This window comes from Kitasatospora sp. NPDC057015 (assembly GCF_042673745.1).
Taxonomy (GTDB): Bacteria; Actinomycetota; Actinomycetes; order Streptomycetales; family Streptomycetaceae; genus Kitasatospora.
This window is the reverse complement of the sequence record NZ_JBHUSG010000005.1, coordinates 201,576-258,910: the sequence shown is the minus strand read 5'-3', so window position 1 is coordinate 258,910 and position 57,335 is coordinate 201,576. Positions and strand designations below refer to the sequence as shown.

Below are 57,335 nucleotides of genomic sequence, written 5' to 3'. Positions count from 1 at the left end.
CGCCGCCACCCTCGGCACCCGCTCGATCAAGACCACGGCGAAGGCGTACGCCATCGACCTGGCGATCTCGATGATCGACCTGACCACGCTGGAAGGCGCGGACACGGTCGGCAAGGTGCGCGCCCTGTGCACCAAGGGCAGGAACCCCGATCCGACCGACCCGACCACCCCCCGCGTCGCCGCGATCTGCGTCTACCCGGACATGGTCGCCACCGCGAAGGCGGCCCTGAACGGCACCGACATCCAGGTCGCCTCGGTGGCCACCGCCTTCCCCGCCGGGCGCGCCTCGCTCCCGGTGAAGCTGGCCGACACCGCCGACGCGGTGGCCGCCGGCGCCGACGAGATCGACATGGTGATCGACCGGGGGGCCTTCCTCTCCGGCCACTACCTGTCCGTCTTCGAGGAGATCACCGCCGTCAAGGAGGCGTGCAAGCGCCCCGACGGCACCGCGGCCCACCTCAAGGTGATCTTCGAGACCGGCGAGCTGCAGACGTACGACAACGTGCGCCGCGCCTCCTGGCTGGCGATGCTGGCCGGCGCCGACTTCATCAAGACCTCCACCGGCAAGGTCGCGGTCAACGCGACGCCCCCGGTGACCCTGCTGATGCTCGAAGCCGTCCGCGACTTCAAGGAGCAGACTGGGATCCAGGTCGGTGTGAAGCCCGCCGGTGGCATCAAGACCACCAAGGACGCCATGAAGTACCTGGTCATGGTCAACGAGACCCTCGGCGACGACTGGCTGAGCCCGCACTGGTTCCGCTTCGGCGCCTCCAGCCTGCTCAACGACCTGCTCATGCAGCGTCAGAAGCTGACCACCGGCCGGTACTCCGGTCCCGACTACGTGACGGTGGACTGAGAACGATGGCCAAGAACACCAAGAAGGCGGACGAGCCCGTGCGCAGGACCGGCCTCTTCGAGTACGCGCCCGCGCCCGAGTCCCCCGCGGCGGCCGGCGAGATCGCCACCTCGTACGGCCACTTCATCGGCGGCGAGTTCGTCGACAGCAGTGGCAGCGAGGCCCTGAAGACCGTCAACCCGGCCACCGAGCAGGTGCTCGCCGAGTTCGCGCAGGGCACCGAGGAGGACGTCGACCGGGCGGTCGCCGCCGCCCGCAAGGCCTTCGCCGACTGGTCGGCGCTGCCGGGCAGCGAGCGCGCCAAGTACCTGTTCCGGATCGCCCGGATCATCCAGGAGCGCTCGCGCGAGCTGGCGGTGCTGGAGTCGATCGACAACGGCAAGCCGATCCGCGAGACCCGCGACGTCGACCTGCCGCTGGTCGCCGCGCACTTCTTCTACTACGCGGGCTGGGCCGACAAGCTGGACTTCGCCGGCTACGGCTCCAACCCGCGTCCGCTGGGCGTGGCCGGCCAGGTCATCCCGTGGAACTTCCCGCTGCTGATGCTGGCCTGGAAGATCGCCCCGGCGCTCGCCACCGGCAACACCGTCGTGCTGAAGCCCGCCGAGACCACCCCGCTGACCGCGCTGCGCTTCGCCGAGATCTGCCGTCAGGCCGGTCTGCCGAAGGGCGTCGTCAACATCGTCACGGGCGACGGTCGCACCGGCGCCGCGCTGACCTCCCACCCGGACGTCAACAAGGTCGCCTTCACCGGCTCCACCCCGGTCGGCCGGGCGATCGCCAAGCAGCTGGCCGGCACCCGCAAGAAGCTGTCGCTGGAGCTCGGCGGCAAGGCCGCGAACATCGTCTTCGACGACGCCCCGCTCGACCAGGCCGTCGAGGGCATCGTCAACGGCATCTTCTTCAACCAGGGGCACGTCTGCTGCGCGGGTTCGCGCCTGCTGGTCCAGGAGTCGATCCAGGACGAGCTGCTGGACGCGCTCAAGCGCCGGATGGACACCCTGCGGGTCGGCGACCCGCTGGACAAGAACACCGACGTCGGCGCCATCAACTCGGCCGCCCAGCTGGCCCGGATCACCGAGCTGACCGCGGCCGGCGAGGCCGAGGGCGCCGAGCGCTGGTCGCCCGCCTGCGACCTGCCGGGCGCCGGCTTCTGGTTCCGGCCGACCATCTTCACCGGCGTCAGCCAGGCCCACCGGATCGCCCGCGAGGAGATCTTCGGCCCGGTGCTCTCGGTGCTGACCTTCCGCACCCCGACCGAGGCGGTCGAGAAGGCCAACAACACCCCGTACGGCCTGTCGGCCGGCATCTGGACCGAGAAGGGCTCGCGCATCCTGTGGATGGCGAACCAGCTCAAGGCCGGTGTGGTGTGGGCCAACACCTTCAACAAGTTCGACCCGACCTCGCCGTTCGGCGGCTACAAGGAGTCGGGCTACGGCCGCGAGGGTGGCCGGCACGGTCTGGAGGCCTACCTCGATGTCTGAGTCGCTCCGTCTTGACGTCTTCAAGACCTACAAGCTGTACGTCGGCGGGAAGTTCCCGCGCTCCGAGAGCGGGCGGGTGTACGAGGTGACGGACAGCAAGGGCCAGTGGCTGGCCAACGCCCCGCTCGGCACCCGCAAGGACGCCCGCGACGCCGTGCTCGCCGCCCGCGCGGCGGTCAAGGGCTGGTCCGGCACCACCGCCTACAACCGCGGCCAGGTGCTCTACCGGGTGGCGGAGATGCTGCAGGGCCGGCGCGAGCAGTTCGCGGCCGAGGTGGCGGTCTCCGAGAACATCGGCGCCAAGAAGGCCGCGGCCCTGGTGGACGCCGCCATCGACCGCTGGGTCTGGTACGCGGGCTGGACCGACAAGGTCGCCCAGATCGCGGGCAACGGCAACCCCGTCGCCGGCCCGTTCTTCAACCTGTCGGTGCCCGAGCCGACCGGCGTGGTCGGCATCGTCGCTCCGCAGGCCGGGTACGGGCACTCGTTCCTCGGCCTGGTGTCGGTGATCGCGCCCGCCATCGCCACCGGCAACACGGTGGTCGTGGCCGCCGCCGCGGACGCCCCGCTGCCCGCCCTCTCGCTGGGCGAGGTGCTGGCGACCTCCGACCTGCCGGGCGGCGTGGTCAACATCCTCTCGGGACGCACCGCGGACATCGCCCCGACCCTGGCCTCGCACCAGGACGTCAACGCGGTGGACCTCACCGGAGCGATCGCCGCCGACGGCCCCGGCGCGGCGGCGGAGCTGGAGGCGTCCGCCGCGGATACCCTGAAGCGGGTGGTTCGACCCGAGGTGGACCCGTTCGCCCAGGACTGGACCGTTGCGCCCGGAACCGACCGGCTACTCTCCTTCCTGGAGACCAAGACGGTCTGGCACCCGATCGGGATCTGACCGGCTCCGGCCGGTCCGGAACAACTCCACAGACTGGCCGTCCCCAGTGCCCTACCCCCCCAGGGCCCGGACGTGCCATGACGGACCCGCGCCCACCCCCCCCTGGCGCGGGTCCGTCGACCTTCCGTCGACTTTCGTCGTCGCGGATCCAGCCGATCGGTGCTCCCCCTCACCCCGGCCGGGCCCGCAGACTCGGGCGGACGACCAGGAGGGGAACGACCGTGATGGAGATCGTCGGAGAACTGCTGCCCTGGGTGGCGGACGGGGTCCTGCGCAGGCTGCACGTGTCCCGCACCCGGAGGCGGCTGGCGGCGGGCAGGCCGGTCCGGATCCCGTGCGCGCTGCGCCGGGACGGCCCCGGCCCGACCCGGGAGCCCTACGTCGACGGACGGCTGCGGCTGGCCCCGGGCGCGGGCGCCGCCACCTTCACCGCCCGCCGCCGGGAGCCCGTGCCGCTGGCGGTCGGCGGCACCTTCCACGACCCCGAACCGGACACCTGGCACAGTCAGGACTGGGCCGCGAAGGCCTACCGCCCGCCCGGCGGCCCGCCGCTGTACCTCCAGGTCGACAGCCGGTACCTGCCGCTGCTGTACCCCGTCCTCGGCGGGGGCGCCCACCCGGCCGGGACGCCGCGACCGGCCTGAGCCCGCCGGCGGCGCACGCACGACGAAGCCCGGCTCCCCGCCCGCGGGCGGGGAGCCGGGCTTCGATAGCACTGCGGTCGGCCGTGCTCAGCCCTCGTCGGCGGTGCGGCGGCGGGCCGCCACGACCGCGCCCGCGCCGAGGGCCAGTGCGGCGGCGGCGCCGCCGACCTCCCAGGGCAGGGCGTCGCCGGCGCCGGTCGCGGCCAGCTGACCGCCGGCGGTGCGAGTGACCGTACCGGTGGTGGCGGCGGTGGTGTCCGCGGCCGTCGCGCCCACCGGGGAGGTCAGGCTCGCGCTCTGCACGCCACCGCTGCCGGCCCGAGCCGCCTGGTCCGCCGCGGCCTTCCCGGCGGCGGCCCGGTCCGCGGCGGCCTTCTCGGCGGCGGCCTTCTCGACCGCCTCCGCGGTGGCCTTGTCCTTGGCGGCGGCCGTGTACTGGCCGACCTTCAGGAAGGCCCGCACGTCCTCGACGGTGCCGTCGAGTGCCGCGACGGCGGCCTTGTGCACCTCGGGGCCGCCGCTGCCCAGGATCTGGAACAACCGCACCCGGTCGTCGGCCTCGCGCGCCGCGAACTGGCCCTTCTCCAGGAAGGTCCGCAGGTCCTGCGGGGTGCCGTCGAGCGCCTTCTGGGCGCCCTCGCGGACTCCCCGGCCGCTCTCCGGGTCGGCGAGCAGCCGCTGCACCTCCGCGCGGTCGTCCTCGGCCCGGGCGGCGTACTGCCCCACCTCCAGGAACTGCTCGATGCTCTCGGCCGTGTTGGTCTCCAGCGCGGCGAGCCCCGCCTTCTGCACCGCGGGGCCACCCGCACTGATGAGCTGCGACACCCGTACCCGGTCGTCCGAGAGCCGCGCCCGGTACTGCCCGACCTCCAGGAACTGCCGGACGTCCTCGTTCGTGCCGTTCATGGCGGCCTGGCCGGCCTCCCGCACCGCGCGGCCGCCCTCCTCCATGATCTGGGAGACCAGGATCCGGTTGTCCGTCGCGCGGGCCGAGTACTGGCCGGTCTCCAGGAAACGCCGGACGTCCTGGGCCGTACCGTCGAGCGCCTTACGGGCCTCCTCCCGCAGGACCCGGCCGCTCTTCGGGTCGGCGAGGATCAGCCGGACCGCCTCCCGGTCCTCCGCCTCGGCGGTGGGGGCCGTCGGGTCACCGGCCGGGGCCGCGTCGGGGGCCGAGGTGCCGGCCGGCGGGGTGGTGTCGCCGGTCCCCGCGGCCGAGGCCGTCGAGGGGAAGAGCACGGTCGGTGCGATCGCGGCCGCAACGAGGACGGCCGATACCCGAGCCAACTTCATCCGCTGAACCCTCTTCTGTTCGGGAAGATCACTAACGTGGTCAGCGTAGATCTTTCTTGACCATCCCATGACCGAATATTCGGACACCGGCGGGCCCGGCCCCGCCCACCTCCGGCGCCACCTGCCGCCACCCGCCCGGCGCCGCCGAAGCGGCTGCGGAAAGTGCCGTCCGACCCGTTTCGACATCACCGCCCGATGCGTCAGACTGGTGTCTCGTGAGTGACTCCCCGCTGAACCCCGTGCCGACAGCCCGCGCCCTGGTCGTCCTGCTGTCCGGACCGTCCGGATCGGGGAAGTCCTCGCTGGCCGAGCGCAGCGGGTACCCCGTGCTCCAGCTCGACGACTTCTACAAGGACGGGGACGACCCCACCCTCCCGCTGCTGGACGACGGCGCGACCGACTGGGACTCCCCGCTCTCCTGGCACCGCGACCAGGCCGTCGCGGCGATCCGCGCCCTCACCGAGACCGGCCGCGCGGACGTCCCGGTCTACTCGATCCCCGACAACGGCCGGGTCGCCACCCGCACGCTGGACCTCGGCGGGGCGCCCGCGTTCATCGCCGAAGGCATCTTCGCCGCCGAGATCGTCGCGCAGTGCGCGGCCGAGGGCCTGCTCGGGGACGCCCTCTGCCTGCGCAACCGCCCGCTGACCACCGCCTGGCGGCGACTGCGACGGGACGTCCGCGAGGGCCGCAAGTCGTTGCCCGTCCTGCTGCGCCGCGGCTGGCGGCTGATGCGCGCGGAGCGCGGCATCGTCGCCCGCCAGGTCGAGCTCGGCGCGTACGCCTGCGCCGGCCCCGAGGCGGGTCGCCGGATCGTGGCGGTGGCCGTGCGGCCGGCGGGCGTCCCGGTCGGCGCCTGAGGTCCTCGGCCGGCGCGGTCTGAAGCCCTCGGCCCGCGGCCGCCCGCCGCCCGGGGCCGGTCACGTCCAGGGCAGGTCGCGCCCAGGGGAGGACGCGCTCAGGGCAGGTCGCGGCGCATCAGGTCCTCGTAGCTCTCCCGGCGCACCACCGCACGGTGCCCGCCGTCCCGGCAGAACACCACCGGGGGCCGCCGGGCGCCGTTGTAGTTGTTGCTCAGCGCGTACGTGTAGGCCCCGGTGGCCGGGACGGCGACCAGATCGCCCGGACGCGGGTCGCGCAGCGGGACGCCGGCGCTCAGCACGTCGCCGGACTCGCAGTGCCGACCGACCAGCCGGCACCGCCCCCCGCCGCCGACCCGGGTGGCCACGGTGGCCTCGAACCGCTGGCCGTAGAGCGACACCTCCAGGTTGTCGCCCATCCCGCCGTCCACCGCGACCACCGGCTGGACGTCCGGCTTGACCGTCACCACGCGGTACAGCGACACCCCGGCCTCCGCGACCATCGAACGGCCCGGCTCGATCAGGATCCGCGCGCCCGCCGGCAGCACCATGCCGGCCGTCTCCACCAGGGTGTCCAGGTAGTGCTCGACGCTCGGCGGCCGGTCCGCGTACGTGTAGCGCGCGCCGAGGCCGCCGCCCAGGTCGTACACCGCGAACTCGCCCAGTTCGGCGAGCGCCTCGACGGCCCGCGCGAACGGCGAGAGGTCCGTGATCTGCGAGCCGACGTGCGCGTGGACGCCGTCCAGCCGCAGCCGGTCGCTGCCCCTCAGCCGGGCGATCGCCTCCCGTGCCTGCGGGAGCGGCAGTCCGAACTTCGAGCCGGCCTGGCCGGTCGCGACCGCCGCGTGGGTGTCGGGGCGGATGTCGGGGGTGACCCGGACCAGGACGCCCTGGGCGCGGCCGGGCACCTCGGCCACGATGCGCTCCAACCGGTCGATGTCGTCGAAGCCGTCGACGACGACCAGGCCCGCGCCCGCCCCGACCGCGAGCCGCAGCTCCTCCTCGGTCTTGGCGTTGCCGTGCACGACCAGCCCCGCCGGATCCGCACCCGCGGCCAGGGCGAGGGCCAGTTCGCCGCCGCCCGCGACATCGATGCCCAGTCCCTCCTCCGCGAGCACCCGGTACACGGCGCTGCAGGGAAAGGCCTTGGAGGCGAAGGCCACCCGGGAGTTGGGCCAGCGGGCGGCCAGGCCGTCGGCGTACCGGCGGGCCCGGGCCCGCAGCGCCCCCTCGTCGACCAGCAGGGCCGGCGTGCCGTAGGTCTCCGCCAGTTCCGTCACCGGGACGCCGCCGATCAGCAGCGTCCCCTCGCCGTCCAGGGCGGTGCCGGGCGGGAAGAGCCCCAGCAGGTCGTCCCCGGTCCTCGCCGCGGCCGCGCCGCCCGCCGGCTGCCCGGCCCCCGGGAACCGGGCACCGACCGGTCCCGCCGTGAGGGTCCGCGTGGTGGGCTGCCGGGCCGCGGGGGTGACGGCGGCGAAGCTCATCGACTGCCTGCCTTTCCTGTCCATCGGGAGGTGACCGCCGCGCGGGGGCACGGCGGTGGGGCGTGGGAAAGCGGTGTGTGCACCATCCTCGGTGTGCCGGTCGGGCAGGTCTTTGGCGCAAACGCCTAAGGTTGTGGGGTGGAGCTCGCGCAATCGCCAATCGTCGACGGCACCAGCGAGGAGCTGTTCGCCCTCGCCAACGCCGTCGCGGCCGTGCTCGGCGGCTCGGTGGCCGTGGAGGACCTCGACCGGCGGGTCCTCGCCTACTCCTCCCTGCCCGGCCAGGCGATGGACGACCTGCGCCGGCGCGGCATCCTGGCCCGCAGGGTCCCGGACGAACCGGACCAGCAGGGGCAGTACCGCGAGGTGCTCACCGCGCCCGGAGTCGTCCGGCCGCCGACCCTGAGCGAGGGCGAACTGCCCCGCGCGGCCGTGGCGATCCGGGCCGGCGACCTGCCGCTCGGCACCATCTGGGCGATCGAGGGCCCGGCCGCCCGCACCCCGGACGGACGGCTCGAACCGGCCGCCGAGCGCGCCCTGCTGGACGGCGCCCGGCTCGCCGCCCTGCACATGCTGCGCCGCCGCAGCTCCGCCGAACTCGACCTCTACGCCCGGGAGGACGCGCTGCGCGGCGCGCTCAACCGCAGCGGGCCGTCGGCCGAGGCCCGCTACCGGCTCGGCCTGCCCGACCGGGCCCGGCTGACCCTGCTCGGCCTGGCACCGGAGCGCTCCGCCGGCCGCGAACCGCCGCCGCTGGTCCGGTTGGCGGCCACCGCCGCCCGGCACTGGGCCGCCGTGCACGCCGACGCGGCCGTCACCGCCGCCGGCCGCACCGTGTACGTGCTGCTCCCGGAGCTGGACCAGGCGGCCGTGCGCCGGCTCGCCGAGCAGGCCGTGACGACCCTCGCCCGGACCTTCGACACCCCGCTGCGGGCCGCCTTCAGCCGCCGGGTCGACGACCTGGAACAGCTGCCCGAGCTGCGCTCCGAGGTGGACGACATCCTGCGGGTCACCACCGCGCGGGCCGACGCGCCCGAGGTCGCCGACCTCACGGACACCCACGCCGGGGTGCTGCTCGCCCACGTCGCGGACGAACTCGCCCGGCTGCCGCGGCTGCGGCATCCGGGCATCGAGGCGATGCTCGCGCACGACCGGGCGCAGCAGACGGCCTACGCGGCCTCGGTCACCGCCTGGCTGGACGCCGTCGGCAACGTCGCGCAGGCGGCCGAGCGCCTCGCGGTGCATCCGAACACCCTCAAGTACCGGCTGCGGCGGGCCCGGGAGCTGTTCGGCCTCGACCTGGACGCCCCGGACGAGCGGCTGGCCTGCTGGCTGCAACTGCGGCTGCCCGCCTGAGCCCGTCGCCCGCACGGGCCGGGCCGGGCAGGACCGGGCAGGGCAGGACCGGGCCTCAGCCGGCCCCCGGAGCAGGCCTCAGGGGCGGGAACCACGCCCCGGGTACGGCGAAACGGCGGCCGGGCCCGGGGCCCCCCCCCCCCCCGGGGCCCGGCCGCCGTTCACGGCCGCGGGCTTCCCCCGCGGCGCCCGCTCCCCCGAGCAGGCACCGCGATCCCACGGCCTTTCCGTCCCGTCCCCCGACGGGAGTCACGCACCACGGGGTTCCCCCACCGCGCCCGCTCCCCCGAGCGGACGCCGCGATCCCGCGGCCCTTACCGTCCCGTCCCCCGACGGGAGTCCTGTGGTGGTGCCCGTCACGCCACCAGCTCGCCGAAGGCGTGCGCGGTGTCGCCGGTGCGGTTGAGCTGCTCGTCGTCGCGCAGCCGGCGCAGCGCGCGCCAGATGCTGCTCTTGACGGTGCCGACGCTGATGCCGAGCACGTCGGCGATCTCCGGGTCGGTCTTGCCCTCGTAGTAGCGGAGCACCAGCATGGTCCGCTGGTTCTCGGGGAGCTTGGCGAGCGCCTGCCAGAGCACGGCGCGCAGCTCGGTGCCGCCCATCGCGTCGGTGTCGCCGACCGTCTCCGGCAGCTCCTCGGTCGGGTACTCGCTGACCTTGCGGCGCCGCCAGGCGGAGATGTGCAGGTTGGTCATGGTGCGGCGGAGGTAGCCCCCGACCGCGGCCTTGTCGGTGATCCGGCCCCAGGCGCGGTAGGTGCTGAAGAGCGCGCTCTGCAGCAGGTCCTCGGCCTCGTAGCGGTCACCGGTCAGGTGGTAGGCGGTGGCGTACAGGGAGGCGCGGCGCTCGCGCACGTACGCGGTGAACTCCGTGATGTGGTCCTCCGCGGCGGGCGAGGGCTCCCCCTGCGCGCCTCCCTGCACTCCCTCGCCGGTGCGCCCCGCCGCGGGAGACAGCCGCAGCAGCGTCGCACCTGCGGCCTCGCGCCCGTCCGGCTCCCCCGAACCGAACGTCGCCAGGCCGTTCCCCGTACCCCCCGGGGTGTCCTTGCCCTCGACGCGGACGGGGAGGATGCCCCGCAGCGTCAGGGTGTTGGCGGAGTCGGCCGCGTTCCCCCGGCGTCCGATCCCGTACAGCTCCCCCGCCCTGCCCACGCCACCCACCCGGCGTGCGGCAGGGTTCCCACCGGTGCCGTGTGCGCACCCCCGTACGACGACGGCACCGGAAGTCTCGTCGGTCCTGACCTCGTACCGCGTCCGGCGGGCCGGCTGGGTGCCGGCCGACGAACGCGCGTTCCGCACAGCCGGGTTGCTCCGGGTCTGAAGCGATGCGTTCATCGTGCGCCCCCTTGGTCGGTACGAGCGGTTCCCTGCGCCGCCTCCCCGACCGGCCGGTTGGCCTGCCGTGGTGCGGCGACAAGGAAAATCCTGCCCGCCCGTTGTGATGAGGCTGTCCGCCGACTGTCACAGGGCTGTCACAGCGGCCCGAGTCCGATCCGGGTTCCCCACTGCTCGCACCCGAGGACGCCGGAGGACCGCTCTCCGGTTGCAGCCGCTCCTCACCGGTCCGGTCCGCCGCCGGGGGCCCTCGGGAGGGTCCGACGGCGGCGGCACCGGGCCCGGCTCCGGGTGCCGCCGTACGGGGCACGACGGCGGGGGTGATTCGGCGAGCCGGGTGGGCCAGAATGAGGCCGTGCCTTTCCTCCTTCTGATCGAGGACGACGACGCCATCCGGACCGGCCTCGAACTCGCTCTCACCCGCCAGGGCCACCGCGTGGCCGCCGCCGCCTCGGGCGAGGACGGACTGAAGCTCTTCAAGGAGCAGCGTCCGGACCTGATCGTCCTGGACGTCATGCTGCCCGGAATCGACGGCTTCGAGGTGTGCCGCCGGATCCGGCGCACCGACCAGCTGCCGATCATCCTGCTGACCGCACGCTCGGACGACATCGACGTGGTGGTCGGCCTGGAGTCCGGCGCGGACGACTACGTCGTCAAACCGGTGCAGCCGCGGGTGCTGGACGCCCGGATCCGTGCCGTGCTGCGGCGCGGCGAGCGGGAGAGCTCCGACTCATCCGCGTACGGCTCGGTGGTGATCGACCGCTCCGCGATGACCGTCACCAAGGACGGCGAGGACCTCCAACTGACGCCCACGGAGCTGCGGCTGCTGCTGGAGCTGAGCCGCCGGCCCGGCCAGGCGCTGTCCCGTCAGCAACTGCTGCGGCTGGTCTGGGAGCACGACTACCTCGGCGACTCCCGGCTGGTGGACGCCTGCGTGCAGCGGCTGCGGGCCAAGGTGGAGGACGTGCCCTCGGCTCCGACGCTGATCCGCACGGTGCGCGGCGTGGGCTACCGGCTCGACCCGCCGGCCTGACCCGCCGCGCCGCGGAGCCGGGGCCCAGGCCCGGGGCGGCGCACCGGGATCCGCCCGACCAGACATCCACGACGACTACGCGACAGGCTCACGTGACAGACCTTCAGGGGACCCGGCGGTTCGGGCCGGTGCGGTGGCGCCGGCTGCGCTCGTTGCGCGTGCGACTGATCGCGGTGTTCGCCGTGGTCGCGCTGACCACCGCCGTGTCCGCCTCCGGGATCGCCTACTGGCTGAACCGGGACGCGGTGCTCAAGCGCGCCCAGGACACCGCGCTGAACGACTTCCGGGTCTCGCTGACCCGCAACGTGTCGGAGCTGCCGCTGAACGCGACCTGCGAGGAACTCGCCGGGCTCGCCAACCAGGTGGCCAGCTCCGGGCTCAGCTACGACGTGGTGGTGGTCGACGACGCGCACCCGGAGTGCACCGCCTCCTCGGACCCGTCGCTCTACACCCTGGCCGAGGTGCCGGCGGCGCTGCGGAGCACGGTGAACAGGCCGCGGGAGCTGACCGCGAGCAACCCCGACGCGTACCACCTGTACTGGCAGCGGCAGAACCTCGCCGGCCGCCCGTTCCTGATCGGTGGCACCAGGGTCGTCCCGACCGGCCCCACCGCCTACATGTTCAAGTCGCTGGAGAACGAGCGGGCCGACCTCAACACCCTCGGCTGGTCGCTGGCGATCGCCACCCTGCTCGCGCTGATCGGCTCCGCGCTGCTCGCGCAGGCCGCCTCCGCCACCGTGCTGCGGCCGGTCAAGCGGCTGGGCGAGGCCGCCCGGCAGCTCGGCGAGGGCCGGCTCGACACCCGCCTGGAGGTCGAGGGTTCGGACGAACTGGCCGATCTGGCAAGGACGTTCAACCGGACGGCGGAGTCCCTGCACGAGCAGGTCGAGGAGTTGAGCGCCCGCGAGGCGCAGAGCCGGCGGTTCGTCGCCGACATGTCGCACGAGCTGCGTACGCCGCTGACCGCGATGACGGCGGTGACGGACATCCTGGAGGACGAGGCCGAGTCGCTGGACCCGATGATCGCGCCGGCCGTCCGGCTGGTGGTGAGCGAGACCCGGCGGCTCTCCGACCTGGTCGAGAACCTGATGGAGGTGACCCGCTTCGACGCCGGCACGGCCAAGCTGGTCGCCGACGAGGTGGACATCGCCGACCTCATCATGTCCTGCATCGACGGCCGGGCCTGGTACGACGCGGTGGAGGTGGACGCCCCCCGCGGGGTCCGGGCGGTGGTCGACCCGCGCCGGCTGGACGTGGTCTTCGCCAACCTGATCGGCAACGCGCTCAAGCACGGCGGCTCGCCGGTCCGGGTGAAGGTCCGCGAGCGCGGGGAGAACGTGGTCGTGGATGTCTCCGACAGCGGGCCGGGCATCCCCGAGGACGTGCTGCCGCACGTGTTCGACCGCTTCTACAAGGCGGACAAGGGCCGGGCCCGCTCCGAGGGCAGCGGCCTCGGCCTGTCCATCGCGATGGCCAACGCCCAGATACACGGCGGCACCATCGAGGCCGCGAACGGCGAGCAGGGCGCGGTCTTCACCCTGACCCTGCCGCTCACCCAGCCCCGGCCCGCCGACCAGGACGAGGACACCCGATGAAGGCCTGCCCCGACCATCGACGGCCCGCCGACGGCCGGGCCGCCCCGCTCCGCGGCCCGGCGGCCCGGGGCGTGCGCCCGGTCGCCGGGCGCCGCACCACCCGCCCGCTGGTGGCGGCCGCCGCCGTGGCCGGCGCGCTGCTGGCCGTCCTGGCCACCGGCTGCGGCATCCGCCCGACCGCCGTGCCGGTGGACGCCGGCCGGCCCGCCAGCCGGACGGCCTGCCCGAGCCCGGTGCAGGTCCCCACCGCGGCGGCGACGCCGACCGCCGACCCCAGCGCGCAGCGGGCACCCGCGGCCACCTCGCCGACCCCCCGCCCCAGCTCCTCGGCCAGGGCGGCGGCCGGCAACGGCGCGTCCCCCTCGGCCGCCCGGACTCCCGCGGCGGCCCCGACCGCCGTCGCCCCGGGCCCTGCGGTGACGTCCGTCCCGGCGGACGGCGTCTTCAGCGCCCTCCCCTCGCCCTCGACCGGCGGGACCGGTCAGCCCGGTTGCCCCTGAGCCGTGGCGCCGGCCGTGAAGCCGACGGCTGAGCCACCGAGTCACCGAGTCACCGAGTCGCTGTGAAGGGTTGGCGACCGGCGGGAACCGAGGCGCACCGGGCTCGCGTCCTCCCCGGTGTGCAGCGAGATGGCACCAGCACACGCGCCGAGCGTGTCGGAGTGCGGACCGAGAACGAGCCGACCGGGCCGAGGCCGGCTCCGCCGTCCGCCGCCGAGGTGTCCCGCCCGCTCCGGGCGGCCGGCCTGACCGCGCTGGTGATCCATCTGCTGGCGGTGGGCTGGTTCGTGCTGCGGCCGCTGCCGGTGGCCTGGGTGTACGACACCAATCTGACCCCGTTCGGGTCCGTCCGGCGGGCCTTCGAGCTCGGCGACGCGGCGGGGCTCCGGCAGCTGGCCTGCGAACTGCTGCTGCTGGCCCCGCTCGGGGTGCTGCTGCCACTGGCCCGGGGCCGGGTGCGGGCCGCCTGGTTCCCCTCCTTCCTGCGGGTGGCGGGGGTGTCGGCGCTGCTGGCCACCGGCCTGGAGTTCGCGGCGTCCTGGGTGCCCGGCCACGTGCTGGACGTCGACCACATCCTGCTGGGGGTGGCCGGGGCCTCGGTCACCCACCTCGCGGTGGTACCGGCCGCCCGGGCCGTGCTCCGGGCCCGGCCGGCCGCGGGCGACCGGCCCGCTCCGGCAGCCGCCGCACCGGCGGCGGCTGCGGCTCCCGTCGCGGTGCCCGTCCCGGCCACCGCGAACCTCGGCGCCGGTTACGGCCGCCCCACCTCGCAGCTGCGCTGAGCCGGGCCCGCCCCTCCGGGGCGACCCTGAGCAGGACCCCGAGACCAGGCCGTTCGGCCCCGGTGAGAAAGCCAGGGGCCCGGTCGCCTTCGGGGCTGACGCCCGCGCGGCCCGCCCTGCGGAGGATGGAGACACGCCCACCGGAGAGACCGGCACCGGGCCGAAACCCTTCGGAGACTGTGATGAGCCGCCTCGCCCGCCCCCGCCGCAACCGAGTCATCGCCGGCGTCTGCGCCGGGATCGCCGAGCGCTTCGGTCTGACCCCGTGGACCGTCCGGGTGCTCTTCGTGCTGTCCTGCCTGCTGCCCGGCCCGCAGTTCCTGGTCTACCTGGCGCTCTGGCTGCTGCTGCCGCAGGAGCCGTGACCCCGCCGGAGCCGCCTCCGGTACGCGTGAACGGGCCGGCTCGATCAGCCGCCGAGGCCGGGCACGGCGCCGCCGAGGGCGCCGGTGAGACCGCCGACCGGCGTGCTGCTGAGCCCGGGGACGGCGGGCAGGCCCGCGCGCGGGGCGGCCTCGGCGGCGGGAACGGCCTGCCCGGCGCTCGGGGCCAGGGTGCCGACGGTGCTGGCGACCCGGTCGCCGCCCGGCAGGCTGCTGACGGCGTTCGTCGCGGCACCGGTCAGGGCGGGGTTGGTCAGCGCGCCGACGGGGGTGCCGAGCCCGCCGGTGGCGGCGGGAGCGGCGGACGCGGTGCCGGCGGCGGCCGCGGCCATGGCGACGCCGAGAGCGGCGACGCCGGCGGCCTTGAGAGTGGCCTGCTTCATGAGTTGGTCCCCTTGAATCCTCGTCGGTGGCAGGCGTACGGGCGTGTCGGACTGCACCCGCCGCCACACCGTGTCAGCAACGACTGGCACACCGTAGTGACTCCGTCGCATGCGGATCAAAGCCGCTTCACTCACACGGCCCAGTTGTCCGATGAACGCCGATCCCTCGCGGAGTCGGCGCCCATCAGCCCACGGCCACCGCCGGAACTCAGCCGCCCACGCTGAACAGCCACTCCGCCTTGAGCTCGGCGTAGCCCGGCTTGATCACGTCGTTGATCATCGCGAGCCGCTCGTCGAAGGGCAGGAAGGCCGACTTCATCGCGTTGACCGTGAACCACTCCATGTCGCCCAGGGTGTACCCGAAGGCCTCCACCAGGTGCCCGAACTCGCGGCTCATGCTGGTGCCGCTCATCAGCCGGTTGTCGGTGTTGACGGTGACCCGGAACTTCAGCCGGCTCAGCAGCCCGATCGGGTGCTCGGCGTAGGAGCTCGCCGCCGCCGTCTGCAGGTTGGACGTCGGGCACATCTCCAGCGGGACGCGCTTGTCGCGCACGTACGCGGCGAGGCGACCGAGCTCGACGGCGCCGTCCTCGTGCACGGTGATGTCGTCGATGATCCGCACGCCGTGGCCGAGCCGGTCGGCGCCGCAGCACTGCAGGGCCTCCCAGATGGACGGCAGGCCGAAGGCCTCGCCCGCGTGGATGGTGAAGTGGTTGTTCTCGCCCTTGAGGTAGTCGAAGGCGCCCTGGTGACGGGTCGGCGGGTGGCCGGCCTCGGCGCCGGCGATGTCGAAGCCCACCACGCCGTGGTCGCGGAACCGGTTGGCCAGCTCGGCGATCTCCTGCGAGCGGGCCGCGTGCCGCATCGCGGTCAGCAGCGTGCCGACCCGGATCCGGTGGCCGGCCGCCCGGGCGTTGGCCTCGCCGAGCCGGAAGCCCTCGTTGACGGCCTCGACGACCTCGTCCAGGGTGAGGCCGCCCTCCAGGTGCTGCTCGGGGGCGTAGCGCACCTCGGCGTAGACGACGCCGTCGGCGGCGAGGTCCTCCGCGCAGTCGGCGGCGACCCTGACCAGCGCCTCGCGGGTCTGCATCACGGCGCAGGTGTGCGCGAAGGTCTCCAGGTAGCGCACCAGGGAGCCGGAGTCGGCGGCCTCGCGGAACCAGAGGCCGAGCTTGGCCGGGTCGGTGGTGGGGAGCCCGTCGTAGCCGCAGGCGGCGGCCAGCTCGACGATGGTCTCGGGCCGGAGCCCGCCGTCGAGGTGGTCGTGCAGCAGCACCTTGGGCGCACGGGCGATCTGGTCGGGGGTGGGGATGCGGGGGCCGGTGGTGCCCGCGGTGACGGGGATCTGCTTCTCCATTGCGGGAGTGTAGCGCCTACGCGCGTAGATTCCCTAGCACGAATCACGCCCGGCACGGAACCGTCGCCCGGATTCCACCGAAGGGCCCCCGACCGACACCTCCCGTGAGCTGCGCGGCCACCCGGCCGGCGGCCCGCTCTCAGTCATGGTCCAGCAGTCGCCCCCGCCGCGACAGCACGAAGTCGCGGAAGGCCGCCACCGGCGGCGTCATCGGCCGGCCCGCCGCCCAGGCCAGCCCGATCGCCCGCCGGGTGCGCGGCGCCGTCACCTCCAGTTCGACCACCCCGGGCCGGGCCACCAGCGCCGGCGGCAGCAGCGCCACCCCCAGCCCCGCCGCGACCAGCCCCCGCAGGGTCTCGGCCTCCTCCCCCTCGAAGGCGATCCGCGGCGCGAACCCGGCCTCCGCGCAGAAGCCGTCGGTGATCGCCCGCAACCCGTACCCCCGCTCCACCGCCACGAACGGCTCCCGCGCCACCTCCGCCAGCCGGATCCGCCGCCGCCCCGCCAGCCGGTGGCCGTCCGGGACGACCAGCGTGAGGCGCTGCTCGTCCAGCGGACGCGCCGTCAGGTCCGGCGCGTCCGGCAGCGGGGAGACCAGGCAGAGGTCCAGCTCGCCGGCCCGCAGACGCTCCAGCATCGCCGCCGTGTAGTCCTGCACCAGCTGGAACCGGATCTGCGGCTGCGCCGCCCGGAACCCGCGCAGCAGCGCCGGCACCGCGTCCGTCCCCATGGTGTGCAGGAACCCGAACGCCACCCGCCCGCTCGCCGGGTCCGCCTCCGCCCTGGCCGCCTCGGCGCCGCGCTCCAGCTCCGCGAGCGCCCGCTCGACCGAGCCCAGCAGCAGCCGGCCCGCCCGGGTCAGCCGGACGGTCCGGCCCTGACGGGCCAGCAGGTCCACGCCCAGCTCCTCCTCCAACCGGGCCACCGCCCGGGACAGGGTCGGCTGCGGCATCCCGAGCAGCTGCGCCGCCCGGGTCACGTGCTCCAGCCGGGCGACCGCCGCGAACTGTGCCAGCCGGGGCGCCAGCTGAGCCACCGCCGTCTCCGGCCCCAGCTCGGCCGGCCGGATCGGCAGCTCCACGGCCGGCTCCCCCGCCGACCGCCCCGCCGCCCGCCCGACCGGCTGCCCGACCGCCCCTGTGCCGACCCGTGCCGCCGACTGCCCGGTGCCGTCCGTCACGTCGTCCCCGCTCCCCGGCGGCGGCCTTCGGCCCTGCCACCTCGACTCATGCCCGTACGCATCGATTTCGAGTCAATCATGCATTGGACGCATCAGTCGGCCCGGTCCTACGGTCATGCCATGCCACCCGCCAGTACCGGGGCATCCGCGGCCACCGAGCCGACGGGTGCCCTCACCCAGTCGTCCCCCGCCACCGAGACCCGCAGCGGGGCGGTCGGCACCGACCGCCGCCACCGCCCCGGCGACCGCGCCTTCCGGCGCGCCAACCTGGCCCTGTTCGCCGCCGGTGTCGCCACCTTCGTCCTGCTGTACTCGACCCAGGGCCTGCTGCCGATCCTCTCGGCCGACCTGGACCTCACCCCGGGCCAGGCCAGCTGGACGGCGTCGGCCGCCACCCTCGGCCTCGCCCTGGCCCTGCTGCCGGCCAGCGCCCTGTCCGACCGCTACGGGCGCACCGCGGTGATGACGGCCTCCATGCTGGCCGCCTCCGCGCTGGCCCTGGCACTGCCGTTCGCCCCCGACCTCACCACCCTGGTGGTGCTGCGCGTCCTGCAGGGCGCCGCCCTCGCCGGACTGCCCGCCACCGCCATGGCCTACCTGGCGGAGGAGGTCCACCCGAGCGCGCTGGCCTCCGCGATGGGCCTGTACGTCGCGGGCAACAGCATCGGCGGGATGGGCGGCCGGCTGGTCTCCGGCTGGGCCGGCGCCGCCTGGGGCTGGCGCTGGGGCCTGGCCGCCTCCGCCGCGCTGGCCCTGCTCGCCGCACTGGCCTTCCGGCTGCTGATCCCGGCCGCCCGGCACTTCCGCCCGGCACCGGTCGACGCCCGCGCGCTGGCCCGCACCGTCGGCAGCCACCTGCGCAACCCGCTGCTGGCCCGGCTGTACGCACTCGGCATGCTCTTCATGGCGGTGTTCGGCGCCGTCTACAACACCGTCGGGTACCGGCTGACCGCCGAGCCGTTCGGCCTGCCGCAGTCGCTGGCCGCCTCGATCTTCGTGGTCTACCTGGTCGGCACCGCCACCTCGGCCGCCGCCGGCCGGCTCGCCGGCCGACTGGGCCGCCGCGGCGCGCTCTACGTGGCGATCGGCGTCACCGCCGCCGGCCTGCTGCTCTCGTTGAGCGAGTCGCTGGTGGGCGCGCTGCTCGGCCTGGTGCTGATCACCGGCGGCTTCTTCGCCGGCCACGCCACCGCCTCCAGCTCGGTGGGCCGCACCGCCACCCACGGCCGCGCCCAGGCCTCGGCGCTCTACCTGATCGCCTACTACCTGGGGAACAGCCTCGGCGGCACGGTCGGCGCCGACGCCTACCACTCGGTCGGCTGGGACGGCGCCGCCGCCGTCGGCCTCGCCGCGATGACCCTCGCCGCCGGCGTCACGCTGTACGCGACCCGGCAGGCGGTGCAGGCCCGGCGGTCCATGGCCGTCGATACACTCCGGGCATGAGCATCGACCCTGCCGGGTATGCCCGGTTGCGCGAGATCGCCGACCGGCTGCCGCAGGTGCCGGGGATCGGGAAGGTCGAGATCGCCGAGGGCGGGATCGTCCTGGCGCCGTCGCCGGTCAACCGTCATGAGCTCGCGGTGCTGCGGATCGCCCGGCAGCTCAACGCCCAACTCCCGAACACCCACCCCGGGTACATCGCCCACGGCGGCGCCGACCTCGAAGACGCGGGGCTCGGCAGACTGCGGAACCCGGATCTGATGGTCTTCCGGGAGGAGGCCCTGGACGTCGAGAAGCCGGCCCTGCTCCCCCATGAGGTCCTGCTGGTCGTGGAGATCGTCTCCAAGTCCAACCCCGAGAACGACTACCACCACAAGGTCCGCGACTATGCCGCCATGGGCATCCCGCTCTACCTGCTGATCGACCCCCGCAAGGGCACCGGCATCGTGCACGACGAACCCGGGTACACCTCCCGCACGGAGTTCGCCTTCGGCGACACCGTCACCGTCGGCCCGTGGTCCCTCGACACCAGTGTCCTGCGCACCTACGCCTGACCGGACGGACCGGACGGACCGGATCAGGGAATCGGAGTCACCACCATGCGTCTGCGCGCCCGCGGCCACCACGGCTTCCGTTAGTTACGCCAGGACCCTCCTGGCGGGCTACGGAGCGCCATGTCCCGCACGATCAGTCACCTCCCGCACCGGCCCGTCGACACCGGCGTGCCCTGGAACGAGCGCCGCCGGAGCGAGCCCTGCCGCCGTGCGGCCCTGCACACCCTGCGGTACAGCACCGCACACCTCGACCGGGCACGGGCCGAAGGCCGGCGCCCGACCCCCGAGCGGATCCGGCTGACCCTGGAGATCCACTCCTACGGCAACGCGTTCCGCGACAGCGCCTGGATGGGCCGCTTCACCGACCTCGCCGAGCGCGGCGCCCGCCAGGCGACCCGGCTCCGGCTGCGGGAGATCCTGCTCCTGGCCGCCTTCGAGGACGCCGAGGTGGAGCCCACCCGCCACCGTCACGGCGCCCTGTGGGACTCCTGGTGATGCGCGCGGGCCCCGCCGGTCGCGCCGGCGGGGCCCGCTCCGCTCTGCCGGGGCGCGGTTACGCGATCCGGTCCAGCACGATCGGCTTCGGCGTGAACACCGTGCCCGCCGGGTCGACCACGATGCCGCCGGCGAGGGCCTCGATGGCGTACTCGTAGCGCTCGGGGGTGTCGGTGTGCAGGGTGAGCAGCGGCTGACCGGCCACGATCGGGTCGCCGGGCTTGGCGTGCATCTCGACGCCGGCGCCGGCCTGCACCGGGTCCTCCTTGCGGGCGCGGCCGGCGCCGAGGCGCCAGGCGCAGACGCCGACGGCGTACGCGTCGAGGGTGGTGAGGATGCCGGAGGAGGTGGCGGTGATGACGTGCTGCTCGCGGGCGACCGGCAGCGGGGCGTCGACGTCGCCGCCCTGGGCGCTGATCATGCGGCGCCAGTGGTCCATCGCGGAGCCGTCGCGCAGCGCGGCTGCCGGGTCCTTGCCGTGGACGCCGGCGGCGGCCAGCATCTCGCGGGCCAGCGCGACGGTCAGCTCGACCACGTCGGCGGGGCCGCCGCCGGCCAGCACCTCGACGGACTCGCGGACCTCCAGCGCGTTGCCGGCGGTCAGGCCGAGCGGGGTGGACATGTCGGTGAGCAGGGCGACGGTGTTGACGCCGGCGGCCTTGCCGAGGCCCACCATGGTGCGGGCGAGCTCCTGGGCGTCGGCGAGGTTCTTCATGAAGGCGCCGGAGCCGACCTTGACGTCCAGGACCAGGGCGCCGGTGCCCTCGGCGATCTTCTTGGACATGATCGAGCTGGCGATCAGCGGGATCGCCTCGACCGTGCCGGTGACGTCGCGCAGCGCGTACAGCTTCTTGTCGGCGGGGGCCAGGCCGTCGCCGGCCGCGCAGATGACGGCGCCGGCGTCGCGCAGCACGGTCATCATCTCGTCGTTGGAGAGCAGCGCCCGCCAGCCGGGGATGGACTCCAGCTTGTCGAGGGTGCCGCCGGTGTGGCCGAGGCCGCGGCCGGAGAGCTGCGGGACGGCGGCGCCGCAGGCGGCGACCAGCGGGGCGAGCGGCAGGGTGATCTTGTCGCCGACGCCGCCGGTGGAGTGCTTGTCGGAGGTCGGCAGCGGGAGGGAGGAGAAGTCCATCCGGACGCCGGAGCGGATCATCGCGTCGGTCCAGCGGCTGATCTCGCGCAGGTTCATGCCGTTCAGCAGGATGGCCATGGCGAGCGCGGACATCTGCTCGTCGGCGACCTCGCCGCGGGTGTAGGCGTCGATCACCCAGTCGATCTGGGCGTCGGTCAGCTCGCCGCTGTCGCGCTTGGTCCGGATGACGGAGGGGGCGTCCATGGGGTTCTCCAGGAGGGTCGGAAAAGCGAAGAGTGCCGCGAGCCGACTGGTTCACACAGCCTCTCGCGACACTCTACGCGCGTAACAAACGGAACGGCCAGAGCCGCTCCCAAGACCTACAGGCGCTCGGGCCCGAACGCGTCGGGGAGCACCTCGCTCATCGGCCGCAGGCCGGTGGGCAGGTCGACCAGCAGGTCCGGGCCGCCGTGCTCGTACAGCAGCTGACGACAGCGCCCGCACGGCATCAGCAGCTCGCCCGCGCCGTCGACGCAGGTGAACGCGACCAGCCGGCCGCCGCCCGAGGCGTGCAGCGCGGAGACCAGCCCGCACTCGGCGCAGAGGCCGAGCCCGTACGAGGCGTTCTCCACGTTGCAGCCGCTGACGGTCCGCCCGTCGTCCACCAGCGCCGCCGCCCCGACCGGGAACTTGCTGTACGGGGCGTACGCGCGTGCCATCGCCTCGCGCGCCTCCCTGCGCAGCGCGTCCCAGTCGACCGCGGGCGCGGGCGTCACTTGCCCTGCCCCTTGCGGTAGATCTGCCCGTCGGCCTTCGGCGGCCGCAGCCGCTGCGAGGCCAGTGCGAGCACCACGAGGGTGATCACGTACGGGGTGGCGACGATCAGCGGACGCTGCACCTGGTCGGTCAGCGCGTACCAGGCGCCGAGGCCGCCGGCCACCACGAAGCTGATCACGGCGGGGACGTACTTGCGGCGGTACAGCTGCCAGAGGGCGAACAGGCCCATGGCGAGCGAGACCACCAGGATCAGCACGTGCACCGACTCCGGGTCGCGCAGCTGGAGGCTGTCGGTGAAGCCGAACAGGCCGGCGCCGATGGCGAGGCCGCCCGGCATCCAGTTGCCGAAGATCATCGCGGCGAGGCCGATGAAGCCGCGTCCGAGCGTCTGGCCGTCCTTGTAGAAGTGCGCCGCGACCAGCGAGAGGTACGCGCCGCCGAGGCCGGCGAAGGCACCCGACGCGATCACCGCGATGTACTTGTACTTGTAGACGTTGACGCCCAGCGACTCGGACGCCGTCGGGTTCTCGCCGCAGGACCGCAGCCGCAGGCCGAACACCGTGCGCCAGAGGACGAAGTAGCTGGCCACGATCAGCGCCGCGGCCAGGACCACGACCACCGACAGGTTGGTGACCAGGCCGCCGAGCACACCCGCGACGTCGGAGACCACGAACCAGTGGTGGCTCTCGATGTCCTTCAGGCCGCTGGAGAGCCCGGGGACGGTGATGTACGGCAGCGGATCCGCGGGCGGCGACTGGTTGGCACCGGCGCCGAACGGGATGTAGTCCTTGTAGTAGATCTTGTTGACGTACGCGCAGATCCCGGGGATCAGCAGGTTGACGCCGACACCGGACACGATGTGGTCCACCCCGAAGGTCACCGTGACCACGGCGTGCAGCAGACCGCCGAGCGCGCCGCCGAGCATGCCGGCCAGCAGGCCGAACCAGGGGTTGACCAGGTAACCGGCCCAGGCGCCGCAGAAGGTGCCGGCGATCATCATGCCTTCGAGGCCGATGTTGACCACGCCGGCCCGCTCGGACCAGAGGCCGCCGAGACCGGCCATGCCGATCGGCACGGCCGCGCCGAGCGCCGCCGCGATCTGCCCGGAGGAGGTCAGGCTGTGGTTGCCCGTCGCCATCCCCACCGCGGAGAACAGGATCGTGGCGCCCGCGATCAGCAGCAGCACCACCGACAGCGAGAGCTTGCGCTTCTTGGCGGGCGCGCTGCCCGGCGTCTTCGCGCGAGCGGTGGTTGCGGTGCTCATGCGGACACCTCCTTCTTGGCGGTCGACGCGGCCAGCGCGGCGAGTTCGGCGCCCACCTTCTGCTGCTGGCGCTTGAGGCCGTAACGGCGCACCAACTCGTAGGCGACGACGACGCAGATGACGATGGTTCCCTGCATGACCTGGACGATCTCGAACGGGAAGGCCCCGTTCTGCGGCAGCGGCAGCTGGGTGCCGCTGACGTCCAGGAAGGCGAACAGCAGCGCCGAGAAGACCATCCCGATCGGGCTGTTGCGGCCGAGCAGGGCGACCGCGATGCCGGTGAAGCCGAGGCCGGCCTGGAAGCTCTGGCCGTAGTAGAAGGAGTTCTGCAGCAGATCGGGCAGGCCGATCAGACCGGCCAGCGCGCCGGAGACCGCCATGCTGATCAGCACCATGCGCTTGACGTTGACGCCCGACGCGGTGGCGGCGCTCTCCGAGCGGCCGGTGGCGCGCAGGTCGAAGCCGAAGCGGGTGCGGTTCAGCGTGAACTGGAACGCGACACCGACGATCACCGCGATGACGATGAAGCCCCAGAGGGTGCCGCCGGCCGTCTCGATCGAGAAGAAGTGGCTGGAGGCCGAGACCGGGTTCGTCTGGATGCTGTTGGTGGTGGTGCCCTTCTCCGGCGCGAAGATGCCGGGGACGAGCAGCAGGCCGACCACCGCGCTGGCGATGGCGTTCAGCATGATGGTCGAGATGACCTCGCTGACGCCCCGGTAGACCTTCAGCAGACCGGCGATGCTGGCCCAGAGGCCACCGACCAGCATGGCGGTGATCAGCAGCAGCGGGATCTGGATGAAGGCCGGCAGGTCCATCTGGCCGCCGACGTACGCGGCGAACAGGGCCGCGATCCGGTACTGGCCCTCGACACCGATGTTGAAGAGGTTCATCCGGAAGCCGAAGGCGGCAGCGGCGGCGGCCAGGTAGTAGACGGTGGCCCGGTTGAGGGTCAGCACCTGGCCGTCCGACTTGGTGCCGTACGTCAGCATGACGTCGAAGGCGTCCAAGGGGTTCTTGCCCGACACCAGCAGCAGGATCGAGCAGATCACCAGCGAGAGCAGCACGGCCAGCACCGGCGCGGCCAGGCCGAGCGCGATGCGCTCGCCGTCGAAGCGCTTGGCCGGCTTCACCGCGGTGGGCGTGGGGCCGTCGCCGCCGACGGGCGCGCCGTCGGCAGAGTGGGAACTGGTCATGGGTTACTCCCCCGCCTGCGGGTCGTCGGCGGTGTCGGTGGTGGCGTCCGTCGTGCCCGGCGCGTGCCCGGCTGCGCCGGACTCGGCCTCGGTGCCCTCGGCGGCGACCGCGCGGTCCTCCGCGACGGCCTCCGGCTCCGACTCGATGTGGCCCGAGGCGGCGCCGGTCATCGCGGTGCCCAGGTCCTCGGCGGTGACGGTGGCCGGGTCGGCGTCCGCGACCAGCCGGCCGCGGTAGATCACCCGGATCGTGTCGGACAGGCCGATCAGCTCGTCCAGGTCCGCCGAGATCAGCAGGACGGCCAGGCCCTCGCGCTGGGCGGCGCGGATCTGCTCCCAGATCTGCGCCTGCGCGCCGACGTCCACACCGCGGGTGGGGTGGGAGGCGATCAGCAGCTTGGGCCGGTGGCTCATCTCGCGGCCGATGATCAGCTTCTGCTGGTTGCCGCCGGAGAGCGAGGCCGCCGTGACCTCGATGCCGGGGGTGCGGACGTCGTACTCCTTGACGATCCGCCAGGTGTCCTTGCGGGCGCCGGCCGCGTCGAGCAGCGGGCCCTTGGAGTTGGGGGCCTCGGTGACGTGCCCGAGGATCCGGTTCTCCCAGAGCGGGGCCTCCAGCAGCAGGCCGTGCCGGTGGCGGTCCTCGGGGATGTACCCGATGCCGGCCTCGCGCCGGGCCCGGGTCAGCGTGCCGGTGAGGTCCTTGCCGTCGAGGGTGACGGTGCCGGCGTCCAGCGGGAGCATGCCCATGATGGCCTCGACCAGCTCGGGCTGTCCGTTGCCCTCGACGCCGGCGATGCCGAGGATCTCGCCCTTGCGGATCCGCAGCGAGATGTCGTCCAGCACGACCCGCTCGATGCCCTCGGCGTCGGCCTTGGCGATCCGCAGGCCCTCCACCAGGAGCATCTCGGTATCGGTGACGGTGGACTCGCGGCTCTCGGGGGAGGGCAGCTCGGCGCCGACCATCATCTCGGCGAGCTGGCGGGCCGTCACGGTCTTCGGGTCCGCGTCGCCGACGGTGGTGCCGCGGCGGATGACGCTGATCGCGTCCGCCACCGCCAGCACCTCGTGCAGCTTGTGCGAGATGAAGATGACGGTGACGCCCTCGGCCTTGAGCTCGCGCAGGTTGGCGAAGAGCGCGTCGACCTCCTGCGGCACCAGGACGGCGGTGGGCTCGTCCAGGATCAGGATGCGGGCGCCGCGGTAGAGCACCTTGAGGATCTCGACCCGCTGGCGGTCGGCCACGCCGAGGTCCTCGACCAGCGCGTCGGGGCGCACGCCCAGGCCGTACTGGTCGGAGATCTCCCGGATCTTCGCCTTGGCCTTCGCTCCTATGCCGTGCAGCTTCTCCCCGCCGAGAACCACGTTCTCCCAGACGGTGAGGTTGTCGGCGAGCATGAAGTGCTGGTGCACCATGCCGATGCCGCGGGCGATGGCGTCACCGGGGGTGGCGAACTCGGCGAGCTCGCCGTTGACGGCGATGGTGCCCTCGTCGGGGCGCTGCATCCCGTAGAGGATCTTCATCAGGGTGGACTTGCCGGCGCCGTTCTCGCCCATCAGGGCGTGCACGGTGCCTCGTCGCACGGTGATGTCGATGTCGTGGTTGGCCACGACGCCGGGGAAGCGCTTGGTGATGCCGCGCAGTTCGACGGCCGGTGTCGCCGTCCCCGCGCTGGGGGTGCCGCCCTTGCTCAGGGCGGGGTCGGAAGCGGTGATGGCGGTCTCCTGGTGGTCTGGAGGCGCGTCGTTGCGCTGGAGGGCCAAAAGTCTTGAGGGGACGGGACGGGGCCCGGGGGTACGCGCTGAGCGCACCCGGCCGGGCCCCTCCCTGATGCTGCGTCAATCATCCCGCCGCCCGGCAGGTGGCAGCGGTATCGACGTCCTGTTCCGCGCGCCTTACGGGGCGGTCGGGACGGTGGTGGCGCCGCTGGTGATGGCCGTGGTGGCGGCGTCCAGCTTGGCCTTGATGTCGTCGATGTGGCCGCCGGTGGTGGCGAGCGAGACGCCCTGGGCCTTCAGGTCGAAGTTCTTCACGCCGGTGAGCGGCGCGTTGTCCTTGATCGACTTGATGTAGGTGTACACCGCGGTGTCCACGTTCTTCACCATCGAGGTGAGGATGACGTTCTTGTACTTCGCCAGGGCGGGCTGGCTGGCCTGGTCGGAGTCGACACCGATGGCCCAGGAGCCCGGCTTGTTGGAGACGGCCTCGATGGAACCGCTGCCGGAGGAGCCGGCGGCCGCGTAGATGACGTCCGCGCCCTTGTCCAGCTGGCCCTGGGCGGCCTCCTTGCCCTTGTCGGGGGAGGAGAAGCCGCTGAAGTCCGGCGGGGTGGTGAGGTAGGTCGTCTCGATCTTGATGTTCGGGTCGACGGACTTGGCACCCGCCGCGTAGCCGGCCTCGAACTTCTTGATCAGCTCGGACTGCACGCCACCGATGAAGCCGATGTGCTTCGCCTTGCTCTTGTTGGCGGCGGCGACGCCGGCCAGGTAGGAGCCCTCCTGCTCGGAGAAGGTCAGCGAGGTGACGTTCGCCGGCTGGGTGGAGGAGGCCGAGTCGATGATCGCGAACTTGACGCTCGGGTTCTCCTTGGCGACCTTCTCGACCGCGGACTGGTAGACGAAGCCCACCGCGATGATCGGGTTGTAACCGCCGGTGACCAGGCTCTTCAGCCGGGTCTCCTTGTCGGCCTCGGCCTCGCCGGTCTTGGCGTCGGCCTCGGTGATCTGGACGCCCAGGTCGGCCTTGGCCTTGTCGAGACCGCGAGCGGCGGAGTCGTTGAACGACTGGTCGCCGCGGCCACCGATGTCGTAGGCCATGCCGACCTTGATGCCGGAGTCACCGGAGGCACCGGCGGAGGCGGTCGTGTTGTCGGTGCTCTTTGCGCCGCAAGCGGCGAGCGAGGCGATGCCCAGGGAACCCGAGAGCACAACCGCAGCGAGCTTCATAGAACGGCGCAAGGGAGTATCTCCTTCTCACACGCACCCGTTTAGCGTGGTCGGACGCCACCGTAACGCGCGTAGAACACGGTTGTGTTACGGCTCGTTCGGGCATCCGGGTTGTTATCAAACCGTGCCACCCGCGGGTACGGAACCAACATCAGCCTCCAGTGTTACGGGCTGGAAGCCCACATCCAAAACGAAACCGGACCAGATCCCGCCAAACCTGATCAGATCCTTCTCGGGAATCGGCTGAAAGCGGACCGTCCGGGACACCCCGGTGCCGCCGAACCCAGGCGCCGACGGGCAGGTCACGCGGCCGGTCAAGCGCCGGGAGAGCGGCCGGTCACACGGCCGAAGAGGGGCCGAGGAGGGGCGGAACGCCGTAGCCGGGCCTGCTCACCGGCAGGAGCCGGCGAGCAGGCCCGGCTACGGCCGGGCGGCACGCCGGGGCGGGCCGGGGCGCCCTTGCCTGCGACTCAGGCCTCGCCGTCCTCCTCCAGCGCGAGCGCGGCGAACAGCTCCACGCCGATCCCGATCGCCCGCTCGTCCACGTCGAAGCGGCCCTGGTGCAGGTCGCGGACGGAGGTGTCCCCCGGCGCCCGGACGCCGAGCCTGGCCAGCGCACCGGGGGCGTGCTCCAGGTACCAGGAGAAGTCCTCGCCGCCGAGGCTCTGCTCGGTCTCCTCGACCACCTGCCCGGTCGCCCCGAACCGGGCGGTCATCGCCGCCTCCAGCCGCGCGATCGAGGTGGCCTCGTTGACCACGGGCGGAACGCCGCGGTGGTAGTCGAGGGTCCACTTGGCCCGGTGCGTCTCGGCCATCTTGGCGATCAGCTCGTGCAGCAGGTCCGGTGCCTCGCGCCAGCCCGGCAGTTCCAGGCAGCGGACGGTCCCCTCCAGCTCGGCGTGCTGCGGGATGACGTTCGCCGCGGACCCGGAGGCGATCCGGCCCCAGACCAGGCTGACCCCCCAGCGCGGGTCCATCCGGCGGGCGAGGACGCCCGGCAGGTCGGCGGCCATCCGCGCGATCGCGGTGACCAGGTCGGTGGTCAGGTGCGGCCGGGCGGTGTGACCGCCGGGGCCGTCCAGGTGCAGCACCAGGCGGTCGCAGGCGGAGGTGATCGCGCCCACCTTGAGACCGATCCTGCCGACGGTGACCTTGGGGTCGCAGTGGACCGCGAAGATCCGCCCGACCCCGTCCATCCCGCCGGCCTTGATGACGTCCAGCGCACCGCCGGGCATCACCTCCTCCGCGGGCTGGAAGATCAGCCGCACCGGCCGGCGCAGCCCGCCGGTGCGGGCCTCGGCCGCCAGCACCAGGGCGGTGCCGAGCACGATGGAGGTGTGCACGTCGTGCCCGCAGGCGTGGGCCCGGCCGGGCACGGTGGAGCGGTACGTGACGTCGGTCTTGGCGTCGTCGATCGGCAGGGCGTCGATGTCGGCCCGGAAGGCCAGGAACGGCGTGCCGGCGGGGGTGCCGGGCGGGACGATGTCAACGGTCATCCCGGTGCCGCCGGGCAGCACCCTGGGTTCGAGGCCGGCGGCGACCAGCCGGTCGCGCAGCAGCCCGGTGGTACGGAACTCCTGGCGGCCCAGCTCGGGGTGCCGGTGCAGGTCGCGGCGGAACGCGATCAGCTCTGCCTCGAACGCGCGGACCCGGCTGCGCAGGTCGGCGGGACGGGCGGCGGCGAGAGTGGCCTGTTGGGCGGTCCGAGGATCGTTCACCTCAACAAGGGTAGGCCCGTGTGGGGGATTTGGCCCGACTTCCCCGGAAGAAGTCACCGGATGGGCGCATACCGGCCCCGCAGCTGGGTATGACATCTCGTTTCAGTCGCCTTCCCGGGTGATACCTGCCCTGTGCAACGAACGCCCGACCGGACGGACACGGCCGATCCCCACCCTGCCGCCCGGACGTGACGGCAGGGTGTTGCGGGTGTTTCGACTTCACCCTCCTGCGACCGCTGATGTGACGTCAGAACCGTTCCACCGGGCGGTAGTCGCCCCACACCCCGCGCAGCGCGTCGCAGACCTCCCCGACCGTGGCACGGGCCGCCAGCGCCTCCTTCATGGGGTACAGCACGTTGTCCGACCCCTCGGCGGCCCGGCGCAGCGCGCCGAGCGAGCGGTCGACCGCCGACCGGTCGCGCCCGGCCCGGAGCGCCGCGAGCCGGGCGGCCTGCCGGTCCTCGATCGCCGGGTCCACCCGCAACGGCTCGTAGGGCTCCTCGGCGTCCAGCCGGAAGCGGTTGACGCCGACCACCGTGCGCAGGCCGGACTCGGTCTCCTGCTGGATCCGGTAGGCGGTGCGCTCGATCTCGGCCTTCTGGTGGCCGTACTCGATGGCGGCCACCGCACCGCCCAGCTCCTCCACCCTGCGCATCTGCTCCACGGCCAGGGCCTCGACCTCGTCGGTCATCCGCTCGACCGCGTAGGAGCCGGCGAAGGGGTCGACGGTCGCGGTGACGTCCGTCTCGTACGCCAGCACCTGCTGGGTGCGCAGCGCCAGCCGGGCGGCCTTCTCGGTCGGCAGCGCGATCGCCTCGTCGAAGCTGTTGGTGTGCAGCGACTGGGTGCCGCCGAGGACGGCGGCCAGGGCCTGCACCGAGACCCGGACGAGGTTGACCTCCGGCTGCTGGGCCGTCAGCTGCACCCCGGCGGTCTGGGTGTGGAAGCGCAGCATCCGTGACCTCGGGTCCCGGGCGCCGAACTCCTCCCGCATCACCCGCGCCCAGATCCGCCGCGCGGCCCGGAACTTGGCCACCTCCTCCAGCAGCGTGGTGCGGGCCACGAAGAAGAAGGAGAGCCGGGGTGCGAAGTCGTCCACCGCCATCCCGGCCGCGAGCGCGGTGCGCACGTACTCGATGCCGTTGGCGAGGGTGAAGGCGATCTCCTGCGCGGGGTCCGCCCCGGCTTCGGCCATGTGGTAGCCGGAGATGGAGATGGTGTTCCACCGCGGGATCTCGGCCCGGCAGTACCGGAACACGTCCGCGACCAGCCGCAGCGAGGGCTTCGGCGGGAAGATGTACGTCCCGCGGGCGATGTACTCCTTCAGCACGTCGTTCTGGACCGTGCCGGTGAGCCGGCCGGGCGCCACCCCCTGGGCCTCGCCCACCAGCCGGTACATCAGCAGGAGCAGCGCGGCGGGCGCGTTGATGGTCATGGAGGTGGAGACCTCGCCGAGCGGGATCCCGTCGAACAGCTCGCCCATGTCCTCGACGCTGTCCACGGCCACCCCCACCTTGCCGACCTCGCCGGCCGCGAGCGGGGCGTCCGAGTCGTAGCCCATCTGGGTCGGCAGGTCGAAGGCGACGGACAGACCGGTGCCGCCGCCGGCGATCAGCTGCCGGTAGCGGGCGTTGGACTCGGCGGCGGTGCCGAACCCGGCGTACTGCCGCATCGTCCAGGGCCGTCCGGTGTACATCGTGGGGTACACCCCGCGGGTGTACGGGTACGCGCCGGGCCGTCCGAGCCGCTCGGCCGGGTCCCAGTCGCCGAGCGCCTCGGGCCCGTACACGGGCTCGAAGGGGAATCCCGACTCGCTGCGGCGGGGGTCGGCTGCCATGGGGGTCTCCACGGGTCTCGGGGTCGCGTGGGCCCGCGCCCGGAGATCGGCGGGCTCCTTCGCAATCTAGTGCGCGGTCCGGTGCCCGGCCGGGTGCCACGTCCGGCGGCCGACCTGCGGTCTTTGGGGCGCGGGTGCTTGAGATGATCGGATGAACGTCCGAGCCCCCGCCGGTCGGCCCCCAGCCGGGCCGGCGGCCCCCTCCCGCCGGCGACCCCCGCCGGCGCACCCCACGAAGGAGCGGCTATGACCGAACAGAAAGTGGCCGTGGTCACCGGTGCCAGCAGCGGGATCGGCGCGGCGACCGCGCGCCGGCTGGCCGCCGAGGGTTTCGAGGTGGTGCTGACGGCCCGCCGCACCGACCGGATCGAGGCGCTCGCCAAGGAGATCGCCGAAAGCGGCGGCTCGGCCCGCGCCGTCACCCTGGACGTGACCGACCGGCCCGCCGTGGACGCCTTCGCGGCCGAGGTCGGCCGGGTGGACGTCCTGGTCAACAACGCCGGCGGCGCGGTCGGCGCGGAGTCGGTGGAGACCGGCGACCCGGCCGACTGGCTGGCCATGTACCAGGTCAACGTGCTCGGCGTGCTGCACGTGACCCAGGCGCTACTGCCCGCGCTCCGGGCCACCGGCGACGGCACGGTGCTGGTCATGTCCTCCACGGCCGCGCTGGCCGCCTACGAGGGCGGCGGCGGCTACGTGGCCGCCAAGCACGCGGCGCACACCATCGCGGCCACGCTGCGGCTGGAGCTGTGCGGGGAGCCGGTCCGGGTGATCGAGATCGCGCCGGGCATGGTGAAGTCCGAGGGCTTCGCGGTCACCCGGTTCCGGGGCGACGAGCAGAAGGCCGCGGCGGTCTACGCGGGCGTCGCGGAGCCGCTGACCTCGGACGACGTGGCCGACACCGTCGCCTGGGCGGTCACCCGCCCCCCGCACGTGAACATCGACCTGCTGGTGGTGCGCCCGCGCGCCCAGGCCGCGAACCACAAGGTGCACCGGGCCTGACCCGGCCGGGCCCGCCCGGGGAGTGCGATAACGGCTTCATCACATGATCATCTCCTGGTACACCTGGGTGATGACCACTCCCCGGGCCACGCCGCCGCGCCTGCTGGCCGCCTGCCTCGCGGCCGGCGCGCTGCTGCTCACCGCGTGCAGCGGCCACCCGCAGGCGCCGAGCCCCGCCCCCGACACGGCGGCCGCCGCCCCGGCGACCACCGCCGCCGCGAGCCCGACGCCGACCGCCCGGCCCACGGGGGCGGCCGATCCGGCGCTCAAGCCCTTCTACGGCCAGCAGATCGCCTGGGCCGGCTGCCCGGACGACCCGCGCGCCGAGAAGACCGACACCTCCGCCATGCAGTGCGGCACCCTGCACGTCCCGCTGGACTACGCGCACCCGGACGCCGACGCGATCGACGTCGCCCTGCTGCGACTGCCCGCCGGCAGGCCCGAGCAGCGGATCGGCTCGCTCGTGGTCAACCCGGGCGGCCCCGGCGAGTCCGGCGTCGACATGGTCCGGTTCGGCGCCGACCGCTTCAAGGGCGCCCTGCACGACCGCTACGACGTGGTCGGCTTCGACCCGCGCGGCGTCGGCGGCACCGCCCCCGTCAACTGCCTCGACGACAAGGACCGCGACGCGCTCAACTCCACCGACGAGCCGCAGGACCCGCAGGCCCGCCAGGCCGAGCGCGCCAAGCGGGCCGCCGACTTCGCCGCCGCCTGCCAGGCCCGCTCCGGCAAGCTGCTGCCCTTCGTCGGCACCCGCGACACCGCCCGGGACCTCGACGTCCTGCGCGAGGCCCTGGGCGACCGCAAGCTCAGCTACCTGGGCATCTCGTACGGCACCTACCTCGGCTCGCTGTACGCCGAGGAGTTCCCGGCCAACACCGGCCGCCTGGTGCTGGACGGCGCCGTCGACCCGGCCGCCGACAAGCTGGACCAGAGCGTCAACCAGGCGGCCGGCTTCGAGAAGTCCCTGGAGCGCTTCGCCGTCGACTGCGTCCGCAACCACGCCGACGACTGCCCGCTCGGCAGCTCCCCCGACCAGGCCGCCAAGAAGGCCGCCGACTTCCTGGACGGGCTGCGCGAGCACCCGCTGACGGCCAAGGACGGCCGCCGGCTCACCAGCGACCTCGGCTGGACCGGCGCGATCAGCTACCTCTACGGGGACGAGACGACCGCCTGGCAGCAGCTGCGCTGGGCGCTGGGCTGGGCGATGGCGCGTGGCAAGGGCGACTTCCTGCTGGCCTCCGCCGACAACTACAACGGCCGGGACGACAAGGGCCACTACACCACCCTGGAGGACGCCGGACGGGCCATCCGCTGCGCCGACAGCGCACCGCCCGCGCCCTCCGCCGAGCGGATCCAGCAGGTCCTCGGCCTGCTGCACGAGCAGGCGCCGCTGGTCAGCAAGGGGACCACCGCCGAGGACTACGGCACGCCCGCCTGCGCGGCCTGGCCGTTCCACACCCCCGAGAAGCCGCACACCGTCCGGGCCGAGGGCAGCGCCCCGATCCTGGTGGTCGGCACCACCGGTGACCCGGCCACCCCGTACGCGGCCGCCGAGAACCTGGCCAAGGGCTTCGCCGACGCCGTCCTGCTGACCCGCGAGGGCGAGGGCCACGGCGCCTTCGGCAAGGGCAACGGCTGCATCGACGCGGCGCTGGAGGCCTACCTGGTGAACGGCACCCCGCCGGCCGCCGGCACCCGCTGCGCCAAGTAGTCCGGGCCGTCCGGGCGGTCCCGGTGACCGGGGCCGCCCGGGGCGCTCAGGGGCCGCCGACTAGCACATCGACCCCGGACGGGGACTGACACGAAGCTGTCAACGTCACAACTTGATAGCTCGATCGGGTGAATTCCACGCGCACCCTCCCCAACTGATGACTGCTCAACTACCGTGGTGCCGCTGCCCGGCCAACGCCCGGAACCGCCCGGACCGGCCCATACTTCACCCGTGTCACGCACCGACGACACAGCCTCACGCGATCACCGAGCACCGAACCATCGGCAGGCTTGTCGGCACCCCTTGTACGGCGCGGCTCCCTTTCACCTCATCCTCCGCGCCGCCCCTTCCCGCCCTCACGAGGAGGACCCGCTGGCCAGCGACGTCCCGCCACAGCGGCTCGACCTTCCCCCGGCTCTCGTCCAGGGGAGCCCCCAGACGGAACCGGCGCTTCTCGGGCTGCACCGCTTCAACGAGGCCGACGCAGGCGCGGCCGAGGAGGCGCTCCTCGCCTGCTGCGGCAGCCACCGGTGGGCCCTGCGGCTCACCGCACACCGCCCGTACCCCGACATAGGGTCACTGCTCGCGGCCGCGAGCGAGGCCTCCTACGACCTGCGGCCGGCCGACCTGGCCGAGGCGCTGGCCGACGAGAGCTGGATGCCGCAGCCCCTGCTGGGCATGCGCGCCCCCGGCAGCCAGGCCGCGCACACCGCGCTGCGGGCGGCGCACGCGGCGTACGAGGCCCGGTTCGGGCACGTGTTCGTGGTCTGCCTGGAGGGCATCGCCCCCGAGGAGATGCTGGACACCGTGCTCAGCTCGGTCCGCACCCGGCTGGCCAACGACCCGGACGAGGAGCGGCTGATCGCGGCCGAGGAACTGCGCCGGATCGCCCTGACCCGGCTGGAGCACCTGGTCGCCACCCACACCGAGGCCGGGGCGCGCTGAGGCCGTCCCGCACCGGGCCCTACCCGCTCCGCTGCGCGGCGCGGAGCTTGGCCACCTGCTGCCGGACGACCCGCTCGTCCGGCTCGGCGGCCGGCTCCGCGCCGACGCCCACCGTGCTGAAGACCGCCAGCACCGAACCGACCCGGGCGAGGACCGCCCGCTGGGTGAGCGTCACCCCTCCGGATTCATTCGTCAGAGTGAACCCCGTCACCGCGTCCGCTCCCCCGGTGGTGGGCGTGTCGACCCGGCTGAGCCGGTGCCTGGCCGGCACCCCCTTGCGCCCGCCGGGCGCCCCGTGGCCCGTCGCCGTAGTGGAGGTGAAGCTCTCGCAGCCGGCCAGCACCTCCTCCAGCCGGCGGCGCAACTCCGCGGCCCGGCCCGGGCGGTAGGCCAGCAGACCGGCGTAGACACTGCCCTTGGGGTCGGCCGCGGTGGCCACGCTCAGGTCGGTCTCGGCGAGCGGCTGGTCGCGGTCCGCCGTCGGCGAGGAGCCGCCGCTCCGGCCGGCCGCGTTGGCCGGGGTCACCGCGTCCAGGACGGGCTGGCAGGCCGGCACGTCGGTGACCTCCCGGCCGTCCGCCGGCCCGGTCTCGCCGTGTCCCGGGGTCATCACGGTGACGATGCGGCCGGGCCCGAGATCGCCGTCGGTCAGCGCCGCGGCCCGCAGTTCGGCCGCGGTCAGCGCCCGCCCCTCGCCGACCCGGTCGGCGGAGACGCCGACCGTGGCGCAGCCGCTGACCAGCAGCAGGAGGCCGGCGAGCGCCGCGGCGGTACGGCCCGGCGGGCGACGGCACGGGCCGGCCGGCGGCGCGGGGGTCGGGGACGGACCGGGGGCGGGGCGACGGGCAGGGCGGAGCGGCACGGGGGCCTCGGCAGTCGTCGGCGGCGGGGCGGGCCGCCACCGTAGCGCAGCCGGGCGCTCACGTACGGTGACGAGTTCCCGCCGGATTAGCCCGCTCGTGCCTGTTTGATCACACCTCGGGCCCCCGGAGGCGGTTCCCGACAGCGCGTCGATAGGATGCTGGCGGCCGGAGGACCGTACCGGCCGGGCTGACCGACACCGAAGCCGGCCGAGCCCCCAATCGCTTCCGGAGGGTTTTTCCGTGCCGGCTGGAACGCTGTACCGCGGCCGGGAAGGCATGTGGAGCTGGGTGGCTCATCGAGTCACCGGCGTCCTCATCTTCTTCTTCCTGTTCGCCCACGTCCTCGACACCGCCCTCGTGCGGGTCTCCCCCGAGGCATACGACTCCGTCATTCAGACGTACAAGACGCCGCTGGTGAACGTGATGGAGTACGGCCTGGTGGCCGCCATCCTGTTCCACGCCCTGAACGGCCTGCGGCTCGTCGCCGTCGACTTCTGGTCCAAGGGCCCGAAGTACCAGAAGCAGATGCTCTGGTCCGTCGTCGGCGTCTGGGTCGTCCTGATGGCCGGTGCCTTCTACCCGATCCTCCAGCACACGCTGACCAACTGGTTCGGGAAGTGATCGGCATGCCTACGGACTACACCTACTCCGACTCGCTGGTGGTTCCCTCCGCCCAGGCCCACACGGGCCAGGGTCTCGGCACCGGGAACCCCGCCGACGCCTTCGTGGTCGAGCCCCCCCGGACCCGCACCAGGAAGACCCCGCGCCGTACGCGGACCAACTTCGAGATGCTCGCCTGGCTGTTCATGCGCCTGTCGGGCGTCGTGCTGGTCGTGCTGATCCTCGGCCACCTGCTGATCATGCTGGTGCTCGACGGCGGCGTTTCCAAGATCGGCTTCGCCTTCGTGGCGGGCCGCTGGGCCTCGCCGTTCTGGCAGGGCTGGGACCTGCTGATGCTGTGGCTGGCCATGCTGCACGGCGCCAACGGCATGCGCACGGTCATCAACGACTACGCCGAGAAGGACTCCACCCGGTTCTGGCTGAAGACCCTGATGGGCGCTGCCACGGTGTTCACCGTGCTGCTCGGGACGCTGGTGATCTTCACCTTCGACCCCAACATCTGACGACACAGCATCTAACCGGCAATCGGCAGAGGCCAGAGGCGAGTTAAGACCCCCATGCAGATTCACCAGTACGACACAGTCATCGTCGGCGCGGGCGGCGCCGGCATGCGCGCGGCCATCGAGTCGACGCAGCGCAGCCGCACCGCCGTGCTGACCAAGCTCTACCCCACCCGGTCCCACACCGGCGCGGCCCAGGGCGGCATGTGCGCCGCCCTCGCCAACGTCGAGGAGGACAACTGGGAGTGGCACACCTTCGACACGGTCAAGGGCGGTGACTACCTGGTCGACCAGGACGCCGCCGAGATCATGTGCAAGGAGGCCATCGACGCCGTCCTCGACCTGGAGAAGATGGGCCTGCCCTTCTCCCGCACCGAGGCCGGCCGGATCGACCAGCGCCGCTTCGGCGGCCACACCCGCAACCACGGTGAGGCGGCCGTGCGCCGCTCCTGCTACGCGGCCGACCGCACCGGTCACATGATCCTCCAGACGCTGTTCCAGAACTGCGTCAAGCACGGCGTCGAGTTCTTCAACGAGTTCTACGTCCTGGACCTGCTGATCAACGAGGGCAAGACCGCGGGCGTCGTCGCCTACGAGCTGGCCACCGGCGAGATCCACGTCTTCCAGGCCAAGTCGGTCGTCTTCGCCTCCGGCGGCACCGGCAAGTTCTTCAAGGTCACCTCCAACGCCCACACCCTCACCGGTGACGGCCAGGCCCTGGTGTACCGCCGCGGCCTGCCGCTGGAGGACATGGAGTTCTTCCAGTTCCACCCGACGGGCATCTGGCGCATGGGCATCCTCCTCACCGAGGGCGCCCGCGGCGAGGGCGGCATCCTGCGCAACAAGGACGGCGAGCGCTTCATGGAGCGCTACGCCCCCGTCATGAAGGACCTCGCGTCCCGTGACGTCTGTTCGCGCGCCATCTACACCGAGATCCGCGAGGGTCGCGGCTGCGGCCCGGACGGCGACCACGTCTACCTGGACCTCACGCACCTCCCGCCGGAGCAGTTGGACGCCAAGCTCCCGGACATCACGGAGTTCGCGCGCACCTACCTCGGCATCGAGCCCTACACGGACCCGATCCCGATCCAGCCCACCGCGCACTACGCGATGGGCGGCATCCCGACCAACGTCGAGGGTGAGGTGCTGCGCAACAACACGGACGTCGTCCCGGGCCTGTACGCGGCCGGCGAGGTCGCCTGCGTGTCGGTGCACGGCGCCAACCGCCTGGGCACCAACTCGCTGCTGGACATCAACGTCTTCGGCAAGCGGGCCGGCATCGCCGCCGCCGACTACTCGTCCACGGTCGGCTTCACCGAGCTGCCCGAGAACCCGGCCGAGAAGGTCCAGGCGCTGGTCGACGGCCTGCGGGAGTCCACCGGCACGGAGTCCGTCGCGCAGATCCGCAAGGAGCTGCAGGAGACGATGGACGCCAACGCCATGGTCTACCGCACCGGCGCGACCCTGAAGCAGGCCGTCGAGGACATCGCCGGGCTGCGTGAGCGCTACAAGCACGTCGCCATCCAGGACAAGGGCTTCCGCTACAACACGGACCTCCTGGAGGCCGTCGAGCTGGGCAACCTGCTCGACCTGGCCGAGGTGCTGGCGGTCTCCGCGCTGGCTCGCGAGGAGTCGCGCGGCGGTCACTACCGCGAGGACTTCCCGACCCGTGACGACGTGAAGTTCATGCAGCACACGATGGCGTACCAGGAGGTCGCCGAGGACGGCACCACCTCGATCCGCCTGGACTACAAGCCGGTCGTCACCACCCGCTACCAGCCGATGGAGCGTAAGTACTGATGGGCACTCCGACCATGGAGAAGCACTCCGCCGCCCTGGACGCGGCCGAGGCGGGCGGCGTCCAGCTGATCACCGTGACCCTGCGGATCCGCCGGTTCAACCCGGAGGAGCACCCGGAGCCGGTGTGGGTGGACTACCAGCTCACGATGGACCCGAAGGAGCGCGTCCTGGACGCGCTGAACAAGGTCAAGTGGGAGCAGGACGGCACCCTCACCTACCGCCGCTCCTGCGCGCACGGGATCTGCGGCTCGGACGCGATGCGGATCAACGGTCGCAACCGGCTGGCCTGCAAGACCCTGATCAAGGACGTCAACCCCGAGAAGCCGATCACCATCGAGGCCATCAAGGGCCTCGCGGTCCTCAAGGACCTGATCGTCGACATGGACCCGTTCTTCCAGGCGTACAAGGACGTCATGCCGTTCCTGATCACCAACGGGAACGACCCGACGCGCGAGCGCCTGCAGTCCGCCGAGGACCGCGAGCGCTTCGACGACACCACCAAGTGCATCCTGTGCGCCGCGTGCACGTCGTCCTGCCCGGTCTTCTGGAACGACGGCCAGTACTTCGGCCCGGCCGCGATCGTCAACGCGCACCGCTTCATCTTCGACTCGCGCGACGAGGGTGCGGAGCAGCGGCTGGAGATCCTGAACGACCGTGAGGGCGTGTGGCGCTGCCGCACCACCTTCAACTGCTCGGAGGCCTGCCCGCGTGGCATCGAGGTCACCAAGGCGATCCAGGAAGTGAAGCGGGCCCTGGTGACCCGCCGCTTCTAGGAGCCGCCCGCACCGACGCCCGAGGGCCCGTCCGGAGTGATCCGGACGGGCCCTCGGGCGTCTGCGTGGTTCAGCCGAGGAGGCCGAGGTCCTTCGGGGCGGTGTACCCGGTGAAGGTCACCAGGTGCCGGTCCGCGGTGACGGCCCACAGGTCCGGGGCGCCGTCGGCGTTGCCGTCGCCGGAGCTGCCGAGCGTCGGGTACGCCTCGACGGTGAAGCTGCCCGGGACGACGCCGGCGGCCGGGTCGGCCAGCGCGGTGAAGTCCAGGGTGCCGTCGGCCTTCTTCGGGACCGCGTAGGCGTGCAGCTTGCCGGTGGCCCGCTCGCGGGCCCAGAGCGCCAGGTTGCCGGCCGCGTCGGCGCCGGGGGCGATCAGGTCGTAGCCGGTCCAGGTGCCGGTGGTGGTGAGCTGCTGGGCCGCGCCGTAGGACAGGCCGGACGAGTAGTACGCCCAGAGGTTGCCGTGCTCGACCGAGATCAGGACGGGCAGCTCGCGCTGCGGGGCGTACGGGTTGCCGAGCGCGACCAGCTGCTCGGCGGCCGACCAGTCGTCGGCGAAGTCCGCGGGGCAGGCGACCGGGGCGGCGTCCAGGTCGTAGCAGTCCCCGGTGCCCGGGTGGTCCACCAGGACGGGGCTGCGGCCGCTGAAGTTCCCGGCGGCGAAGTTCCGGTAGCCGTAGACGGTTCCCGGGTTGCCGGGCTTGCGGACCAGGAGGTCGTCGACCGGCGCGTGGGCGGCGGTCGAGCCCCGGTGCAGCACCTCGGCACCCGTCCAGGTGCCGCCGGGCCCGAGCGCGGCCGGGATCACCGAGGCCGGTGCGGTGGTGGTCGCCGCGGCGCTGACGATCTGGAGGTTCCCCGCCGCGTCGGGCAGCAGGATGTCGGGCACCCCGTCACCGTTGACGTCCCCGTCCGTGCTCGGCTTGGGGCGCGGGTCGGACGGCGCGTAGAAGCTGTAGGAGAACGGCTGCGAGACGTTGCCGGCGTTGTCCATGGCCTGGACGGCGAGGACGTTGCTGCCCCAGTCGGCGGGCTTCACCTGGACGGACGCGCCGCCGTCGGCGGCGGCCGCCACGGTGCCCGGGTCGCCGCAGTGCTTGCCGACGCTCAGCCCGGCGGGGGCCAGCGCGTACTGGTAGCAGGCCACGCCGGAGGCCGCGCCGCCGGCCGGCACCGGGTCGGTGCCGGTGACGGTGAAGGTGCCAGTCTCCCCGGCGTACTTGACCGGCTGGGCGCCGGAGCCGCTCGCCGGGAAGTCGGTGGAGTTCACCGCCACCGTCGGCGGGGTGAGGTCGAGCCGGAAGTGGCAGTCGGCGGTCGGCGCGGAGTGCCGATCACCCTGGACGGCCTTGGCGTTCCACGCGTAGGAGTGGCCGTCCGTCAGTCCGGGGGCCTGGATCCGGACGATGCCGGGCGCTCCGGGCGTGGTGTCCCCCTGGAAGGCCTTCTTCTGCTTGGCCCCGGTGACGTCGCGGACCGTGAAGCGGGCTCCGACGGGGGTGGCGGTGTCCTTACCCGTCCCGACCAACGCCGTGAGGGTGGGGCCGCCGGTGGAGAGGCCGAGCCAGCCGGGCACGGTGGAGCCGTCACAGGCGTCGCCGGCGACGCCGGTGGAGGCGAAGCCCGGTGTGGGCGAGGCCTTCGGCTCGGCGACGGTCGGCTTGGCGGCTCCGGCGGCGAGCGCTCCGGGGGCCGCGATCAGCCCGGCCGCGAGGGTTGCGGCCGACACCACCGACAGCCGGCGGACGGCTCGGATGCTCCTCGAACGTGTCACTGGACCCCACCCTTGAATCGCAAGTTCGTTCGCGCGGTCGCGCGCCTGAGGATCTTGCCAGCGCGCGACCGGGGCGGGCAACGGATATACCGTCAGCCGGCGGCGGGCTCCCGACCGGCGCGCAGACCGCGGACGCCCACCAGGCCGACCAGGACGCCGAGGACGAAGGAGGTCACCGCGAGGGTGAGGTGGATCCAGAAGAAGGCCGTCGGCTGGGAGTGGTCGCCGCCGGTGAAGGCCTGGCCGCCGGAGTCCTTCCAGAGGTTCTTCACGAAGGTCACCCAGATCACCATGGACCAGGCGCCGAAGGCCGTCAGGAACCAGGACGTGCGGCGGCTGAGCTTCATGGTGCGAGTCCTCCGGGGGCGGGGCGGAACGGTCCGTCGGGCCGTCCGGTCCAGTATGCGCAGTGCGCCGGACGGCCCAGCCGCAGCCCCTCCTGCGGGGGACATCGGGGGTGCCGCGTCCGGCCGAACCCGGATGTGGGTACGGTCTGCGGGTGCACACACGCCGTCACCTCGCACGCCGGCTGGCCGCGCTGACCGCCGCCGCCTCGATCTGCGCGGCCCCGGCCGCCGTCGCCGCGCCGGGTGAGGACCCGCCGCCCCCGCCGCCGGCGATCGGCGGCGAGCTGCTGGGCCTGCCCGGGGTGCAACTGGCCCCGCTGGCCGGCGCTCCGGCGCTGCCGGGGGATCTCACCGGCAAGTCCTGGATAGTGGCGGACGCCGCGTCCGGCGAGGTGCTGGCCGCGAACAACCCGCACCTGCGACTGCCGCCGGCGAGCACCATGAAGATCCTCTTCGCCGACACGGTGCTGCCGAAGTTCGACAAGGAGCAGGTCCACCGGGTGGCGCCCGAGGAGCTGACCGGCCTCGGCGCCGGGAGCAGCCTGGTCGGCATCAAGGAGGACCTGGACTACCGGGTCGAGGACCTCTGGCGCGGGGTCTTCCTCAGCTCCGGCAACGACGCCGTGCACGTGCTCGCCCACATGAACGGCGGCGTCGAGCAGACCGTCGCCGAGATGCAGGCCCGCGCCGAGGCGCTGCAGGCCCGCGACACCCACGTCATCTCGCCGGACGGCTACGACCAGGACGGCCAGGTGTCCTCGGCCTACGACCTGACCCTGTTCGCCCGGGCCGGGCTGCGCAATCCCGACTTCCGGGCCTACTGCGCGACCCGGGACGCGCAGTTCCCCGGCATGTTCGACAAGAACACCGGGCAGCGCGGGAGCTTCGGCATCGCCAACACCGACCGCCTGCTCGGCAAGTACCCCGGCCTGATCGGGGTGAAGAACGGGTTCACCACCAACGCCGGCTCGACCTTCGTCGGCGCCGCCGAGCGCGGCGGACGCACCCTGCTGGTGACGGTGATGCACCCGACCACGTACCAGAAGGTGTACGACGAGACGGCCGCGCTGCTCGACTGGGGCTTCGCCGCCGCGGACAAGGTCACCCCGGTCGGGCAGCTGGTCGACGAGAAGCCGGCCGGTGCCTCTCCCTCACCGGCCGGCGGGGCCGCGGGCGGGCAGGGCGGGCCGACCGCCGCGCCGAGCGAGCCCGCCCGGGCGCTGGCCCCGCCGGCGGCGAGGCCGGCACCCGGCCGGACGGACACCGGGCCCGCCATCGCCCTGGGGGTGGCCACGGCCGCCCTGCTGCCCCTGCTGGCCTTCCTGGTGATCCGCCGGGCGCGCCGGGCGGAGGCGGCCGCGGCGGGCCGGTGGGACGGCCCGCCGCCGTTCGACCAGGAGGCGTAGCGCGCGCCGGACGCACCGGAGGCCGGGCGGGCGCGGGACGGCCCGCCCGGCCTCGGCGCGGGGTGTGGCGGCGGCACGGCGGTGTGCCGGGAGCGGACGGCGGACGGGCCCACCCGGCGGCCTCAGCCGGCCCGGCGGTCCCGGGAGGCCTGCAGGCGGCGCCGGACGGCGCGGGTGGCCACCGGCGGCAGCAGGTCGAGGGCCAGCCGGCGGCCGACCGAGCGAGGTCCGGGGACGGGCCTGGAGGCCGGCTGCCGCTCACCGCCGCCGGCCGCCCGCCCGCCCGGCCGGGCGGCCGCGACCTCGGGATCGGCCGGGTTGCGGCCCTGTCCGGACAGCCGCAGCACCTCGCCGCCGGCCAGCACGTCCCGGCCGAGGTCCCAGCCCTCGCCCGTCCAGTCGTGGCTCAGCAGCATCTGCTGGATCTCGACCGGGTCGCCCCAGGTGCCGTAGAACTTCTCCGGGCTCAGGCAGACCGGGCGCAGCCCGCGGGCGAAGACCGCCTCCCAGACGGCCGCGGCCGTCCCCGGGGTGTGCGCGGAGCGGTAGTCGTCGAAGACGACCACGCCGTTCTTGCCGAGTGCCGCGCGGGCGACCTCGGTGTCGCCGACGACGTGCTCGTAGAGGTGGGAGGCGTCGATGTGGACGAAGCGACAGCTCTCCGCGGCCACCCGGCCGTCCTGCAGGACGGAGGTGGGCGCCTGGACGACGGTCGGCAGCTCCGGGTGGAAGGCCAGGTAGTTGGCCTCGAAGGCCTGCCTGGTCAGGGTCTTGCGGTAGGACATCGACATCTCGTCGGCGTTGGCCGCGTCGGGCGCGTCCGAGTCGAAGAGGTCGCAGATGGTGAAGTTCTCGCCGGGCTGGAGGTGCCGGCCTATGAGGATCGCGCTCCGGCCCAGGTAGGTGCCGAGTTCCAGCAGGTCACCGGCCTGTTCGGCGGCAGTCTGCCCTTCCAGGATGCGGGTGAAGAGCAGTTGGTCGACGGGCCAGAACCAGCCGGGTACGTCATCCAGTCGCCGTGGGGTGGGGCGGACCGGATTCGTGGTGTGGGGATCGGCGCTCATCACGGGAATCTCCAGGTGACTGCGGTGAGCGGGGTGGCCGCTGGTGCCCGCCGGCACTGGGACGGAAGTCACAGTCGTGCGGGCAGTGAGGTGTGAGCCTAGTCACTTGTTCGACTCCATGCGAGAGATACGGACAAGCTCTGTTTTATTCCTCGTACCGGCCCTCGCCGCCCCGCCGTCAGGGGCCAGAATCCGCAGGTCAGAGCCGGTCCCGGCAGGTGCGGGCCTGTCCCGACCGGGCCCCGGGACAGGCCGGGAACAGGGGCCGGGACGGGCGGCGCAGGGGCCGCGGACGCGGCGGCGGGTCACCCTCGGACGGTCAGGAGGTCGGGCCGCCTGCGGTCCGGCCCTCGCCGGCCGCCTCCAGGGCGCGCCGGGCCTGCTCGGCCGCCCGCTCCCGGGCGGCCTCCGGGTCGGCGACCGCCGTCCAGGAGACGCAGTACATCAGCAGCCGGCAGACGAAGTTGATCCACAGCAGCAGGGCCACCGGGACGCCGAAGGCCCCGTACAGGCTCTTGCCGGCCACCGAGCCGAGGTAGGAGGCGAGCAGCAGCTTGAGCAGCTCGAAGCCCACCGCGCCGAGCAGCGCGCCCTCCACCAGGCTGCGCCGGCGCTGGCCGGTGATCCGGGGGAACGGCGCCAGCAGGTAGGCGAACAGCACCATGTCCGAGGCGATCGCGATCAGCAGGCCGACGGCGGTGAGCAGGTAGCCGCCGGGGCCGCTGCGGTCGAGTCCGAGCTGGTCGGCGATCTTCCCGGCGAGGGTGGTGCCGGCGGCGGAGGCGGCCAGCGAGAACAGGCTGACCAGGCCGAGGCCGAACAGCACCAGGCAGTCCCAGGCCTTGCGCAGGATCGGGTTGGCGGTCTCCTCCGGGAGCAGCCAGACGTCCCGGATCGCGCCGCGCATGGTGTCGACCCAGCCGAGGCCGGAGAGCAGCAGCAGCAGGCCGCTGATCGCCCCGACCGTGCCGGCGTTGGCGACCAGCGAGTTCAGGTCCAGCGAGTCGGACAGGCCGGGCAGCTGGTCCTCGATCCGCTGCTGGAGGTCCTCGACCCGGCCCGGGGTCAGCGCCGCGACGGCGATCGCCAGGGCCACGGTCAGCAGCGGGAAGAGCGCGAGGAACCCGAAGAAGGTGATCGCACCCGCCAGCCGGTTGCCCTTGGTGGCGGTGAAGTGCTCGTAGACGCGGTACGGTCGGCTGCGCAGCACCCGGGCCACGAGCGGGCCGATCACCGGGAGACGGGTGAGGAATTCCACGGCGGGTCGACCTGTCCTCGGATCGGGGGCAGCCGGAAGTGGCGGTCCGTCCCTTATACCCGTCGCTCCGCCCGGTATGTCTCAGGCGCCCCGGGCCACCAGCCGGCGGGCGCGGGCGAGCGCCCGAACGGCCTGATAGCCGGCGTAGCGGCCCTGGCTGAGCAGCTCGGTCCGGACGCCGGCCACGCCGGCGGGCGGCCGGTAGCCGGCCGGGCGCAGCCGGGCGCAGTGCGCGGCCGCGCGGCGGAAGTACTCCCGGCGGTCGCCGGGCGGGATCCGGCCGGGCCGGCTGACCACCGTGTCGAGGTGGTGCAGCATCCGCCCGTAAACCACCGGGCGCCAGCGGTCCAGGTCGGGGCGGCCGTCCAGGAAGGCGAAGACGAGGTCGTACTGGCCGAAGACGTCGAAGTGCTTGCGGCTGGGGGTGGCGAGGATGTTGCCGCCCTCCTGGCGCTGCCGGTAGTGGACGCCGACCCGGTCGAGCAGGGTGATCCGGGCGGCCGCGAGCAGCGCCGGGTACGTCCAGGGGGTGTCCTCGTAGTAGCCGGCCGGGAAGGTCAGGCCCTGCGCGGTGACGAAGTCGCGGCGGTAGGCCTTGTTCCACACCACCTGGAGGAGTTCGAGCAGGTCGGGGCGCTGGTCGAGGTCGAAGACCTCGGGGCCGGGGCGGCCCATCACGGCCGCGGAGGCGGCCCGGACCAGCCGGCCGTCGGGGTGGCTGCGGGCGTAGTCGTAGACCAGGACGTCCGGGTCCTGCCCGCGGCGCAGGCGCTGGTCGACGGCCTCCAGCAGGCCCGGGGTGAAGGTGTCGTCGCTGTCGAGGAAGAGCAGGTAGTCGCCGGTTGCGTGGTCGAGGCCGGCGTTGCGGGCCCGGCCGAGGCCGACGTTCTCCGGCAGGTGCACGGCCCGGACCCGGTGGTCGCGGTCGGCCGCCTCGTCCAGGATCGCGCCGCAGCCGTCGGGTGAGCGGTCGTCCACCGCGATCAGCTCGAAGTCCGTGAAGGACTGCGAGAGCACCGAGTCGAGGCACTCGGCGAGGTAGTCCTGCACCTGGTAGACGGGGATGATCACGCTGAAGCGGGGCATCCGGCCATCATTCCAGGGGCGGCGGCGGAGGGGGCGGGCGGGCTCGGGACCGCCGGCGGGCGCGTCGCGAAGGCGCCGCGCGGCACCCGGCCCCGGTGGGTCGGGCCACCGGGACGGCGAGGGCGGGACGGTAAGATCGGAGCACGTGTGCAGCCAGAACAGCCTGTGACCAGCTCATTCCAGCCGGTCGGGCCCCTCCCCCAATTGAAAGGCCCGCGTAGCCGATGGCTCCCCGCCTCTCCATCGTCGTCCCGATCTACAACGTCGAGCGCTATCTCGTGGAATGTCTCGACTCGATCGCCGCCCAGACCTTCGAGGACTTCGAGGTCGTCATGGTCGACGACGGTTCCAAGGACGGCAGCGCGGCCCTGGCCAAGGCCTACGCGGCCAAGGACCCCCGGTTCCGGCTGGTCCAGCAGGTCAACAAGGGCCTCGGTGCGGCCCGCAACACCGGCATCCGGAACCTGACCGAGGGCACCGAGTTCCTCTGCTTCGTCGACAGTGACGACTCGATGCCGCCGAGCGCGTACGAGCTGATGATCAACACGCTCGACGAGACCGGCTCCGACTTCGTCACCGGCAACGTGCTGCGCTTCCGGGCGGTGGGCTACTACCAGTCCAACGGGCACGTGAAGCCGTTCAAGGAGACCCGCCTCAAGACGCACATCACCGAGATCCCGGCGCTGGTCACCGACCGCACCGCGTGGAACAAGGTGTACCGCCGCAGCTTCTTCGACGAGGCCGGCATCCTCTACCCCGAGGGCATCCTGTACGAGGACGCCCCGGTCAGCGTGCCGCACCACTACCTCGCCCGCAGCGTGGACGTGCTCTCCGAGCCGATCTACCACTGGCGCGAGCGCGAGGTCGGCGAGATGTCGATCACCCAGATGCGCACCAACCCCAAGGGCCTGGTGGACCGCGTCAAGTCCGTCGAGCTGGTCCGGGCCTGGCTGGGGAACCGGCCCGAGCCGCGGTTCGCCGAGTACCTGCGCTCCTACGACGAGAACACCCTCGTCGAGGAGATCCCGATGTTCTTCTGGTCGGTCGTCGACGGCGACCGGGAGTACCGCGACGCCTACCGCACCAGCGTCAGCCGCCTGCTGCGGGCGATCGGCCCGGAGAAGGTCCGCAAGCTGCGCGCGCCGCTGCGACTGAAGTACCACCTGACCCTGCAGGGCCGGATCGACGAGTTCGTCGAGCAGATGAAGTTCGAGGGCCGGAGCAACGGCGCCGCGCCCGCCCGCGGCATCCTGCGCCCCTACGCCGACTACCCGTTCCTGCGCGGCGGGCGCAAGAGCGTGCCCGCCGACGTGCTGCGGCTGGAGAACTCGCTGGTCATGCGCAGCCGGCTGTACGGCTCGGACTGGGTGGACGGCAAGCTGGAGCTCACCGGGCACGCCTACCCGGAGCACCTGGGCGCCGAGAACAAGCACGACATGGTCAAGGTCCTGGTGCTGCGCGAGGTCAAGGGCCGCCGGGTCCTCGCCGTGCAGACCCGGACCCAGTACAGCCCCGAGGCCACCGCCAGCTCCCCGCACGACCTGTACAGCTGCGACTGGGGCGGCTTCACCGCCACCATCGACCCCAAGCGGCTCAAGCACCGCGGCCGGTGGAAGGACGGGAACTGGCGGGTGCTGGTGGCGGGCGCCGGCAAGGGCGGCGTCTTCAAGGGGCGGATCTCGGCGGGCTGGAGCGACAACGCCGCGTTCCTGCCGGCGCACTGGGTGGAGCAGGACGTCCGGGTCGTCCCGTGGGTCCGCGACAACCACGTCTACCTGCGGGTGGAGAACATCCGGGCCCGGGTCACCGGCCTGGCCTCGACCGGCGGACAGATCGAGGTCTCCGGCACCGCCCGCTCCGGCCCCGACCTGGCCGGCGCCCAGCTGCGCCTGACCCACGTCGAGTCGGACCGGACGCTGACCTTCCCGCTGGAGCTCGGCGTACCGGCCGGCACCACCCAGCCGTTCGCCGCGGTCTTCCCGGTCGCCGAGCTGACCGAGGTCCGCGAGGGCTGGGCCGCGCTGGACCCGCTCGCCGAGGAGCGCACCAGGGACCGCTGGGACACCGCGCTGCTGCTCACCGACGGCAGCACCGTCCCGGTGGCGCTGGACGACCGCGTCGCCCCCACGCCGCTGGACGTCGCGCTGAACCCCGGCGCGGCGCCGGAGCTGCGCCGCGCGCTGTTCTCCAAGCCCTCGCCGACCGGCTTCCTCCAGCTCTGCGACCAGGTGCTGCAGCCCGTGGTGGAGAGCATCACGCCCCGGGGCGAGGACGGCTTCCTGCTCAGCGGCAGCTTCGCGCTGCCCGGCACGCACCACTACGAGCTGGTGGTCCGTCACCACTGGCGCGAGGAGGAGCACAAGTACCCGGTCGAGATCGCCGAGGGCCGCTTCGTCGCCGCCCTCCCGACCGTGCCGACGGCGTCGTTCGCCGGGCGCGTACCGCTGGCCCAGGGCACCTGGGAGGTGCTCTTCCGCCCGGTCGGCGCCGCGCCGGAGTCGAGCTGGCCGCAGGCCCTGGTCGCCTCCGGGTGCTGGGACTCGCTCCCGGCCGAGGTGGAGTCGCGGGGCAAGCGGATCGGGCTGGAGCGCCGCGAGTACGACCGGCTCTCCCTGGAGTCGCACTCCGTGCTGCTGCCCGAGGAGCGCAGCGGCTTCCGGCAGCGCCAGGCGCGCCGCGTCGACTACCCGGCCGCGCAGCAGCGGCCGCTGCGGGACGCCGTCGTGTACCACGTCGCGGCCGGCGGCCGGTACGCCGACTCGCCGCGCGCGATCCACGAGGAGCTGGTCCGCCGGGAGCTCCCGCTGGAGCACCTCTGGGACGTCGACGACATGCAGACCGAGCTGCCGCAGACCGCCCGGGCGCTGCGGCAGTGGAGCCCGGAGTGGTACGAGGCGCTGGCCACCGCGAAGTACGTCGTGACCAGCGGTCACCTGCCGGACTTCTTCACCCGGCGGGCCGGCCAGGTGATAGTGCAGACCTGGACGGGCACCCCGCTCAAGCAGATCGGGCACGACTTCGAGAAGATCTGGTTCACCGACGCCAACTACCTCCAGCAGCTCGACCGCGAGGTCGCGCAGTGGACCCTGCTGGTCTCGGGCAACCGCTTCTCGACCCCGGTGCTGCGCCGGGCGATGGCCTACGAGGGCGAGATCCTGGAGACGGGCGCCCCGCGCAACGACATCCTGCACGCGGCCGACCGGGAGAAGAACGCCGACCGGGTCAGGGAGCAGCTGGGCCTGCCGCAGGGCAAGAAGGTGGTGCTCTACGCACCCACCTACCGGGAGGACCGCAAGCGCCCCAACGGCGGCTACCAGCTCGACCTGCGGCTCGACCTGGAGGCGGCGAAGGCCGCGCTGGGCGAGGACCAGGTCCTGCTGGTCCGCGGCCACCACCTGATGTGCGGCCAGATCCCCGGGGCCGGCAACGGGTACATCTGGGACGTGGGCAGCTACCCCGACATGGCCGACCTGCTGCTGATCGCGGACGTCCTGGTCACCGACTACTCGTCGACGCTCTTCGACTTCGCGGGCACCGGCCGCCCGATCCTGTTCTTCATGCACGACCTGGAGCACTACCGCGACAACCTGCGCGGCTTCAGCCTCGACCTGGAGGCCGAGGCGCCCGGCCCGCTGCTGGCCACCTCGGCCGAGCTGGTCTCCGCCCTGGGGCGGGTCGACGAGATCGCCGCCGAGCACGCGGACCGCTACACGGCGTTCCGCGAGGCGTACTGCGAGCTGGACGACGGCCACGCCGCGGCCCGGGTCGTCGACGGCATGCTCGACCGGTAGGACCCGGCGGCACAGGCGGTACCCGGGCGGCGCCCGGCGCGATCCCCGCGCCGGGCGCCGCCCTTCTCGACGGCGGGCGTCCCCGGCCCGCGAGCGCCGCGGAGAATGAGAATTTCCCGGCCCTCGAATAAGTGCTTTGCCGACGAATTTCACAGTGAAGTGCCAGCACTCAGCTGTTGACCAGGAAGGCCTTTCCGGGATGTGATATCGGTTCGGCCCACCCCCCCTGTCGCCACCGTGCGGCACGGGCCCGCTCCCCCGGGCGCGGTGGGCCTCCCGACCGCCGCCCTGGCCGGTCCGCCGCCGTGAAGGGCCTCCCATGTCGCTCGTCAACCGCATCGTCCTCCCCCGCCCCCGCACCTCGCGCCCGGCGGGCCCGGGGTACGGGGACGAGCCCGAGTTCGGCCTGCTGCGGGCCCGCTGGACGCCGCGCGGGCTGGAGCTGACCGGCTTCGCCCGGCCGGGCGACCTGGACACCGCCCGCCGGGGCAGCGCACTGACCTGGCTGACCCTGCGGCACGACGACGGCCGGCGCCGGCTCGGGGTCCGCACCCGGCCGCGCTTCCTCCCCGAGATCACCGACGACAGCGGGCAGAGCCTGTTCAACCACGACTGGTCGGGCTTCACCGCCGTCGTCGACCCGCGCCGGCTGCGGACCGACGGCGCCTGGACGCCCGGCGAGTGGCAGGTCGGCGCGACCCTGCTCACCCGGCCCGGCGCGACCCGGCTGCGCCGCCAGTACGGCACGCTCTCCCCGCACTGGTGCGGCTCCGGCGAGTACCCGCCGGCCCGCTGGGTGGGCGGCGACGCCAGGATCCTGCCGTACTTCCACGGCGAGGCGCTGCGCCTGCGGGTCGAACGGCCCCGGGCCCGGATCACCGCGGCGCGGCCGGTCGACGGCGGCGTCGAACTGCGGGGGACGTCGGGCCACTGCCCGGCCGGCACCGTGCTGCGGCTGGCCCACCGCCAGAGCGGCGCAGTCGTCGACCTGCCGGTCGGCGTCGAGGGGCACGCCTTCACCGTGCGGCTGCCCTTCGGGCCGTTCACCGCCGACGGCCGGGGCGCCGAGGCCCTCGAACACTGGGACCCGGAACTCCGGCGCCCCGACGGCGGCGCCGAACCCCTCGTCGTCGACGAACGGGACGGCCCGGTCGCCGGACAGCACCCGCTGGCGGCGCCCGACCGCGTGCTCTACCTCAAGCAGCTTGCCGACGGCCGGCTCCAGCTCTGCGTCCAGCCCGGGGCCGGCCTCGTCGACCGGATCGCCGTCCGCCCGGACGGCTTCGAGCTCTCCGGCAGCTGCCCGCGCCCGGACGGGGGCCCGCTGGAACTCGTGCTCCGGCACGTCAACGGCACCGCCGAGCTGCGCCGCCCCGTCAGCCTGGGCGACGGCGACCGGTTCCGGGTCCACCTGCCCGCCACCGCCACCGACTCCGGCGGGACGGCGCTGCCGCTGCGCAAGGGCGTCTGGGAGCCGTCGCTGCGCCCGGCCGGCCGGGACGGCGCGGAACGCCCGCTGCTCGGCGCGCCCGCCGCACTGCCGGCGCTGCCCGCCCAGGCCGAGGCCGGCGGCAAGCGGATACTGCTCCAACGGCGCTGGCACGACACCGTGATACTCGACTCCACGCCGGTGCTCGGCGCCGCCGAGCGCAGCGCCTGGACCCAGGAGCGGCTGCGGACCCGCCACTACCCGGCCGCCCGGGACCGGCCGCTGCGCGAGGCGGTGCTCTACGACGTCTTCAGCGGGCGCGGCTACTGCGACTCCCCGCGCGCCGTGCACGCCGAACTGGCCCGCCGCGGGTCCGCGGTGGAGCACCTGTGGGCGGTCTACGACGCGCAGGCCGTGGTGCCGCCGGGGGTGCGGGCCGTCCGGACCTGGAGCCCCGAGTGGTACGAGGCCCTGGCGACCAGTCGCTACCTGGTCGGGAACACGCACTTCCCGGACTTCCTGGAGCGCCGCCCGGGCCAGGTCGTGGTGCAGACCTGGCACGGGTCGATGCTCAAGCGGATCGCCCACGACGTCGACAACCCCTGGCTCGCCGACCGCGGGTACCTGGAGCAGCTCGACCGGGAGTGCCCGCACTGGAGCCTGCTGGTCTCCCCCAGCGCCTTCGCCACGCCGATCCTGCGCCGGGCGTTCCGCTTCCGGGGGGAGATCCTGGAGTCCGGCTACCCGCGCAACGACGTGCTCGCCCGGCCCGACCCGGCGGCGGTCGCCGAGGTCCGCCGCCGCCTCGGGATCCCGGACGGCCGGCGGGTGGTGCTCTACGCCCCCACCTGGCGCGAGGACCGACAGCGCGACAACGGCGACGGCTTCACCCTCGACCTGCGCCTGGACGTCGAGGACGCCCGGCGCCGGCTCGGCGGGGACCACGTCCTGCTGGTCCGCCCGCACGCGCACGTCCGCGAGCCGCTGCCCGGCGCCGGCGACGGGTTCCTGTACGACGTCGGCGACTACCCGGACGTCCAGGAACTGCTGCTGATCGCCGACGTCCTGGTCACCGACTACTCGTCGATCATGTTCGACTTCGCCATCACCGGCCGGCCGATGCTGTTCTTCACCTACGACCTGGAGCACTACCGCGACACCCTGCGCGGCTTCTACTTCGACTTCGAGGCCGAGGCGCCCGGTCCGCTGCTGCGCGGCTCCGCCGAGCTGGTCGACGCGCTGGCCGCGCTGCCCGGGGCGCCCGACCCGTACCGGGAGCGGTACGAGCGCTTCCGGGAGCGGTTCTGCGCGCTGGAGGACGGCGGCGCGGCCGGGCGGGTCGTCGACCGGATGCTGGCGCTCGGCGCCGACTGAGCGCCCTGGCCGGGCCCTCGCGCGCCCCGGCCCGGCGGCTGCGCGGCCCGGCCCCCGTGCCGGGTCGGCGGTCAGCCCGTCCCGAAGGCGTACGACCGCCAGGGCCGCCAGACCTCGTCGGCGTCGAACCGGGAGATGCCGAACCCGCCGACGGTGAAGGCCGCCTGGAAGGTCCTGGCCTTCTCGTAGGCCTGGTCGAGCACCTCGTCGGCCAGCCCGTGAGCCACCGTCACGTGCGGGTGGTACGGGAAGGCCAGCTCCCGGGCCAGCGGCCCGGAGCGGACGGCGGCCTCCAGCAGCCGGCACTCGTGCGCGCCCTCCTCCACCCGGACGAAGACCACCGGGGAGACCGGGCGGAAGGTGCCGCTGCCCTGCAGCAGCATCCGGAACGGCCGGTGCGAGCGGGCCACCTCCGCCAGGTGCGCGCCGATCCCGGGCAGCCGGCCGGCCGGCACCTCGGTCGGCGGCAGCAGCGTGACGTGCGTCGGTATGGACCGGGCGAGCGGGTCGCCGTGACCGGCTCGCGCGTCCTGGATCTCGGAGCCGTACGGCTCCGGGACGCTCACGGACACACCGATGGTGACGACCTCGGGGAGATCGCCACCACCGGGCAGGCTCGTCAGCGGCATCAGCGCTCGGCGGGCTTCGGGCTCGCCGGCTTCAAAAACCCGATCCGGTCGTACACCGAGGCCAGCGTCTCGGAGGCGACCGCCCGGGCCTTCTCCGCGCCGACCGCCAGCACCCGGTCCAGCTCGGCCGGGTCCTCCAGGAACCCCTGGGTGCGCTTCTGGAAGGGCGTCACCCACTCGGTGAACAGCTCGGCCAGCTCGGTCTTCAGGGCGCCGTACATCTTGCCCTCGAAGTGCTCGACCAGCTGGTCGACGCTCTGCCCGCTGAGCGCGGAGTGGATGCGCAGCAGGTTGGAGACGCCGGCCTTCCCCTCCTCGTCGTAGGAGACGACGGTGCCGGTGTCGGTGACGGCGCTCTTGAACTTCTTGGCGCTGACCTTGGGCTCGTCCAGCAGGTTGACCAGGCCCTTGGCCGAGGAGGCCGACTTGCTCATCTTGGCGGCCGGGTCCTGGAGGTCCAGGATCTTGGCCGTCTCCTTGAGGATGTACGGCTTGGGCATGGTGAAGGTCTGGCCGTAGCGGGTGTTGAAGCGCTCGGCGAGGTCCCGGGTGAGCTCCAGGTGCTGGCGCTGGTCCTCGCCGACCGGGACGGCGTCGGCCTGGTAGAGCAGGATGTCGGCGATCTGCAGGACCGGGTAGGTGAACAGGCCCACCGAGGTGCGGTCGTTGCCCTGCTTGGCGGACTTGTCCTTGAACTGGGTCATCCGGGCGGCCTCGCCGAAGCCGGTGAGGCAGTTCATCACCCAGCCGAGCTGCGCGTGCTCGGGCACGTGCGACTGGACGAACAGGGTGCAGCGGTCCGGGTCCAGGCCGGCGCCGAGCAGCTGGGCGGTGGAGATCCGGGTGTTCTCGCGGAGCGTCGCCGGATCCTGCTCGACGGTGATCGCGTGCAGGTCGACCACCATGTAGAAGGCGTCGTTGGCCTCCTGCAGGTCGACCCACTGGCGCACCGCGCCCAGGTAGTTGCCCAGGTGGAAGGAGCCGGAGGTGGGCTGGATGCCGGAGAGAACCCGGGGGCGGTCCTTGACCGGACCACTGACCGCTGCGTTGACCATGCGGGCCATTGTTCCAGCTTCACCTACCGCTCAGGAAACGTCTTCGGCGGAGGGTTGCGACAGTGTGACGGCACTCACGCGGAGCCGGGAGATCCGCCGGCCCTCCACCTTCGCCACCGTCAGCAGCACCCCGTCCGCCATCCGGACGTGGTCGCCGTCCACCGGCAGCCGGCCGAGTTCGGCGACCACGTAGCCGGCCACCGTCTCGTACGGGCCCTCCGGCACCGTGACGCCGGTCTCCTCGGCGAAGTCGCCCAGGTTGAGCAGGCCGTCCAGCTCCATGCCGCCGCCGGCCAGCCGGCGGGTGGTGGTCGGCTCCTGCGAGTCGTACTCGTCCCGGATCTCGCCGATCACCTCCTCCACCAGGTCCTCCAGGCTCACGATGCCGGCCGTGCCGCCGTACTCGTCGACCACGATCGCCAGGTGGTGGCCCTCACGGCGCATCTCGCCCATCGCCTCCAGCACCCGCTTGGTGGCCGGCAACAGCTTCACCGGGCGGGCCAGGTCGCGGACCCGCACGGCCTGCTCGCCGCGCGCCCCGTACAGGTCGCGGACGTGCACGAAGCCGACCACCGAGTCGTAGCTGCCCTCGACCACGGGGTAGCGGGAGTGCGGCGAGCGGCTGGTCTCCTCGCGGACCTCGGCGAGCAGCCGCTCGGCGTCCAGGAAGGTCACCTCGGTGCGGGGCACCATCACCTCGCGCAGCTGGCGCTCGCCGGCGGCGAAGACGTCCGCGATCAGTGCCCGCTCGTCGCTGCCCAGCTCGGTGTTGGCCGCGACCAGGCCGCGCAGCTCCTCGGAGCTCATGCTGCCCCGGCCGGCCTTCGGGTCGCCGCCGAACAGGCGCACCATCAGGTTGGTGGAGTGGCCGAGCAGCCAGATCGCCGGGCGCAGCACCACCGACATCACGTCGACGACGGGCGCGGCGAGCACCGCGATCGAGTCGGCCCTCTGCAGGCCGATCCGCTTGGGGGTCAGCTCGCCGAGGACGAGCGAGACGTAGCTGATGACGAGGGTCAGCCCGACCAGGGCCACCGCGTCGGCGACGCCCGGGGAGAGCCCGAGGTCGACGAAGACCGGGGCGAGCTTGCCGGCCAGCGTGTCGGCGCCGAAGGCGGCGGAGAGGAAGCCCATGCAGGTCACGCCGACCTGGACGGCCGCCAGGAACCGGTTGGGGTCGGCCGCCAGGTGGGCGGCCCGGGCGGCCCGCCGGGTGCCCTTGCCCTCCAGGGCCCGGATCTGGCCCTCCCGCAGGGAGATCAGCGAGATCTCAGCGACGTTGAACAACCCGCCCAGCATGATGAAGACGAGGACGAGCGCGGCGTCCCCGAGGGTTTCGTTCACAGTGGGTCATCCTAGGACCGTAGGGTGACCGAGCGGCCATCGCGGCGGACCGGCAGAATGTTCCGGAACACCGCACTCCCTTCTACGACCGCCCCCAGGAACCCATGGCCCGGACTGCCCCGACCCCGTCCCCCGCCCCTTCCACCGATCCCGACCCGCCGCTGCGGGCCGGCCGCCGGGCGAGGCACGGCCTGCGAGCGGTCCGCCCGCGCGGGGTCCGTGCCCTGCTCCACCGGGTCTGGGTGCTGCCCGTGCTGGCCACCCTGGCCGCCGGACTGTTCAAGATCAGCACTCCGGTGATGTGGCACGACGAGCTGGCCACCCTCACCGTGGTCCGCCGGCCGACCGTCGCGATCCTGGCGATGCTGCAGAACGTCGACGCCGTCCACGGCACGTACTACCTGCTGCTGCACTACTGGATCCTCGCCTTCGGCGAGTCCCCGGCGATGCTGCGCATGCCGACCGTGCTCGCCATGACCGCCGCCGCCGGCTGCGTGGCGCTGACCGGCCGCCGGCTGTTCGGCAGCCGCGCGGGCCTGGTCGGCGGGCTGGTGTTCGCGATGATCCCCAGCGTGACCCGGTACGGCCAGGAGGTGCGCAGCTACGCCTTCGTCGTCCTGGCCGCCGCCGCCGCGCTGCTCCTGCTGCTGCGCGCCCTGGAGCGGCCCACCCTGCTGCGCTGGTTCTGCTACTCCCTGGCGGTCGCCGCGGCGGCCTACCTGCACCTGGTGTCGCTCACCTTCCTCGGCGCGCACGCGCTGGGCGTGGCGATGTGCTGGTGGCGGGACCGGCGGAACTGGCGGCTGCCGGTCGGTTTCACCCTGTCGGCCGGGCTCGGAGCGGCCTGCGCGTATCCGCTGGTCAAGCTGGGCGAGGTCCAGGTGACCCGGCAGCTCGGCTGGATCGCCGTGCCGAAGGCGGGCGACCTCCTCGCGATCTGGGGCGGGGTGTTCTGCGGCACCCTGATGGCCGGCGGGGTGCTCCTGGCCGGTGCGCTGGCCTGGGGCACCGACCGGAGGTTCGGGGCGGCGCTCTGCTCGACGGCCGCCGTGCTCCCCGTGGTGGTGATCTGGGCGGTCTCCCGCTACGGCGAGACCTCGTACTTCATCCCGAAGTACATGTTCTTCGTGCTGCCCGCCTGCGCCGTGCTGGCCGGGGCCGGCATCACGGCGGTCCGCCCGCGGGGCGTGGTGGCCGCGCTGATCGCGCTCGGTCTGCTGGCCTCGCAGGACCAGATCGTCGTGCGGCAGCCGCTGTCGCACGCGCACTACCTCTACCCCGAGCCGCTGACCATGTTCGTGCCGCTGGACTACCGGGCGGCCGCGACGATCATCGACGAGGAGTACCGGCCGGGCGACGGGGCCGCGTACGGGCAGCAGCGGATGGCCGTGTGGTGGGGCGTGGACATCGGCGTCGCCTACTACCTGGACTACCTGCCGCACCACGTCAAGGTGCGCGACGTGTTCGCGGGGACGAGCGGCAAGGACCGGCAGGACCTGTGGCCCACCGTGTGCGCGACCCCGGCCACCTGTCTGCACGACGAGCCGCGGATCTGGCTGGTCTCCAAGGACGACGGCGACGCCGACGTGCTCAACACGGTCTACGACTCGGGCCGCGCCGTGCTGCAGCAGCACTACACGGTCACCAGGGTGGACAGGGTGTCGGGCCTCACCGTCGCCCTGCTGGTCCGCAAGTGACTCCCGGGACGGCGCCGGGCTGACGACCGGCAGGACGGCGACGCCCGACCGCCGGGCGCCCGCGCGGGGGCGCGGCCGCGCGGGCGCACCGGGCGGCGGCCGCGCCCCGGGGGCGGGGGCCCGCGGCACGACGCGGGGTCGCGGGGTC

48 protein-coding genes (1 of these 48 only partly in view) are annotated in these 57,335 nt (G+C 73.3%); 25 read left to right on the top strand and 23 right to left on the bottom strand.

From position 1 onward, the window contains the following. The 4 genes from deoC to ACFTWP_RS07460 form a co-directional block, all read left to right on the top strand. A protein-coding gene (gene deoC, locus ACFTWP_RS07475; RefSeq protein WP_380263341.1) for a deoxyribose-phosphate aldolase crosses the window boundary here: on the top strand, positions 1–856 show its 3' portion. The gene continues 131 nt to the left of window position 1, outside the view; the window shows 856 of its 987 coding nt (coding positions 132–987); its start codon lies beyond the left edge, outside the window; the stop codon is at positions 854–856. Positions 857–861: 5 nt separating this feature from the next. Then, positions 862–2,340 (top strand): aldehyde dehydrogenase family protein, encoded by a 1,479-nt coding sequence (locus ACFTWP_RS07470; RefSeq protein WP_380263280.1) that lies wholly within the window; start codon positions 862–864, stop codon positions 2,338–2,340. Further along, positions 2,333–3,232 (top strand): aldehyde dehydrogenase family protein, encoded by a 900-nt coding sequence (locus ACFTWP_RS07465; RefSeq protein WP_380263279.1) that lies wholly within the window; start codon positions 2,333–2,335, stop codon positions 3,230–3,232. Before ACFTWP_RS07470 ends, ACFTWP_RS07465 begins: the two co-directional genes overlap by 8 nt. Before the next feature lie 224 nt (positions 3,233–3,456). Beyond that, positions 3,457–3,876 carry a hypothetical protein gene (locus ACFTWP_RS07460; protein ID WP_380263278.1) on the top strand — a complete coding sequence of 140 codons (420 nt, stop codon included), beginning with the start codon at positions 3,457–3,459 and terminating at the stop codon, positions 3,874–3,876. Positions 3,877–3,963: 87 nt separating this feature from the next. On the opposite strand, the gene ACFTWP_RS07455 is transcribed toward ACFTWP_RS07460, so the two are convergent. Continuing rightward, entirely contained in the window at positions 3,964–5,169 is a 1,206-nt protein-coding gene (locus ACFTWP_RS07455; RefSeq protein ID WP_380263277.1) for an ALF repeat-containing protein, read from the bottom strand. Between the two features lie 215 nt (positions 5,170–5,384). Here ACFTWP_RS07455 and ACFTWP_RS07450 point away from each other — a divergent pair, with 215 nt between their 5' ends. Then, positions 5,385–6,029, top strand: a complete 645-nt coding sequence (locus tag ACFTWP_RS07450; RefSeq protein ID WP_380263276.1) for an ATP-binding protein — start codon at positions 5,385–5,387, stop codon at positions 6,027–6,029. A gap of 98 nt (positions 6,030–6,127) precedes the next feature. Here the strand turns inward: ACFTWP_RS07450 and lysA are convergent, their stop codons facing one another. Continuing rightward, complete coding sequence (lysA, locus tag ACFTWP_RS07445) at positions 6,128–7,513, bottom strand: diaminopimelate decarboxylase (RefSeq protein WP_380263275.1); 1,386 nt, start codon at positions 7,511–7,513, stop codon at positions 6,128–6,130. 138 nt (positions 7,514–7,651) lie between these two features. Between lysA and ACFTWP_RS07440 the strand changes: the two genes are divergently transcribed. Further along, the gene (locus ACFTWP_RS07440) at positions 7,652–8,869 is read left to right on the top strand and encodes a PucR family transcriptional regulator (protein WP_380263274.1); all 1,218 of its coding nucleotides are present in this window, start codon (positions 7,652–7,654) and stop codon (positions 8,867–8,869) included. Between the two features lie 356 nt (positions 8,870–9,225). On the opposite strand, the gene ACFTWP_RS07435 is transcribed toward ACFTWP_RS07440, so the two are convergent. Then, entirely contained in the window at positions 9,226–9,888 is a 663-nt protein-coding gene (locus tag ACFTWP_RS07435) for a SigE family RNA polymerase sigma factor (protein WP_380263340.1), read from the bottom strand. A gap of 673 nt (positions 9,889–10,561) precedes the next feature. Here ACFTWP_RS07435 and ACFTWP_RS07430 point away from each other — a divergent pair. The 5 genes from ACFTWP_RS07430 to ACFTWP_RS07410 all read left to right on the top strand — a co-directional run bounded on the left by ACFTWP_RS07430 (position 10,562) and on the right by ACFTWP_RS07410 (position 14,481). Further along, positions 10,562–11,239 carry a response regulator transcription factor gene (locus ACFTWP_RS07430; RefSeq protein ID WP_184918780.1) on the top strand — a complete coding sequence of 226 codons (678 nt, stop codon included), beginning with the start codon at positions 10,562–10,564 and terminating at the stop codon, positions 11,237–11,239. 92 nt (positions 11,240–11,331) lie between these two features. Then, a complete protein-coding gene (locus ACFTWP_RS07425) occupies positions 11,332–12,834 on the top strand; it encodes an ATP-binding protein (RefSeq protein ID WP_380263273.1) in 1,503 nt (500 codons plus the stop codon). Beyond that, positions 12,831–13,334: a hypothetical protein gene (locus ACFTWP_RS07420; RefSeq protein WP_380263272.1), complete on the top strand. Its 504-nt coding sequence runs from the start codon at positions 12,831–12,833 to the stop codon at positions 13,332–13,334. Before ACFTWP_RS07425 ends, ACFTWP_RS07420 begins: the two co-directional genes overlap by 4 nt. A 161-nt stretch (positions 13,335–13,495) precedes the next feature. After that, complete coding sequence (locus tag ACFTWP_RS07415; protein WP_380263270.1) at positions 13,496–14,116, top strand: VanZ family protein; 621 nt, start codon at positions 13,496–13,498, stop codon at positions 14,114–14,116. Between the two features lie 182 nt (positions 14,117–14,298). Beyond that, a complete protein-coding gene (locus ACFTWP_RS07410; protein WP_380263269.1) occupies positions 14,299–14,481 on the top strand; it encodes a PspC domain-containing protein in 183 nt (60 codons plus the stop codon). Between the two features lie 44 nt (positions 14,482–14,525). Here ACFTWP_RS07410 and ACFTWP_RS07405 read toward each other — a convergent pair whose 3' ends face one another. From ACFTWP_RS07405 to ACFTWP_RS07395, 3 genes are all read right to left on the bottom strand, one after another. After that, positions 14,526–14,882 (bottom strand): ATP-binding protein, encoded by a 357-nt coding sequence (locus tag ACFTWP_RS07405; RefSeq protein WP_380263268.1) that lies wholly within the window; start codon positions 14,880–14,882, stop codon positions 14,526–14,528. Positions 14,883–15,090: 208 nt separating this feature from the next. Further along, positions 15,091–16,239, bottom strand: a complete 1,149-nt coding sequence (locus ACFTWP_RS07400; RefSeq protein ID WP_380263267.1) for an adenosine deaminase — start codon at positions 16,237–16,239, stop codon at positions 15,091–15,093. 139 nt (positions 16,240–16,378) lie between these two features. Further along, the gene (locus ACFTWP_RS07395; protein WP_380263266.1) at positions 16,379–17,320 is read right to left on the bottom strand and encodes a LysR family transcriptional regulator; all 942 of its coding nucleotides are present in this window, start codon (positions 17,318–17,320) and stop codon (positions 16,379–16,381) included. Positions 17,321–17,539: 219 nt separating this feature from the next. Between ACFTWP_RS07395 and ACFTWP_RS07390 the strand changes: the two genes are divergently transcribed. From ACFTWP_RS07390 to ACFTWP_RS07380, 3 genes are all read left to right on the top strand, one after another. Continuing rightward, positions 17,540–18,862 (top strand): MFS transporter, encoded by a 1,323-nt coding sequence (locus tag ACFTWP_RS07390; protein ID WP_380263265.1) that lies wholly within the window; start codon positions 17,540–17,542, stop codon positions 18,860–18,862. Further along, positions 18,859–19,413 carry a Uma2 family endonuclease gene (locus ACFTWP_RS07385; protein WP_380263264.1) on the top strand — a complete coding sequence of 185 codons (555 nt, stop codon included), beginning with the start codon at positions 18,859–18,861 and terminating at the stop codon, positions 19,411–19,413. Before ACFTWP_RS07390 ends, ACFTWP_RS07385 begins: the two co-directional genes overlap by 4 nt. Positions 19,414–19,533: 120 nt before the next feature. Continuing rightward, positions 19,534–19,908 carry a hypothetical protein gene (locus ACFTWP_RS07380; RefSeq protein WP_380263263.1) on the top strand — a complete coding sequence of 125 codons (375 nt, stop codon included), beginning with the start codon at positions 19,534–19,536 and terminating at the stop codon, positions 19,906–19,908. 58 nt (positions 19,909–19,966) lie between these two features. On the opposite strand, the gene ACFTWP_RS07375 is transcribed toward ACFTWP_RS07380, so the two are convergent. From ACFTWP_RS07375 to ACFTWP_RS07340, 8 genes are all read right to left on the bottom strand, one after another. Next, positions 19,967–21,244, bottom strand: a complete 1,278-nt coding sequence (locus ACFTWP_RS07375; protein WP_380263262.1) for a thymidine phosphorylase — start codon at positions 21,242–21,244, stop codon at positions 19,967–19,969. A 116-nt stretch (positions 21,245–21,360) separates the two neighbouring features. Next, positions 21,361–21,756: a cytidine deaminase gene (locus tag ACFTWP_RS07370; RefSeq protein WP_380263261.1), complete on the bottom strand. Its 396-nt coding sequence runs from the start codon at positions 21,754–21,756 to the stop codon at positions 21,361–21,363. Then, positions 21,753–23,021, bottom strand: coding sequence for an ABC transporter permease (locus ACFTWP_RS07365; protein WP_380263260.1), 1,269 nt, complete (start codon positions 23,019–23,021; stop codon positions 21,753–21,755). Before ACFTWP_RS07365 ends, ACFTWP_RS07370 begins: the two co-directional genes overlap by 4 nt. After that, positions 23,018–24,214 carry an ABC transporter permease gene (locus ACFTWP_RS07360; RefSeq protein WP_380263259.1) on the bottom strand — a complete coding sequence of 399 codons (1,197 nt, stop codon included), beginning with the start codon at positions 24,212–24,214 and terminating at the stop codon, positions 23,018–23,020. Before ACFTWP_RS07360 ends, ACFTWP_RS07365 begins: the two co-directional genes overlap by 4 nt. A gap of 3 nt (positions 24,215–24,217) precedes the next feature. Next, a complete protein-coding gene (locus ACFTWP_RS07355; RefSeq protein ID WP_380263339.1) occupies positions 24,218–25,771 on the bottom strand; it encodes an ABC transporter ATP-binding protein in 1,554 nt (517 codons plus the stop codon). A 339-nt stretch (positions 25,772–26,110) separates the two neighbouring features. Beyond that, the gene (locus ACFTWP_RS07350; RefSeq protein WP_380263258.1) at positions 26,111–27,172 is read right to left on the bottom strand and encodes a BMP family protein; all 1,062 of its coding nucleotides are present in this window, start codon (positions 27,170–27,172) and stop codon (positions 26,111–26,113) included. Between the two features lie 458 nt (positions 27,173–27,630). Next, on the bottom strand, positions 27,631–28,821 hold the full coding sequence (locus tag ACFTWP_RS07345) for an amidohydrolase (RefSeq protein ID WP_380263338.1): 1,191 nt from the start codon (positions 28,819–28,821) through the stop codon (positions 27,631–27,633). Positions 28,822–29,125: 304 nt separating this feature from the next. Further along, the gene (locus tag ACFTWP_RS07340; RefSeq protein ID WP_380263257.1) at positions 29,126–30,715 is read right to left on the bottom strand and encodes a methylmalonyl-CoA mutase; all 1,590 of its coding nucleotides are present in this window, start codon (positions 30,713–30,715) and stop codon (positions 29,126–29,128) included. Positions 30,716–30,961: 246 nt separating this feature from the next. On the opposite strand from ACFTWP_RS07340, the gene ACFTWP_RS07335 reads away from it, so the two are divergent. From ACFTWP_RS07335 to ACFTWP_RS07325, 3 genes are all read left to right on the top strand, one after another. Continuing rightward, positions 30,962–31,717 carry an SDR family oxidoreductase gene (locus tag ACFTWP_RS07335; RefSeq protein WP_380263256.1) on the top strand — a complete coding sequence of 252 codons (756 nt, stop codon included), beginning with the start codon at positions 30,962–30,964 and terminating at the stop codon, positions 31,715–31,717. A gap of 43 nt (positions 31,718–31,760) precedes the next feature. After that, positions 31,761–33,431, top strand: coding sequence for an alpha/beta hydrolase (locus ACFTWP_RS07330; protein WP_380263255.1), 1,671 nt, complete (start codon positions 31,761–31,763; stop codon positions 33,429–33,431). A gap of 303 nt (positions 33,432–33,734) precedes the next feature. Further along, a complete protein-coding gene (locus tag ACFTWP_RS07325) occupies positions 33,735–34,376 on the top strand; it encodes a 2-oxo-4-hydroxy-4-carboxy-5-ureidoimidazoline decarboxylase (protein WP_380263254.1) in 642 nt (213 codons plus the stop codon). Between the two features lie 19 nt (positions 34,377–34,395). Here the strand turns inward: ACFTWP_RS07325 and ACFTWP_RS07320 are convergent, their stop codons facing one another. Next, on the bottom strand, positions 34,396–35,238 hold the full coding sequence (locus tag ACFTWP_RS07320) for a hypothetical protein (RefSeq protein ID WP_380263253.1): 843 nt from the start codon (positions 35,236–35,238) through the stop codon (positions 34,396–34,398). Positions 35,239–35,479: 241 nt separating this feature from the next. On the opposite strand from ACFTWP_RS07320, the gene sdhC reads away from it, so the two are divergent. Genes sdhC through ACFTWP_RS07300 form a run of 4 tightly spaced genes read left to right on the top strand, consistent with a single transcriptional unit; the run spans position 35,480 to position 38,933 of the window. Next, positions 35,480–35,860 (top strand): succinate dehydrogenase, cytochrome b556 subunit, encoded by a 381-nt coding sequence (gene sdhC, locus ACFTWP_RS07315; protein ID WP_380263252.1) that lies wholly within the window; start codon positions 35,480–35,482, stop codon positions 35,858–35,860. A 5-nt stretch (positions 35,861–35,865) separates the two neighbouring features. Then, positions 35,866–36,363 (top strand): succinate dehydrogenase hydrophobic membrane anchor subunit, encoded by a 498-nt coding sequence (locus tag ACFTWP_RS07310; RefSeq protein WP_380263251.1) that lies wholly within the window; start codon positions 35,866–35,868, stop codon positions 36,361–36,363. Positions 36,364–36,417: 54 nt separating this feature from the next. Continuing rightward, positions 36,418–38,160: a succinate dehydrogenase flavoprotein subunit gene (gene sdhA, locus ACFTWP_RS07305; RefSeq protein ID WP_380263250.1), complete on the top strand. Its 1,743-nt coding sequence runs from the start codon at positions 36,418–36,420 to the stop codon at positions 38,158–38,160. Then, positions 38,160–38,933 (top strand): succinate dehydrogenase iron-sulfur subunit, encoded by a 774-nt coding sequence (locus ACFTWP_RS07300; protein ID WP_380263249.1) that lies wholly within the window; start codon positions 38,160–38,162, stop codon positions 38,931–38,933. Before sdhA ends, ACFTWP_RS07300 begins: the two co-directional genes overlap by 1 nt. Before the next feature lie 70 nt (positions 38,934–39,003). Here the strand turns inward: ACFTWP_RS07300 and ACFTWP_RS07295 are convergent, their stop codons facing one another. Continuing rightward, a complete protein-coding gene (locus tag ACFTWP_RS07295) occupies positions 39,004–40,707 on the bottom strand; it encodes a hypothetical protein (RefSeq protein ID WP_380263248.1) in 1,704 nt (567 codons plus the stop codon). Between the two features lie 92 nt (positions 40,708–40,799). Then, positions 40,800–41,054 carry an SCO4848 family membrane protein gene (locus tag ACFTWP_RS07290; RefSeq protein WP_380263247.1) on the bottom strand — a complete coding sequence of 85 codons (255 nt, stop codon included), beginning with the start codon at positions 41,052–41,054 and terminating at the stop codon, positions 40,800–40,802. 152 nt (positions 41,055–41,206) lie between these two features. Between ACFTWP_RS07290 and ACFTWP_RS07285 the strand changes: the two genes are divergently transcribed. Then, on the top strand, positions 41,207–42,460 hold the full coding sequence (locus ACFTWP_RS07285) for a D-alanyl-D-alanine carboxypeptidase family protein (protein WP_380263246.1): 1,254 nt from the start codon (positions 41,207–41,209) through the stop codon (positions 42,458–42,460). Positions 42,461–42,582: 122 nt separating this feature from the next. On the opposite strand, the gene ACFTWP_RS07280 is transcribed toward ACFTWP_RS07285, so the two are convergent. The 3 genes from ACFTWP_RS07280 to ACFTWP_RS07270 all read right to left on the bottom strand — a co-directional run bounded on the left by ACFTWP_RS07280 (position 42,583) and on the right by ACFTWP_RS07270 (position 45,868). Continuing rightward, positions 42,583–43,524: a class I SAM-dependent methyltransferase gene (locus ACFTWP_RS07280; protein ID WP_380263245.1), complete on the bottom strand. Its 942-nt coding sequence runs from the start codon at positions 43,522–43,524 to the stop codon at positions 42,583–42,585. Between the two features lie 319 nt (positions 43,525–43,843). Beyond that, complete coding sequence (locus tag ACFTWP_RS07275; RefSeq protein WP_380263244.1) at positions 43,844–44,782, bottom strand: YihY/virulence factor BrkB family protein; 939 nt, start codon at positions 44,780–44,782, stop codon at positions 43,844–43,846. 81 nt (positions 44,783–44,863) lie between these two features. Then, positions 44,864–45,868 (bottom strand): glycosyltransferase family 2 protein, encoded by a 1,005-nt coding sequence (locus ACFTWP_RS07270; RefSeq protein WP_380263243.1) that lies wholly within the window; start codon positions 45,866–45,868, stop codon positions 44,864–44,866. Positions 45,869–46,092: 224 nt separating this feature from the next. On the opposite strand from ACFTWP_RS07270, the gene ACFTWP_RS07265 reads away from it, so the two are divergent. After that, positions 46,093–49,659 (top strand): CDP-glycerol glycerophosphotransferase family protein, encoded by a 3,567-nt coding sequence (locus ACFTWP_RS07265; RefSeq protein ID WP_380263242.1) that lies wholly within the window; start codon positions 46,093–46,095, stop codon positions 49,657–49,659. Between the two features lie 319 nt (positions 49,660–49,978). Beyond that, positions 49,979–52,462 carry a CDP-glycerol glycerophosphotransferase family protein gene (locus ACFTWP_RS07260; protein ID WP_380263241.1) on the top strand — a complete coding sequence of 828 codons (2,484 nt, stop codon included), beginning with the start codon at positions 49,979–49,981 and terminating at the stop codon, positions 52,460–52,462. 71 nt (positions 52,463–52,533) lie between these two features. On the opposite strand, the gene ACFTWP_RS07255 is transcribed toward ACFTWP_RS07260, so the two are convergent. Genes ACFTWP_RS07255 through ACFTWP_RS07245 form a run of 3 tightly spaced genes read right to left on the bottom strand, consistent with a single transcriptional unit; the run spans position 52,534 to position 55,490 of the window. After that, positions 52,534–53,091, bottom strand: coding sequence for a 2'-5' RNA ligase family protein (locus ACFTWP_RS07255; protein ID WP_380263240.1), 558 nt, complete (start codon positions 53,089–53,091; stop codon positions 52,534–52,536). Further along, positions 53,091–54,146, bottom strand: coding sequence for a tryptophan--tRNA ligase (trpS, locus tag ACFTWP_RS07250; protein WP_380263239.1), 1,056 nt, complete (start codon positions 54,144–54,146; stop codon positions 53,091–53,093). The genes ACFTWP_RS07255 and trpS overlap by 1 nt, the downstream gene beginning before the upstream one ends. Positions 54,147–54,176: 30 nt before the next feature. Beyond that, positions 54,177–55,490 (bottom strand): hemolysin family protein, encoded by a 1,314-nt coding sequence (locus ACFTWP_RS07245; RefSeq protein WP_380263238.1) that lies wholly within the window; start codon positions 55,488–55,490, stop codon positions 54,177–54,179. Between the two features lie 104 nt (positions 55,491–55,594). Between ACFTWP_RS07245 and ACFTWP_RS07240 the strand changes: the two genes are divergently transcribed. Further along, positions 55,595–57,187, top strand: coding sequence for a glycosyltransferase family 39 protein (locus ACFTWP_RS07240; protein ID WP_380263237.1), 1,593 nt, complete (start codon positions 55,595–55,597; stop codon positions 57,185–57,187). Positions 57,188–57,335: the final 148 nt, after the last annotated feature.

Coding starts and splice junctions, on each gene's coding strand:
- lysA (WP_380263275.1), bottom strand. CDS start 7,513: ATGAGCTTCGCCGCCGTCACCCCCGCGGCCCGGCAGCCCACCACGCGG.
- ACFTWP_RS07405 (WP_380263268.1), bottom strand. CDS start 14,882: ATGAAGCAGGCCACTCTCAAGGCCGCCGGCGTCGCCGCTCTCGGCGTC.
- ACFTWP_RS07265 (WP_380263242.1), top strand. CDS start 46,093: ATGGCTCCCCGCCTCTCCATCGTCGTCCCGATCTACAACGTCGAGCGC.
- ACFTWP_RS07455 (WP_380263277.1), bottom strand. CDS start 5,169: ATGAAGTTGGCTCGGGTATCGGCCGTCCTCGTTGCGGCCGCGATCGCA.
- ACFTWP_RS07260 (WP_380263241.1), top strand. CDS start 49,979: ATGTCGCTCGTCAACCGCATCGTCCTCCCCCGCCCCCGCACCTCGCGC.
- ACFTWP_RS07355 (WP_380263339.1), bottom strand. CDS start 25,771: ATGGGCGAGAACGGCGCCGGCAAGTCCACCCTGATGAAGATCCTCTAC.
- ACFTWP_RS07390 (WP_380263265.1), top strand. CDS start 17,540: ATGCCACCCGCCAGTACCGGGGCATCCGCGGCCACCGAGCCGACGGGT.
- ACFTWP_RS07375 (WP_380263262.1), bottom strand. CDS start 21,244: ATGGACGCCCCCTCCGTCATCCGGACCAAGCGCGACAGCGGCGAGCTG.
- ACFTWP_RS07360 (WP_380263259.1), bottom strand. CDS start 24,214: ATGACCAGTTCCCACTCTGCCGACGGCGCGCCCGTCGGCGGCGACGGC.
- ACFTWP_RS07240 (WP_380263237.1), top strand. CDS start 55,595: ATGGCCCGGACTGCCCCGACCCCGTCCCCCGCCCCTTCCACCGATCCC.
- trpS (WP_380263239.1), bottom strand. CDS start 54,146: ATGGTCAACGCAGCGGTCAGTGGTCCGGTCAAGGACCGCCCCCGGGTT.
- ACFTWP_RS07400 (WP_380263267.1), bottom strand. CDS start 16,239: ATGGAGAAGCAGATCCCCGTCACCGCGGGCACCACCGGCCCCCGCATC.
- ACFTWP_RS07420 (WP_380263272.1), top strand. CDS start 12,831: ATGAAGGCCTGCCCCGACCATCGACGGCCCGCCGACGGCCGGGCCGCC.
- ACFTWP_RS07460 (WP_380263278.1), top strand. CDS start 3,457: ATGGAGATCGTCGGAGAACTGCTGCCCTGGGTGGCGGACGGGGTCCTG.
- ACFTWP_RS07330 (WP_380263255.1), top strand. CDS start 31,761: ATGATCATCTCCTGGTACACCTGGGTGATGACCACTCCCCGGGCCACG.
- ACFTWP_RS07280 (WP_380263245.1), bottom strand. CDS start 43,524: ATGAGCGCCGATCCCCACACCACGAATCCGGTCCGCCCCACCCCACGG.
- ACFTWP_RS07470 (WP_380263280.1), top strand. CDS start 862: ATGGCCAAGAACACCAAGAAGGCGGACGAGCCCGTGCGCAGGACCGGC.
- sdhA (WP_380263250.1), top strand. CDS start 36,418: ATGCAGATTCACCAGTACGACACAGTCATCGTCGGCGCGGGCGGCGCC.
- ACFTWP_RS07385 (WP_380263264.1), top strand. CDS start 18,859: ATGAGCATCGACCCTGCCGGGTATGCCCGGTTGCGCGAGATCGCCGAC.
- ACFTWP_RS07365 (WP_380263260.1), bottom strand. CDS start 23,021: ATGAGCACCGCAACCACCGCTCGCGCGAAGACGCCGGGCAGCGCGCCC.
- ACFTWP_RS07380 (WP_380263263.1), top strand. CDS start 19,534: ATGTCCCGCACGATCAGTCACCTCCCGCACCGGCCCGTCGACACCGGC.
- ACFTWP_RS07465 (WP_380263279.1), top strand. CDS start 2,333: ATGTCTGAGTCGCTCCGTCTTGACGTCTTCAAGACCTACAAGCTGTAC.
- ACFTWP_RS07310 (WP_380263251.1), top strand. CDS start 35,866: ATGCCTACGGACTACACCTACTCCGACTCGCTGGTGGTTCCCTCCGCC.
- ACFTWP_RS07300 (WP_380263249.1), top strand. CDS start 38,160: ATGGGCACTCCGACCATGGAGAAGCACTCCGCCGCCCTGGACGCGGCC.
- ACFTWP_RS07270 (WP_380263243.1), bottom strand. CDS start 45,868: ATGCCCCGCTTCAGCGTGATCATCCCCGTCTACCAGGTGCAGGACTAC.
- ACFTWP_RS07410 (WP_380263269.1), top strand. CDS start 14,299: ATGAGCCGCCTCGCCCGCCCCCGCCGCAACCGAGTCATCGCCGGCGTC.
- ACFTWP_RS07335 (WP_380263256.1), top strand. CDS start 30,962: ATGACCGAACAGAAAGTGGCCGTGGTCACCGGTGCCAGCAGCGGGATC.
- ACFTWP_RS07255 (WP_380263240.1), bottom strand. CDS start 53,091: ATGCCGCTGACGAGCCTGCCCGGTGGTGGCGATCTCCCCGAGGTCGTC.
- ACFTWP_RS07340 (WP_380263257.1), bottom strand. CDS start 30,715: ATGGCAGCCGACCCCCGCCGCAGCGAGTCGGGATTCCCCTTCGAGCCC.
- ACFTWP_RS07290 (WP_380263247.1), bottom strand. CDS start 41,054: ATGAAGCTCAGCCGCCGCACGTCCTGGTTCCTGACGGCCTTCGGCGCC.